Here is a 57671-nt window from a genome sequence, read left to right as displayed (position 1 = left end):
GGGGTGCCTTGCGCAGCAGTTCGCGGAAGGAGGCGGCGAGTTCGACCCGGGCGAGCGGGGCGCCCAGGCAGTAGTGGATACCGGCACCGAACGAGATGTGCGGGTTGTCCTGCCGGGAGAGGTCCAGCCTGTCCGGGTCGGTGAAGCGCTCCGGATCACGGTTGGCCGACGCGAGGAGGAGGGCGACCTGCGCACCGCGCGGGATGAGGGTGCCGCCGATCTCGACGTCGTCCAGGACCCACCGGGTGAACATGGGTGCCGGGGTGTCGTAGCGCAGCAGTTCCTCGACGGCCGTCGGCAGCAGGGCGTGGTCGGCCCGGAGCGCCTCCAGTTGTGCGGGGTGCTCGAAGAGCACCCGCCAGCTGTTGACGGTGGCGTTGACGGTCGCCTCGTGACCAGCGTTGAGGAGCAGCACGCAGGTGGAGACGATCTCCTGCTCGCTGAGCCGGTCCTCGTCGTCGTGGGCGGCGATGAGACCGGAGATCAGGTCCGCCCCCGGGTCGGATCGCCGGGCGGCGATGAGCTCCCGCAGATACGCGGAGAACTCGACCGAGGCCCGCACCGCCGCCCGTGCCGTCTCCTCGGGAGGGTTCAGCTCGAACATCGCGCAGATGGCGGCCGACCACGGCCGCAGCAGCCCCCGGTCGGCCTCCGGGACCCCGAGCATCTCCGCGATGACGGCCACCGGCAGCGGTTCGGCCACGGCGCCGAGGAGGTCGCCGCCGCCCGCCGCGACGAGGTCGTCGACGAGGCCCGCGGCCAGCCGTTCCACGGTCGGCGCGAGCTCCTCGACCCGGCGGGGCGTGAACGCCTTGGCGACCAGCCGCCGGATCCGTGTGTGGTCGGGTGCCTCCAGGTCGAGGATCCCGTGCCCGTTGAGGGTGTGGAACGGCTCGTGCTCGGCGGGCGGAGCGGTCACACCGAACTCCTCGTGGCCGAAGCGGTGCAGATAGGTCCGCCCCAGCCGGCGGTCGCGCAGCAGCGCGGACACGTCGGCGTGGTGCGGGACGAGCCACTGCCGTGTCGGCTCGAAGTAGTGCGCCCTGCCGGTGGCGCGCAGCGCGGCGTACGCGGGGTACGGATCGGCGACGAACGCCGGGGACCAGGGGTCGAAGGACACATGCATGGGCCGACGTTACGGGCTCTCCCCCGGCACCGGGCGGATCGAACCGGATACGCGGCGCCCGCCGGGGTCACGCGGAGCAGTCCTCAGCCGGGCGTCACCAGCCGCGCCTCGTAGGCGAACACCGCGGCCTGGGTGCGGTCCCGGAGCCCCAGTTTCACCAGGATCCGGCTGACGTGGGTCTTGATCGTCGACTCGGCGACCACCAGGTGCGATGCGATCTCCAGGTTCGACAGCCCCTGGGCGATCAGCACGAGCACCTCGGTCTCCCTTTCGGTGAGGTCACCGATCCGTGCCATGGCGGGCGGCCTCGGTGTCCCGGCGAGCTTGGAGAACTCGGTGATCAGCCGCCGGGTGACCGTCGGTGCGAGCAGCGCCTCGCCGGACGCGACGACGCGTACGCCCTCGGCGAGCTGCCGTGCCGAGGCGTCCTTCAGCAGGAAGCCCGAGGCTCCGGCGCGCAGGGCCTGGTAGACGTACTCGTCGAGGTCGAAGGTGGTCAGGACGAGTACCTTGGCGTCCGCGTCGGCGGCGACGATCTCCCGGGTCGCCTCGATGCCGTTGAGTTCCGGCATCCGGATGTCCATCAGCACCACGTCGGGCCGGAGTGCCGCGGCCTGCGAGACGGCCTGGCGCCCGTCGACCGCCTCGCCGACGACCTCGATCCCGGGCATCGCGTTGAGCAGCACGGTGAAGCCCTCGCGGACCATGATCTGGTCGTCGACGATCAGCACGCGGACAGGCGGTGTGCTCACGCCTCCCCACCTCCGTCGCGCTGCCCGGGTACGGGGAGGAACACGGCGACCTCGTAGCCGCCGTCCTCCGTCTCCCCCGCGGTCATCTCCCCGTTCAGCATCGCGACCCGCTCCCGCATGCCGGTGATCCCGTGTCCGGCTCCCGGCGACGGTTTGACCAGGCCCTGCGCGGGTCCGTTGACCACCCGGAGCCCCAGCCCGCCCAGCACGTAGCCGATCTCGACCTGGGCGCGGGCGCCCGGCGCGTGCCGGAGCGTGTTGCTGAGCGCCTCCTGCACGATCCGGTACGCCGACAGCTCGACGCCCTGCGGCAGCTCCCGTACGGCACCGGTGACGGCCTTCTCCGTCTCCAGACCGGTCTCGCGGACGTTGGCCAGCAGCCGGTCGAGTTCGGCGAGGGTGGGCTGCGGCGCGTCCGGCGCCTCGTGGTCGTCGGCGCGTACGACCCCGAGGACGCGGCGCAGCTCGGTGAGGGCGGCCACCGCGTTCTCCCGGATGGTCGCGAAGGCCTGCTCCAGCTCGGGCGGCGGATTCTCCACACGGTACGGGGCGGCCTCGGCCTGGATGGCGACGACGGACATGTGGTGGGCGACGACGTCGTGCAGTTCGCGGGCGATGGTGGTGCGCTCCTCCAGGAGTGTGCGTCGGTCGCGTTCGACGGCGGTGACGGTGCGCTGCACGGTCACCTCACGCTCGGCGTCGCGCCGCACCCGCACCGTGGCGACGAGGAGCAGGGCGAACGCGGAGGTGACGGCCATGACCGAGATGTCCGAGTAGCCGGGGCCGATCTCGCTGAGGAAGCTGCCCGCGACCAGGGTGATCAGCCACATCCAGGCCGCGGCGCGGGGCCTGGTCCTCGCCGCGGCGACGACCAGCACACCCAGGTGGCAGACGAAGGCACTCGGCCCCCACGGCCAGTCCCCCTGGCCCAGCACCGCCACGACCGGGGTGCTCGCGATCGAGATCCAGAACGCGAGGACGGGGCGGACCAGCGTCATCAGGAGCGCGGCCACCGGCAGAAGGGCGACGACGAAGGCGAAGAACTGGCCGTTCCCCTGGGCGAGACCCTCGATCAGCGCGATCCCCGCGACCCCGGCCACCACCGCGTGCGGGAACCAGACGGCCCGTCGGCGGATCCCCGCCGGCAGACGGCGGATCACCGGCCCGTCGGTGGAGAGCGGGCCGAGCGGCCGGTAGGCGAACACATCGTGGAAGAGGTCCTGCCTCAGGCCGCCTATCGCGTCGGCGGCCAGCCGGATCTCCGGGCTTCTGGTCCTGGTGTCGGTCACACCCACACGGTAGGTGCGGGCCGGTGCCCCGGGCGTCCGCAGTGATGAGGATCCTGGGGCGTCCGTCCCAGGTACTACCAGGCCAGCTGGGCGATCTCCTCGGCCACCACGGCGCAGGCGTCCGCGGACGGGTCGATCAGCGGAAAGTGCCCGACGCCGTCGAGCAGGGTCAGCCCCACCAGCTCACCGGCCTTGGCGGCCGCGTCCACGAAGGCGTCCGGGACGGCCGGGGGCACGGTGGTGTCCTCCGTCCCCTGGACCACGGTCGTCGCGATGCCGGTCGGCAGCAGCAGGGCGGGGTCGGTGTGCGCGCTCCGCGACTCCAGGTCGACGCCGGTCCCGAGGAGCTGGTGCAGGGCGCCTCCGCAGACGTCCAGCTTCACCGCGCTCGCGAAGTCCGCGATCGGCGCGAGGGCGACCACCCCGCGCAGCGGGGGCGACGCGGGCAGCCGCCACGGCGACCCCGGGGGGAGGACGTGCCGGGCGGCGGCCCACAGTGCCAGGTGTCCGCCCGCCGAGTGCCCGGTGAGGACGGTCCGCCGTACATCCGCCTGGGGCAGTTCCCGCTCGGCGAGGGCCGGCAGGGCATCCATCGCGGCGGCGACGTCGTCGAAGGTCTCGGGCCACCGGCCCGCCACGGGGGCCGCGCCCTCCTGCTGCGGGGAGCCGTCTCCGCGCCGGTACTCGACGCTCGCCACCGCGAAGCCCCGCCGTGCGAGGAAACCGGCGAACGGGGAGACGTGGAGCCGGTCGTAGGGCGCGCGCCAGGCCCCGCCGTGGAGGACGACGACGAGCGGCGCACCGTCACGGCCGTCCCCCGGCGCGTAGAAGTCGATCACCTGGTCGGGATGGCTGCCGTAGGCCGCGGTCCGGTCGGGGGCGACGGCGGGATGGGCGAAGGCCGACCCTTCCTCGACGGCGTCCTGTGCACGCCCGGCAGATTCCGACATGGATGCTCCAACCGCCCTACGCCTGTGCCCGACTGGACTGACCTGCGGGGACGGTACCAGTAGGGCGGAGCGCCGCCGCACGGGCCCGGAGCACCGGGTCCGCACGGCGGCGGGGAGCGTCAGACCCCCAGCACCTCGGCGAGGATCCGCGCCGCCCGCTCGGCGTCGGCGAAACCGACGTAGAGCGGGGTGAAACCGAAGCGCAGGACGTCGGGGCGGCGCAGATCGCCGACGACGCCGCGCTCGATGAGCTCGCCCATCACGGCCTCCGCGTCGGCGCACCGCAGCGAGACCTGGCTGCCGCGTTCCGCGTGCGCAGCGGGGGTGGCCGGGGTGACCCGCCCCTCCGGGACGTAGGCGGCGACGCACTCCAGGAAGAAGTCCGTCAGGGCGAGGGACTTGGCGCGTACGGCCTCCACCTGGACGCCGTCCCACACCTCCAGCGCCGCTTCCAGCGCCAGCATCGAGAGGATGTCCGGGGTGCCGACCCTGCCGCGGAGAGCGCCCTCGGCGGGTACGTGCTCCGGGCTCATCGCGAACGGGTCCGCGTGCGAGGTCCATCCGGGCAGCGGCGAGTCGAAGGCCGCCTGGTGGCGCTCCGCGACGTACAGGTAGGCCGGCGAACCGGGGCCGCCGTTCAGGTACTTGTACGTGCAGCCGACCGCGAGGTCGACCCCGTGCGCGTCCAGGCCCACCGGGAGGGCGCCCGCGCTGTGGCACAGGTCCCAGACGGCGAGCGCGCCCGCGTCGTGGACCGCGGCGGTGAGACCCGGCAGGTCGTGGAGCCTGCCCGTGCGGTAGTCCACGTGGTTCAGGAGGACCGCCGCCGTACGCGGCCCGAGCGCGCCCGGCACGTCGGCCGGGGCGACCGGGACGACCCGATGACCCGTCATGCGGGCGGCCGAGGAGGCGATGTACCCGTCCGTGGGGAACGTCGTCGCGTCGACCAGGATCTCGTCCCGGCCCTCGCCCGCGAGCCGGGTCGCGGCCACCACGGCCTTGAAGACGTTCACGCTGGTGGAGTCGCCCACCACGATCTGACCGGCGGCGGCCCCGACGAGCGGGGCGATCCGGTCGCCGATCCGTTCGGGCGCGGTCCACCAGCCGCTCTCCCCCCAGGAGCGGATCCGCAGCGCGCCCCACTCCCGGGTGATCACGTCCTGCATACGGGCGGGGACGTGCCGGGGCAGCGCGCCCAGCGAGTTGCCGTCCAGGTAGACGGTGTCGTCGAGGAGGAACCGCTCGCGCAGCGAGGCCAGTTCGTCGGCGGAGTCGAGCGCCTCTGCGCGCTCCTTGAAATCAGACATGGCTTCGCGCCGTCCACAGCTCGGGGAACACGTTCTTGGTGGCCCGCTTCTCCAGCCAGGCGACTCCGGCCGATCCGCCGGTACCGGTCTTCGATCCCATCGCCCGCCGGGTGGCGGTCAGGTGGTCGTTGCGCCAGCGCCACACCAGCTCACCGACGTCGGTGAGCACCTCGCCGAGGCGTACCAGCTCGTCGTTCTGGTCGGGCGTCGCGTAGATCTCCGCCCAGACGGCCTCGACCGCCGCGGACGGCTCGTACCGCTGGGACAGGTCGCGGCCCAGCACCGACTGCGGTACGGGGTACCCGCGCCGGGCGAGCAGGGCGAGCGTCTCGTCGTAGAGCCCCGGCTCGTGGAGCGCCTTCTCCAGCTCGGCGTGGACACGGGGCGCGCCCCGGTGCGGCACGAGCATGGACGCCGACTTGTCGCCCAGCAGGAACTCCATCCGCCGGTACATCGCGGACTGGAAGCCGGACCCCTCGCCGAGGGCACCCCGGTAGGAGTTGAACTGGGCGGGGGTGAGGGCCGCCAGCGGCTTCCAGGAGGCGTTCAGCGCCTCCAGCTCGCGCAGCGAGCGCTTCAGGGCATCCTGGGCGGCCGGTATCCGGTCCTCGCGCAGGGCGTGGGCCGCGGTCTCCCACTCATGGACGATGACGGTGAACCACAGCTCCATGACCTGGGTGGTGACCAGGAAGACCATCTCGCCGGGGTCGTCCGAGCGAAGGTGCTGGAGGTGGGTCAGGACATCCGCCTGGACATAGTCCTCGTACGGAGTCGTTCCCGCGAAGTCCAGGTGCGGGGTCTCCGCACCGGTGGCTTCGGGGTCGGGGTGGAACGTCGACATTTCTGTCTCCTCGACACGAGCTTCCGGGTAGCGGTCCGCCCCTTCCTCATAGGTGGGTGGAGCTCCGGTCCCCTGCTCGGCATCCTAACGGCCCTCCCGGAGACACGCCGGGCCCCGCCGGGCTGATGCCCGGCGGGGCCCGGAAAACGGGATCGGCTCAGCCCAGGGTGTCCGCTGCGGTCTGCGAGGACTCGCGCAGGAAGGTCGAGCAGCGCTCGTACTCCTCCTGCTCGCCGATCGCCTGCGCGGCCCGCGCGAGGGCGTGCAGCGCCCGGAGGAAGCCGCGGTTCGGCTCGTGCTCGAACGGGACGGGGCCGTGGCCCTTCCATCCCGCGCGGCGCAGGGCGTCGAGGCCCCGGTGGTAGCCGGTGCGCGCGTAGGCGTACGACTCGATGACCCGGCCGCCCTCGAACGCCTCGTCGGCGAGCTGCGCCCAGGCCAGCGAGGACGTGGGGTACTTCGCCGCGACGTCGGCGGGAGCCGTTCCGCCCGCGAGCAGCTCGCGCGGCTCCGGGTCGTCGGGCAGATGGGTCGGGGCGGGGCCCCCGAGCAGGTTCTCGTGGATGGACATGGTTCAAGTGTGCCTGGGCCGGGCGTCCGGCTCCAAGGGCGGGGCCGAGACCCCGCAGTGCGTCGCACACGCCGGACGGGCCGCCGGAACCTTCCGTACGGCCCCCCAGGCGATGGCCGAGCCCGCCACGAGGAGCCCGGCGCACATCGGCATGGCCCTCCTGAACGTCGACGCGAACTCGTCGGCGTCCCGGTATGCCTCCGGCCCCATTCCGGCCAGCAGTGGGAGGGCGGCCACCGCGAGCAGCCCCGCGGCCCGCGCCGCCGCGTTGTTGATGCCGCTGGCGAGCCCCGCCCGCCCGGTGTCCACCGCCGCCAGGACGGTCGCGGTGAGCGGGGCCACCAGGGTGACCATGCCGAGGCCGAGCACCACGACGGCGGGCAGCACTTCCCACACGTACAAGGCCCCCGGTCCGACCCTCAGCATCAGCAGCATCCCGGCCGCCGCCAGCAGGGGCCCCACGGTGAGCGGGATCCTGGGCCCGATGCGCCGGCCGAGATCACCCGCGGACGCGGAGAAGAGCAGCATGAGCACCGTCGTCGGCAGCAGCGCGGTGCCCGCGCCGAGCGCCGAGTAGCCGGCGACCACCTGCAGCTGGATCGCGGACAGGAAGAAGAAACCGCCCAGAGCCGCGTACACGCAGAACGTGACGACGTTGACGGCGGTGAACTGCCGGGACGCGAAGATCGACGGCGGCACCATGGGGCCGGCCCGGTGCCGCTCCACCCTCACGAACGCCGCCCCGAGGACGACACCGCCCAGCGCCGCGCCGATCACCAGGGCTGACGCCCCCTGCTCGGGCACCTCGATCAGCGCGTACGTGACCAGGGCGAGGGCGAGCGCGGCGAGGGTCGCGCCCAGCACGTCGAAACGGCCGTGGGCGTCCGGGTCCCGGGACTCCGGCACATGGCGCAGGGCCACCGGTACGCAGACGGCCGCGATCGGCAGGTTCAGCAGGAAGACCCAACGCCAGCCGGGCCCGTCCACCAGCCACCCTCCGAGGAACGGCCCCACCGCGGCCCCGACCCCGCCGAGCCCGGACCACAGGCCGACGGCCCGCGCCCGGTCGTCGGGGTGGAAGCTCGCCTGGATGATCGCCAGCGACCCGGGGGTGAGGAGCGCGCCTCCGGCCCCCTGCAGGGCGCGCGCGGCGATGAGCACCTCCGCGTTCGGCGCGATCCCGCAGAGCAGCGACGCGGCGGCGAACCAGACGACACCGAGGACGAACACCCGCCGGCGGCCGAACCTGTCCCCCAGCGCGCCCCCGAGCAGGATCAGCCCGGCCAGCGTGAGCATGTAGGCGTTGACCGTCCACTGCAGGGCGGCCAGGTCGGTGCCGAGGTCCTCGCCGATCCGTGGGAGCGCCACATTGATCACCGTGGAGTCGAGCAGGGCCATGCTCGACCCGAGCACGGTGGTCAGGACGACCCACCGCCCCACCGGCGACGCGACCCGGATCCCGCCCTCGTCCCCGGCGGTCGTACCGCCGCCACCGCTCACACCGCCGCCCCCGGTCTCGCGGGGCGCCCCGTCTTCAGCTCCGTCGCCTTCCGCACCGGCTGCGCCGCCTTCGCCGGGCATGCCGTCCGCACCGCTCTCGCCGTCGGCCCCGTCCGCGTCAGTCATACGAGCAGCATCACCGCAGGCCGGTCCGGTGGCCATTCAGATCCCACCCGTCGGCCCCGTCCGCGTATGCGGTTCGGCGCCGCGCTACCGCGCCACCTCGCTCAGCGCGCGTACCAGCGCGGACACCCCCGCGTCGGCCTTGCTGCGAGCGCATCCCACGTTCAGCCTCAGGAAGCCGGGGGCTCCGTAGACCGCGCCGGGCATGATCGCCACCTTCTCCCGCTCGATCAGCACCCGCTGCAGCTCGTCGTCTTCCACGCCCAGGGGACGCAGATCGATCCACGCCAGGTAGCCCGCCTGCGGCGGCTCCCAGGCCAGCTCCGGGAACGCCGCGTCCAGACGCTCGGCGACCAGTGCCAGGTTCTCCGCCGCGTAGGCGCGGACCGCGTCCAGCCACGCCGCGCCCTCGCGGTACGCCGCGATGTGCGCGGTCAGCGACAGCACCGCCGGAGAGGCGAGCCCTTCGGCCGTCTCCATACGGCGCAGGTACTCCGTGCGGTCGGCAGGGTCCCCGATGAGGCCGTACGAACCGGTGAGCGCGGGGAAGTTGAAGGACTTGGACGCGGAGGTGATGACGGCCCAGCGACCCTCCCCCGGCCCGTCCCCGGCGATACGCGCGTACGGGACGTGGGTCTGCCCCTCGTGCACGAAGTCGGCGTGAATCTCGTCGCTGATCACCGCGACCCCGTGGAGCCGCGCCAGCTCGCGCATCCCGCGCAGCTCGGTCTCGGTCCAGACCCGGCCCGTGGGGTTGTGCGGCGAGCAGAGCACCAGGACCTTCGCGTCGGTCCTGGCCAGCTCGCGTTCGAGTGCGGTTCCGTCCCCCAGCGGGACCCCTCGCAGCTCACGGCCGAGCCCCAGGACAGCCTTCCGGAAGCCGTCGTACGTGGGGGTGTGGACCACCACTCCCTCGCCCTCGGCGGTCCACATCTGGAGCAGTTGCGAGAGCTGGCTGAGGACGGAAGGGCCGTAGACGAGCCGGCCGGTGTCGACGCGGGTGCCGTAACGGGTCTCGTACCAGTGCGCGACCGCCGACCGGAAGTCGTCCTGCTGCCAGGTGGTGTAGCCGAGGACCCCGTGGTCCAGCCGGGCGCGCAGCGCCGCCAGGACCTCGGGGGCGGTCGCGAAGTCCATGTCGGAGATGGTGAACGGCAGCAGCCCGTCCACCCCGAAGCGGTCGGCGACACCGTCCCACTGGACACACCAGGTGCCCCGGCGGTCGATGACGGTGTCGAAGTCGTAGCGCGCGGGCGTGCTCACAGCGGTCCTCTCCTCGGGCACGGAACGGGCCCGGCCCCCCCGAGGGGAGACCGGGCCCGTCGTACGTCAGTGACGTGACTACTTCAGCTTGGTACCGGCCGAGCGCAGGTTGGCGCACGCCTCGGCGACACGCACGGCCATGCCCGCCTCGGCGGACTTGCCCCAGCTGCGCGGGTCGTAGACCTTCTTGTTGCCGACCTCGCCGTCGACCTTCAGCACACCGTCGTAGTTGCGGAACATGTGGTCCACGATCGGGCGGGTGAAGGCGTACTGGGTGTCGGTGTCGAGGTTCATCTTCACGACGCCGTTCTCCAGCGCGGTCGCGATCTCCTCGGCGGTCGAGCCCGAACCGCCGTGGAAGACGAAGTCGAAGGGCTGGCTGCCGGCCGGCTTGCCGTACTTCGAGGAGACACCCTCCTGGAGGTCCTTGAGGAGCTCGGGGCGGAGGACGACGTTGCCCGGCTTGTAGACGCCGTGGACGTTGCCGAAGGACGCGGCCAGCAGGTAGCGGCCCTTCTCGCCCAGGCCGAGCGCCTCGGCCGTACGCAGCGCGTCGTCGACGGTGGTGTACAGCTCGTCGTTGATCTCGTGCGTGACACCGTCCTCCTCGCCACCGGTCGGGGTGATCTCGACCTCGAGGATGATCTTGGCGGCGGCGGCCTTGGCCAGCAGCTCCTGGCCGATGGCCAGGTTGTCGGCGAGGGTCTCGGCCGAGCCGTCCCACATGTGCGACTGGAACAGCGGGTTCAGGCCCTTGGCGACGCGCTCGGCGGAGACGTCGATCAGCGGACGCACATAGGTGTCCAGCTTGTCCTTGGGGCAGTGGTCGGTGTGCAGCGCGACCGTGATGTCGTACTTGGCGGCGACGATGTGCGCGAACTCGGCGAGGGCCACAGCGCCCGTGACCATGTCCTTGTTGTGCTGGCCGCCCAGGAATTCCGCCCCACCGGTGGAGATCTGGACGATGCCGTCGCTCTCCGCCTCCGCGAAGCCGCGCAGTGCAGCGTGCAGGGTCTGGGTCGACGTCACATTGATGGCCGGGTAGGCGAACTTGCCTGCCTTCGCCCGGTCGAGCATCTCGGCGTAGACCTCGGGGGTTGCGATGGGCATCTGTCCGCTCCTTGGGATGTGCGGGTGTGCGTTGCTTGGTCCCTGACCTGGGGGCGACGTCATCGTCGCCCTTATCTTCCCAGACTCTCGCTCCGGCTCCACGCTGCCCGTCTCCCTGGTACTCGCCGTTTCACGTGAAACGGCGAGTACCAGGGAGAATGCGCAGGTCAGGCCAGGTCGAGGTCGGCCACCGAGTACACGTGCACATAGGGCAGACCTGCCTCGGCGACGGCCGGAGCCGCTCCGCGCTCCACGATCACCGCGACCGCGACGACCTCGCCGCCGGCCTCACGGACCGCCTCGACCGCGGTGAGCGGCGAGCCACCGGTCGTCGAGGTGTCCTCGACGACGAGGCAGCGACGCCCCTTGACGTCCGTGCCCTCGATGCGGCGCTGCATCCCGTGGGCCTTCTGCGCCTTGCGGACGACGAACGCGTCCAGGCTCGACCCGCGCGCCGCCGAGGCGTGCAGCATCGAGGTGGCGACCGGGTCGGCGCCGAGCGTCAGACCGCCGACGCAGTCGTAGTCCAGGTCCGCGGTGGCGTCCAGCATCACCTGGCCGACCAGCGGTGCGGCCTTGCCGTCCAGCGTGATCCGGCGCAGGTCGATGTACCAGTCGGCTTCAAGACCCGAGGAGAGGGTCACCTTGCCGTGTACCACGGCCTTGTCCTTGATCTGCTGGAGCAGCTCAGCACGTACGTCAGTCATGCCAACGAGGGTAAGCGCTGGCGACCGGGGGTCAGAGCCGTACCCAGCTCCAGGTCGTCGCGATCTCCAGCGGCTCGATCGGGGTGACCAGTCGTGGAGCGGTGTTGAGCCCGTTGGGCGGGCCGGACTGTGGCTCCACGCAGACCGCCTCCGCCTGCTCGTCGTAGATCACCACCCACTCGTCCCGGCTTCTCACCGTGAGCTCCAGCTGCTCGGGCCAGGTCAGCTTCACGTCGACCCCCTCGGGCATCCCGAAGCAGTCGTCCCAGGTGCCGGGGATCGGGTCACCCGCACTCGAACGCAGCTGAGCGCTCGGGGAGGGGTCGATACGGCGCCCGGTCGGCAGGTGGTTGTCGCCGCGCTCCTCCTGCCAGGCAGGGGCGAAGTCGATCAGCACGTCCTTCTCACCGAGGTTCCTCAGGAACCAGGGGTGCCACCCGGCCTGGGCGGGGAAGGAGTCCGCGTACGTCTCGACGCCGAGGCCCAGCGTGAGCGATTCCCCGGTCAGCTCGAAGGACTGCGTCACCCGGCCCTCGTACGGCCACGGGTCGGCCAGGTCGTAGAAGAAGGCCACTTCCGTGTCGCTCTGACGGGCGAGCTGCCAGGCGGTGTCCCTGCCGGTGCCGTGGATGGCGTGCGGCGGTGCGTTCAGCGGCAGTTGGTGCGGCTCACCACCGTTGCGGAACAGGCCGTTCTCGGTGCGGCCGCACCACGGCACCATGGGGAAGCAGCCGTACCGCTCGCCCTGGCGCAGCAGTTCGGTGCCCCCGATCCGCAGGCTGGTGATCCTGCAGCCGTTCTCGGGGTCAACGGTCAATTCGACGTCGCCGGCGGTCAGCCGGGCGTTCTTCGCAGCTCTGCTCACACTCCGACACTACTGGCGCGGCGCGCCCCTCAGGGCCTGCGCCGCCGCAGAGCCCGGCTCACCACGACGGCCGAGGCGATCGCCAGTGCGGCCGCGGGGGCGGCCCAGCGCAGCGTGATGCCGGCGGCGCCCGCCTCGGGTGCCGGCACCGGGGCGTACCGGCCGCGCGGCGGCGCGTGGTCGACCTCCTCCGTGCTGCGGCCGATCATCGTGCGGCGGGCGTGCGCGGCCTCGGCGGGCAGATCGTCCGGCACGGTGAACTCCAGTTCCGCTGAGGGGTCGAGCGACGGCGGTGGCACGGGTGAGTCGAAGACGGATTCGTCGTCCGGTCCGGAACCGGAGTCACCGGATGACTCCTGTCCGGCGGACGAGTCCCGCCCTGACGGGTTCTCGGACTCGGCGACGGGATCAGACCCTTCGGCGGGAACTGACTCGCCGGATTCGGACTCGCCGGACGCGGAGTCAGGGGATGCGGAGTCAGGGGATACGGGGGCGGCGGGCGTGGACCCGCCCGGTGCGTCGGCCTGCCCGCCGCCGGCGGCTGTACCGGGGGCGGATCCCTCAGGTGCGCCGGTGTCCGGCTCCCCGTCCCCCGTGGCCAAGGACTCCGTCACCAGTTGCTGTGTGAAGCGGTCCAGCAGCCGGGTGGCCGCCGTGAGCGCCGCCGTGTCCCCCAGCTCCACGATGCGGCCGTCACCGCTCGCCGTGCCGCTGTAGGCGAGCGTCGTCCCACCGTCCGTCTCCGTGAGACCGATGGTCAGCGCCAGTTTCGCCGAGCCGGTGCCCCGCGCCTCCGTACCCTCCCCGGTAACCGAGAAGGAGTCGCCGTCCTCCGTGGACCGTACGGTCAGCACGCCGCGGTACGTGATGGTGTGGCCGTCCGCCCGGAACTTCAGACGGCCCGCGAGCGGGTCCGCCGGCGTATCGGCATCCTGCTGGAGTCCCGGCACGCAGCGCGCGAGACGGACGGGGTCACCCAGGGTCCGCCGAAGGGACTGGGCCGGCACCGGAACGAACACCTCATGCTCCATACCGTCCGAGCGTACTCAGACCCGGCGGTCTCCGCCTCCATACCCCGTACGCGGCGGGCAGGCATCGCGGCGCTCATGGTTCCTCCTGGTACCGCGGGTGGACCAGCGTCGAGGGCAGGACCGCGTGGTGCCGGGCCCGCTCCCTCGCCCCACCGCCTTCCGGCAGCTCCCGTACGCCGAGCGTCCGCAGAGCCGGTGCGCCGGGGGCGGTGCCGAGTCCGGGTACGGTCTGCCCGCCTGCGAGCACATAGCCCCAGTCATGGGCCTCCGCGCCGCCCGCGGGCCGGTCCGGGCCCGCGGCGAACCCGGCCGGCCGCCCTTCGACGCGGTACGGCAGGGTCCGCAGGCCGCCCGCCCGCACGGACGCCTCCACCGTCCAGAACGTCGCGGGTCTGCTGCTGGGCGACCCCGCGTGCACCACGAGGCGCCCGCCGGGCTCCAGCGTCCTGGCCACCAGTCCGTAGAACTCGGCCGCGTACAGCTTGGTGCTGGACGTGATCCCGGGGTCGGGCAGGTCCGCGACGACCACGTCGAAGCGGTCACGGGTGTCCCGGAGCCAGTTGAAGGCGTCCGCCGTGACCGGCGTCAGCCGGGGGTCTCCGAAGGCGTGCGCGTTCAGCTCGGCGAGCGCCGGATCCGTGCGGGCCAACCGGGTGACGGCAGGGTCCATCTCGACCACCACCACTGATTCGACGTCCGGGTAGCGCAGCACCTCCCGGGCGGCCAGCCCGTCGCCCCCGCCCAGGATCAGCACCCGCCGGTGGGCTCCCTTCATCGCCGGGTGCACGAGCGCCTCGTGGTAGCGGTGGCCGTCGCGCGAACTGACCCGGAGCCGGCCGTCGAGATAGAGGTCGAGCGAGCCGTGCCGCGCCCCCGTGAGGACCACTTCCTGAACCTCGGTCCGGAGCGCGACCCGGACGTCTTCGCCGTACACCGCACGGCGGGCGGCCCGCTCGAAGTCGTCCACCAGGACCGACGCCGTGGCCAGCACGGCGATCACCGCCCCGTTCACGACGATCAGCAGCAATCGGGAGCGGCTGGTCAGATCGCGCCGGAACACCCACAGCACCAGCGCGCCGCCCGCCGCCGCGTTGACCGTGCCGGTGAACAGCGCACCGGTCAGCTGCCCCATCATCGGCAGGAGCAGGAAGGGGAAGGCGAGCCCGCCGACCAGCGCGCCCACGTAGTCGGCGGCGAAGAGGTCCGCGACCGCCCCGCCCGCGTCCTGCCGGTCGACCCGCTGGATCAGCGTCATCAGCAGCGGGATCTCGGCGCCGATGAGGATGCCGATGGCGAGCGAGAAGCCGACCAGCACATGGCGCGATTCCCCGAACCACGCGAAGCAGGCGTACAGGACGATCGCCGACGTGCCGCCGACCAGTGCGAGCGCCGCCTCGATCAGTCCGAACCCCACGGCGGGACGGTCGCGCAGGCGCTTCGCGAGGAGTGACCCCACCCCCATGGCGAACACCATCACGGACAGCACAACCGATGCCTGGGTGACCGAATCACCGATCAGGTACGAGGCCAGCGCGACCAGCTCCAGCTCGTACACCAGACCGCATGCCGCACAGACGAACACGGCGGCCAGCACGAGGAACCGGCCCGTCCTCGGCCGCACCGGGAGGCGCGCGGCACTCCCCCTCAGCGGTATCTGCTGGTCGATCATGAAATGAACGCTACGTGACCGATCGACCTCGTCTTGTCACCCACAAGGGTGCAAGTGACGCGCTCCGTGCGCGCCCACCGCGCACCACCCGGCCAACCCGCGCGCCCCGCCGCGCACCGGGGGGGGCGGACGGCCCTCAGCCGACCGCGGCGGGCACCCGTGCGCGCACGGACGTCCGGGTGACGACCAGCTGCCCTTCCTGCGGATACGCGTGCCAGGTCCTCCAGCGCACCTGGCCCTCCGTCCGCTGTGCGAGCATCGCCGTGAAGGCATGAGGACTGCCGGGGAACGTCCCGGCGAGCCCTTGCGGGTGGTCGGCGACGAGCGCGAGCAGCTCCTGCGCGCGCCCGGCGAACGAGCCCTCGGAGAGCGTCTCCACCCGCGCGGCGAACTCGTAGTCCCAGTCCCCCACGCTCTCGGCGACGCCCAGCGGCAGCGGGGCGCTCCTGCCCGGCAGGCAGGCGACGGTCTCGGAGCACGTACGCGGACCCTCCTCGAGCAGAACCTGATGGGAGGCACCGAGAAGCCGCAACTGAACCTTCGCACCGTCCAGTTCGAGGTCGAGGACGGCCAGGGCGGGCAGCGGTTCGCGGCCGAGCGTCCATGCGAGATCAGCGGCTCGGGTGTCGGAATAGGAGGTCTGGAGGGTCGTGAGCATGGATCGGCTCCGCAGGACGCACAGGGACACAAGGACAGGAAGTGCCCCCGTGCGGCGCGCACCGTGGGGGACGGGAGCCCGATCCGGTCCAACTTGCGCCCGGGGGCTGAATGTTCTCTACATCGATGCAATCACGAAGTACGTGGCGCTCACAGCGCTTTTACCCAACTTGCCTTGGTTTCCATCCCTCAGGGGGCAGCACGGATCACCTGTTCCCGGTGGTTCAACGAAAAGGTGTCCGGGGGGAGTTCATCCCGCCGGACACCTCAGGTCCGCCCGCCCCCACCCCCGTGAGGGGCGGGCGGACCCGTCTCGGACGCGACGGGCTCAGTCGCCTCCGCCACCGCCGCCGCAGCCGCCACCCCCGCAGGAGTGCCCGCCGCCGCAGGAGTGGTGGTTCCCTCCGCCGCTGTCGCCGGCCCACCAGCTGCCCCCGTCGGAGCCGCCCCCGCCGCTGCCGCTCCCGCGCCGCCCGGCGCGCCGTGACGGCTTCTTCCCGCCGACTGATCCGGCGAGGGAGATGATCCCCACCACAACGATCCCCAGGAACACGATGAAGACGAACAACTCCATCGACCTCACATCCTTCTCTTCCCCCGAAGCGAGGCCCCGCTTCTCGACTGACGGGTGGATTCCCACGCCCCGACGGGGCCAAAGCAGACTTGAGCAACTCCAGAGCTTCGGCACAGGATGGCGCCCATGACACAGGGACGACCGTTGCTCAACCGCAGCCTCGCCGAGTTCGGCACGACGATCTTCGCCGAGATGTCGGCGCTGGCCGCGCGGACCGGAGCGATCAACCTCGGCCAGGGGTTCCCCGACACCGACGGCCCCGAGGAGATCCGCGAAGTCGCGGCCCGGGCCGTGCTCTCGGGACTCGGCAACCAGTACCCGCCGGGCCCCGGCATCCCCGAACTCCGCTCCGCCGTCGCCGCGCACCAGTCGCGGTTCTACGGCCTCGAGTACGACCCCGACGCCGAGGTCCTCGTCACCACGGGAGCCACGGAGGCCGTCGCCGCCACCCTGCTGGCCCTTCTGGAGCCCGGCGACGAGGTCGTGGCCCTGGAGCCGTACTACGACTCCTACGCGGCCTGCATCGCCATGGCGGGCGGCGTCCGCGTCCCCGTCACGCTCCGGCCCCAGGAGGGCGCCTACCGGCTCGACCTCGACGAGCTGCGCGCGGCGGTGACACCCCGCACCCGGCTGATCCTGCTGAACACCCCGCACAACCCCACCGGCACGGTCCTCACCCGCGACGAGCTGGCCGCGATCGCCGGGCTCGCGTGCGAGCGTGACCTGCTGGTCGTCACCGACGAGGTCTACGAACACCTCGTCTTCGAGGGCGAGCACATCCCGATCGCGTCCTTCCCCGGCATGCGCGAGCGCACGGTCACCATCAGCAGCGCCGGCAAGACGTTCTCGCTCACCGGGTGGAAGATCGGCTGGATCACCGCGAGTCCGGACCTGGTCACCGCGGTCCGCTCCGCCAAGCAGTTCCTGACGTACGTCTCCGGCGGCCCCCTCCAGTACGCCGTCGCGGAGGCCCTGCGGCTGCCCGACGGCTACTTCGCCGGGCTGCGCGAGGACCTGCGGGCCAAGCGGGACCTGCTGAGCACCGGCCTCGCCGAGGCGGGCTTCACGGTGTACGAGCCCGCCGGGACGTACTTCGTCACCACCGACATCCGTCCGCTGGACAAGGGTGGCGACGGCTTCGCCTTCTGCCGGTCGCTCCCGGAGCGCTGCGGGGTGGTGGCCGTCCCCAACGCCGTCTTCTACGACCACCGCGAGCAGGGCGCCCCCTTCGTGCGCTTCGCCTTCTGCAAGCGGCAGGAGGTGCTGGAAGAAGCGGTGAGCCGCCTCAAGCGGCTCGCGGCCTGACGGCGGACCAGGGAGCGCCGCCAGGTCGCGCCGGCGTCGCGACCCGTTCGAGCCCCGACGCCCGAAGCGCCCACCGGCTCACGCGGTGCCCTTCGTGCACCGCGCGGACACCCGCGCCCGCCCGGCTGACGGCCGTGTCCGGGCGGGCTCCCGTGCGCCGGGACGGTGCGGCGGTGCACGGAGCGGGGCGGCTCAGGCCCGGACCAGGCCGGCCAGCCACAACACGGCGAAGATGCAGCCGGGCGCACCCAGCACGGTGGCCAGCCAGACCAGGACCGTGTGCAGGCCGGTCCCGCCCGCGGGCATGTGCAGACGGGCACGTGCCGCGCGGCTGACACGTGGCTGTACGTCGCGCGGAGAGACCCGCTCCAGGGCTCGGCGTACGCGGCGCAGGTCGGCGGGTTCCCGCAGCCCCAGGCACACACCGCTCCCGTCGCGGACGAGGACCACCCGGTCCGACACCCCTCCGTAGGAGAAACTCGTCAGGAGCCGCACGCTCCGGATGTCGCCGAGGTCGACGGTGCGGACCCCGGTGGGTGTCCGCGCGGTGAGGCGGTTCCCGTTGACCTGTCCGGGCTCACGGCCCGTGTGCACCTCGCTGATCATGAGTACTGCGGCGAGGGCGGCGACGCCGGTGACGACGAGCGGTACGGCCGGGCCCGCTCCGGTCGCCGCCACCACCGCGAGCGCCGCGAACGGCAGAGCCGGCAGCACGCCGACCACGGCTGTGCCCCGACGCGTCCTCCGGCGCCCGACGGCCGCGTCGACGGGGGGATGCTTCTGCTGCTTCGCCACGAGGTGTCACCGTCTCCGTGCGCGGGTCGGAACGCAGCAGGATTCGGCCTCCCGTGCGTGAACGGCGACGACCTAACCACCCTCGGCAGCCTGCCGGCAGGCTGCTGACAGGCAGGCAGGGACGATCGAAACTGCCAGGTCCCGGCAACACCGGCTCGCCGACCGCGCGCCGGCGGCGGCGTCACCGCGTCATCGCGTCACCGCGTCATCGCGTCACCGCGCGACAGCCCACGAGCCTTACGGCACTTCATGCGAAAGGTCCGGTGCGGGCGTTCGCACGCGCCGCACCGGACCTCTGGTCCCGGACTCCGGGGGAAGGGGCGCGAGAGCCCCGGCTCCCGCGGGCCGGGTCAGCCCTCGGACTGCTCCGTGGCGGCGTCGCCCTCGGAGGACTTCTCCTCGGGCGCCAGGCCCAGGCGCTCGACGAGCCACTTGTCGAACTCGATGGAGGCGCGCACCCAACTGACCGTCGAGGAGACGAAGTGCTCCAGGCTCACGCCGGTGCCGATGAGCATCTGCGCCTCACCGACGAGCCGCACGGAACCCGCGGCGCCCTCCTCGCCCTCGTGGGCGTGGGTGTAGACCTTGGGCCACAGGGTGCGGCGGTTCCAGTCGTCGATCGCGTCGAGCAGGACGGGGCGCTGGTCCAGCGCGTGGGGACGGTCGTAGAAGGTCCGCACCGAGAAGACCTGCTGCTCGTCCTCACCGCGGAACATGAAGTACGTCCGGAAGTCTTCCCACGGGGCGGCGAGGTCGCCCTCGTCGTCGACGACGAACTTCAGCTCCATCTGCTCGAGAAGCTGCTTGACGAGGTCCTGGTCGGGGACCACGGGGCCCTCGGGTCCGGTCGCCTGCGGTTCGGGCTGTCCTCCGAAGTTGGGGATCGAGGACGGGTCGATAGACATCGCTGGGTACTCCTGTGGATCGCACGTGGTTTCCTGGCTCCGACCCTAGCCGCGATCGCGGCCGGCGGTCCTACGCGCTCAGGGGAATCGTCCCCGCGCTCGTTCCCCTGGCCCGCGACCACGAAACCGCGACGAGCACGGCGCAGAGCGTGCCGACGAGTCCGGCGCCGCCGATGGCCCGGGCGGAGGAACCCGCCAGCTCCGCCGCCAGTCCGCCCGCCGCGACACCGATGCCCTGCATGGCGGTCAGCCCCGACCTGGCCAGCCCCAGGGCCTGGCCCCGCTGGTCCGCGGGAGTGGCCAGTACGAAGGTCGCGCCCGCGGTGATCTGGTAAGCCGAACAGATGCCCGACACCATCAGGACAAGGACGGCCACTGCCACTCCGGGACCCGCCCAGTAGACGACGAGTGGAAGGTTCGCGCCCACCGCCAGCGGGCCGAGGAGCCGACGGCGCCGCTCCACGTCGAAGTGCGGACGCCCCAGGATCGCCGCCCCCAGCACCATCCCGGCGGGGTGCGCGGCGAGCAGCAGCCCCACCGCCACGGCGCCGGCCCCGGCCTCCTCCGCGAACGGCGCCGCCAGGCCCTCCGGCAGCACGATGAAGCCGGCGAGCCAGCCCAGGGCGACCAGCGACCGCAGCCGGGAGTCCGACCAGATCAACGCGGCGGCCTTGCCCACCTGGGTGTGCATCCGTTTCGGCGCCGCACCGGCCTGGGCGTCCACCGGCCGTGCCTTCACACCGGTCCTGATCAGGACCGCCGAGACCAGGAACGTCAGCGCGTTCAGCCCCAGCGCGAGGTGGCTGCCCAGCCAGACGACTACGACACCGCCGAGGGCGAATCCGACCAGCTGCCCCGTCTGATGGGTGATCATGATGACGCGCTGGCCACGCTCGTAGAGGCGGTCCCCCAGCACGGCGGGCATGAGCGCACCCTGCGACGCGCCGAACGGTGCCTCGGCGAGCTGTGCGAGCACCAGGAGCCCCGCGAGCAGGGGAAGGGGCACACCGGGGAGCGCCATGAGCCCGACGAGGACCGCGCGCACCAGGTCGCACCCGATCATGACCGTGCGCCGGGGGAAGCGGTCGGCGAGGCCGGTGAGGAGGACCCCCGACAGCAGGGCGGGCAGGGTGGTCAGGGCGTAGGTCGCCGCGGTCCATCCCGCGGACTCGGTGCGTTCGAACACCAGGAGCGACAGCGCCACGCGGGCAAGCTGATCACCCAGCACCGACTGAGCGAATGCAGTCCACAGGGTGCGAAATTCGCTCAGGCGAACAAGACTGTCACTTCTACGATCTTTCGGGTCCGCGCTCGCCTCGCCAGGTATCCGCTCCGTCATACCCGCACCTTACCGGTATCCGAATTCCGGACGAACGGACTTGCGGTGAAAATAAAATGACCGGAGTGTCCGGGAAAGGGTAGGGAACACAAACCCCTGACATCCTGCACGCCGGGCTCCGACCACGGGCGGGGATATGTATCGGGCCGGTACAAAAATGACGGTCCGACCGATTCACCTCAACCATTCGGCCAAGGTCGGGTAATTTTCGGCTCAATTTGGCGGACGCCTCCGCCGCACGAGATGCATGCTATATGCACATATAAAAGGGGATGCAGCGACGCACCGGGCCGGCCCCGGGAGGCTGTGCCTCCGGGGCCGGCCCGGTCCCCGGCCTACAGGGTCTTGGCCCGGACGGCCGGCCCCACGGTCAGACCGTCACCCGCGCGGTCGACCCGCACGGTTTCGCCGTCCTTGACCTCGCCCGCGAGGATCTCCCTGGCGAGCCGGTCGCCGATCGCCGTCTGGATGAGCCTGCGCAGCGGCCGGGCGCCGTACGCCGGGTCGTTGCCCTCCTGGGCCAGCCAGGCCAGCGCGTCCGGGGTGACGTCGAGGTGGATACGGCGGTCCGCCAGCCGGGCGGCGAGACGGGCGACCTGGAGCCCCGCGATGTGAGCGAGCTCGTCTCCGGACAGGGCGGAGAACACGACGAGGTCGTCGAGCCGGTTCAGGAACTCCGGCTTGAAGGAGGCGCGTACGACCTCCAGGACCCGCTCCTTCTTGGCCTCCGCATCCGTCGAGGGGTCGACGAGGAACTGGCTGCCGAGGTTGGACGTCAGGATCAGGATGGTGTTGCGGAAGTCCACCGTCCGCCCCTGCCCGTCGGTGAGCCGCCCGTCGTCGAGCACCTGGAGCAGGATGTCGAAGACCTCGGGGTGCGCCTTCTCCACCTCGTCCAGCAGCACCACGCTGTACGGGCGGCGGCGCACCGCCTCGGTGAGCTGGCCGCCCTCCTCGTAGCCGACGTAACCGGGCGGGGCGCCGACGAGCCTGGCGACACTGTGCTTCTCGCTGTACTCGCTCATGTCGATGCGGATCATGGCCCGCTCGTCGTCGAACAGGAAGTCCGCGAGCGCCTTGGCCAGCTCCGTCTTGCCGACCCCGGTCGGGCCGAGGAACAGGAACGACCCGGTGGGCCGGTCGGGGTCGGCGATGCCCGCCCGGGTACGGCGTACGGCGTCGGAGACGGACCGGACGGCCTCGGTCTGGCCGATCAGCCGCCTGCCCAGCTCGGACTCCATGCGCAGCAGCTTCTGGGTCTCGCCCTCCAGGAGCCGCCCGGCCGGGATCCCGGTCCAGGCGCCGACGACGTCCGCGATGTCGTCCGGGCCGACCTCCTCCTTGACCATGGTGTCCTGGGATGCCTCCTGCTCCGCCTCGTCCGCCTCGGCCAGTTCCCTCTCCAGGCCGGGGATCTCCCCGTACAGCAGCTTGGAGGCGGTGTCGAAGTCGCCGTCGCGCTGGGCACGCTCGGCCTGGCCGCGCAGCTCGTCCAGGCGCTCCTTGAGCTCACCGACGCGGTTCAGCCCCTGCTTCTCCTTCTCCCAGCGGGCGGTGAGACCGCGCAGCTCCTCCTCCTTGTCGGCGAGGTCGCGGCGGATCTTCTCCAGGCGCTGCCTGGAGCCCTCGTCGCTCTCGTTCCTGAGGGCGAGCTCCTCCATGTGGAGCCGGTCGACCGACCGCTGGAGCTCGTCGATCTCCAGGGGCGAGGAGTCGATCTCCATGCGGAGCCGGGAGGCGGCCTCGTCGACGAGGTCGATGGCCTTGTCGGGGAGGAACCGGGAGGTGATGTAGCGGTCGGAGAGCGTCGCCGCGGCGACCAGGGAGGAGTCGGCGATCTGCACCTTGTGGTGCGCCTCGTAGCGGCCCTTCAGCCCTCGCAGGATGGCGATGGTGTCCTCGACGGAGGGCTCGGCGACCAGGACCTGCTGGAAGCGGCGCTCCAGGGCGGGGTCCTTCTCGATGCGCTCGCGGTACTCGTCGAGGGTGGTGGCGCCGACCATGCGGAGTTCACCACGGGCGAGCATCGGCTTGAGCATGTTGCCCGCGTCCATCGCGGAGTCGCCGCCGGCGCCCGCGCCGACGACAGTGTGCAGCTCGTCGATGAAGGTGATGATCTGCCCGTCGCTCTCCTTGATCTCGGAGAGGACGGTCTTCAGACGCTCCTCGAACTCACCGCGGTACTTGGCGCCCGCGACCATCGCACCGAGGTCGAGCGAGACGAGCCGCTTGTTCCGCAGGGACTCGGGGACGTCGCCCTTGACGATGCGCTGGGCCAGCCCCTCGACGACGGCGGTCTTGCCGACGCCGGGCTCGCCGATGAGGACGGGGTTGTTCTTGGTGCGGCGCGACAGCACCTGCACCACGCGGCGGATCTCCTGGTCCCGGCCGATGACCGGGTCGAGCTTGCCCTCCCGGGCCGCCGCGGTGAAGTCCGTACCGAACTTCTCCAGCGCCTTGTACTGGCCCTCGGGGTCCGGAGTGGTCACCCGGCGCCCTCCCCTGCTCTTCTCGAATGCGTCCAGCAGCTTCTTCGCGCCGGCTCCCTGCCCGTCGAGGATCTCACCGACGCGGCCGCCCTTCGCCGCGATGGCGATCAGCAGGTGCTCGGTCGAGAGGTAGTCGTCACCGAGCTCCTTGGCCCGCTGGTCGGCGTCGGCCAGCACGGCGAGCAGTTCCCGGCTCGGTTGGGGCGGAGCGACGGTCGACCCGGTGACGCTGGGGAGCGCCCCGAGCACCCGCTCGGTCTCCTGCCGTACGGCGACCTGGTCGGCCTCGACGGAGGCCAGCAGATCGGTGATGTTCGCGTTGTCCTCACCCGCGAGCAGTGCGAGCAGCAGATGCCCCGGGGTCAGATCGGCGTGTCCGTCCTTGACGGCCCTGGCGGTGGCCGCGTTGAGGGCGTCCCGGCTCTTGTTGGTCAGCTCGGCGTCCACGGGCGCTGTCTCCTCCTCGTACTGGCGGTTCGACGTAACTATGACTCGATCAACGGGTACAAAGTTGAGTCTATTCCACTCAAGGCTGCTTCGGGGACCCGACCGGCCCACAGGTGCCGCTGTATCTAGGCTGAGCCCATGCCTGACGTACGCAACCCCGGCACCGGATATCTCGCCTTCTGGCGTGAGCGCCACGTGTGCACCCTGACCACGCTCCGCCCCGACGGAACGCCGCACGTGGTGCCCGTGGGGGTGACGTACGACCCGGAGACCCGGATCGCGCGTGTCATCACCGGCAGGAACACGAGGAAGACCGCGAACGTCCTGACGGCAGGCCCTGAGGGCGCCCGGGTCGCGGTCTGCCAGATGGAAGGGCGCCGCTGGGCGACCCTGGAGGGCGTGGCGGTCGTCCGCACGGAGGCCGCACAGGTCGAGGACGCCGTACGCCGCTACGCCGAGCGCTACGAACGGACGCCGCGCCACAACCCCGAGCGCATCGTCATCGAGATCGCCGTCGACCGGGCCCTCGGGAACGCCTGACCGGCGCACGGGCACATCGGGGCTCCGGGAATTCAGGAATTCAGGAATATGGCCCGTCCCGGAAAACGAATAATTCCGGGCAGCACAACGGCGCCATCGTGTTCAGGTCACGATGGCGCCGTTGTGTGGGGGAAGTGCCGGAACGATCGGTAACGACGGGGGAATCGTTCAGGCACTGCGGGGGGTGGCGGAAATGGCTTCTGGTTCGAACAGCTCGTGGTCGCGCTGATCGAGATTCACGAAAATCATGCCGTACCTCACGGCACAGCGGACGGGCTGCGGAGCTCCACGTGGCCGGCGAAGACACCGATAGGCGCGAATATCGTCCTCGGTCTCCATCACGACGACGATCGGCTCTCCGAACAGGGTGACCATCAACGAATCGCCCTGGCGGGTGAGCGCCGTGAGCAGATCGATGAAATGCCACCCTGAGCGGTAGGCCGTGGCCATCTCCCGCCGGAAGGTGCGGTCGTCCGGTGGGGTGGTCATGCGCTTACTGCACCCGTCGGGGCACTCCAGCTGATCTCGCCGGGAGCGGCGGCAGCAGGTGCCACCCAGCTGATCTCACCAGGGGCCGACGCCTGCACGGACCAGCTGATCTCACCAGGAGCGGCCGCGGCAGGTGCCACCCAGCTGATCTCACCGGGAGCAGAAGCCTGCACGGACCAGCTGATCTCACCGGGAGCGGCCGCCGGCATCCCCCAGCTGATCTCACCAGGCGCCGACGCCGCCTGCACGGACCAGCTGATCTCACCAGGCGCCGACGCCTGCTCGGACCAACTGATCTCGCCGGTTCCGGCCGCCCCGCCCGCCACGCCAAGACCCAGGGCCCCGACGAAAGCGGCGGCAAGCACCGAGCGAAGCATTCGCTTATACATAGTCGGCTTCGTCCTCACTTGTGGATTCTTCTCCCCCGCCTCCACGACGATGTCTCACCTGGCCCCCCCAACGCCACTGGGACGATGCATCATGTTCCTGCATGTTCAGGAACCTGGGGGGTGGAGATATGACCACAAGTGACACAACACAGACACATCCTCACGGGATCACCGAACTGTGCGATGAGGGAAAGCGCCTCTACGCCGGCGCACTCCGTTCCGGAAGGATCTCCCGCGCCGAGGCCGCGTCCGCACCCTGCCTGATGGACTTCGCGCTCCTGCACCCGGACCCGGACGATACGACATGGCTGCGGCCCGTCCCACCGTCCGCCGCGCTGGCGCAGCGTCTGCACCCCCTGGAGCGGGAGATCAAGGAGCGGCGCCGGCGCTCGGTCGCACTGGCCGAGTCGTTCGAACCGTTCATGGACATCAGCGCTCAGGACCCGCCGACCACCCACGCCATCACGGTGCTGGAGGGCGGCAACAGGATCAACGCCGCGCTGGATCTCGCCACCGCCGAGTGCCGCACCGAGGTCCTCACCGTGCAGCCGGGCGGGGACCGGGGCGAGGACCGTCTGAGCGAGGGCCTGGAACGAGCGCTCTCGGTCGTCAACCGGGGCGTCGCCATGCGCACGCTGTACCAGCACACCGTCAGGCACAGCCAGGGCACACTCGCCTACGCCGCGCGCCTGGCCCAGGACAATGTGGAGATACGCACCCTGGAGGAGCTCATAGAGCGCCTCCTCGTCTTCGACCGCACGGTGGCCTTCATCCCCGCGCAGAACGACGACCAGGTCGCCCTGGAACTCCGGCACCCGGGGCTCGTGAACTATCTCGTGAAGGTCTTCGAGCAGTTGTGGAGCCGCGCCTCGCCGCTGCTGGGGGAACCGCGGTACGACCCGCCCACCAAGGGTGTGAGCGGCGTTCAGCGCTCCATCGCCCAACTCCTCGTCGAGGGACATGTGGACGACTCCATAGCCCGCAGGCTCGGCATGAACGTCCGTACCTGCCGCGCCCACGTCGCAAAGCTGTCCGCCACGCTCGGCAGTACGAGCCGGGCTCAGCTCGGCTATCTGATCGCCCGTTCGGGGATCCTGGACCAGGACTCCTGACGGCGTGAGCCGCCCGACCGGGACGGTCCGGTGCCACTCTCTCCCAGGAGTGGCGTCCGCGCCACGGTCATGATCGTGCACTGCATGAAGTGAGGGGGTGTCACATCACCATCGAAGAGGCGAACGGGGAGCATCCGCACCACCCGGGGAAGCTGTGCGCCACCGGCCTGGAGCTGTACGAGCGGTCGCTGGCCGCGGGAGGCATCCGCCGCTCCGACCTGACGGCCGCCCCCTGCCTGGAGGACATGGGTCTCCTGCGGCCTGATCCCGGTGACACCGACCGGATGCGCCCCATACCGCCGTCCGCCGCTCTGGCGGACCTGCTGCAGCCGCTCACCCGGGAACTGGACGAGCGCGTCCGGCTGGCCTCGGCCCTGAGCCGCTCGCTCGTCCCCCTGACCTCCGCGGCCAGCACCGACCCGGACCTGGCGATCACGGTCCTCGACGGCAGGCCCGCGATCGAGGCGGCTCTGCGGGAGGCGAGCGCCTTCGTCGACGAACAGGTCCTCACCGCCCAGCCGGGCAGCGACCGGCCCATGAGCCTCATGGAACGGGGCCTCGACAACGCCCGTACGGCCATGGGCCGCGGTGCCCGCCTGCGGCACATCTACCAGCACCCGGCCCGCTACAGCACGAACGTCCGGGAGTATGTCGGACAGCTGGCTCCCGAGGGCCTCCAGGTCCGCACCACCGAGCAGACCGTGGACCGCCTGATCATCTTCGACCGCAGCGTGGCGTTCATTCCCGCGGCCCCCGACCGCCGTACGGCCCTGCGCATACGGCACCCCGCGCTCGTGGACTACCTGATCCAGGTCTACGAGGTGCTCTGGGCCCAGGCGACGCCCATCGGGCAGCAGCTCACCGCGGCGGTCCCGGGCACCCGGACGACGGCCGTCCAGCAGAGCGTCGCCCGGCTCCTCGCCGAAGGCCACAGCGACGTCATGGTCGCCGGCAAGCTGGGCATCAGCGTCCGCACCTGCCGCTCCCACATCGCCAAGCTGATGCGGGCCTTGGGCGCCACCAGCCGCACGCAACTGGGTGTGCTCATCGCGCGGTCCAGCCTCGCCGACACACCGACAGGGCCTGCCCCGGAGCCGTGAGACTCCGGGGCAGGCCCTGTCGTGGGAGCGTTCAGTCCTTCGGCCGCTTCGGCCGCCAGACGACCAGCGCGCTGGTCTGCTGAACGTCCTGGTAGGGCACGAGGTCGCGTCGGTAGGAGGCGTGCACCTGGGCCTCACGCTGCTGCATGGCCACGGCCGCGCCGTCCACCGCCGCCGAGAGCTCGGCCACGCGCTGCTGGAGCGCGGCGACCTGGTTCTCCAGCTCGATGATGCGCTTGATGCCGGCGAGGTTGATGCCCTCGTCCTGCGACAACTGCTGCACGGTGCGCAGCAGTTCGATGTCGCGGGCCGAGTAACGCCGACCCCGCCCGGCCGTGCGGTCGGGCGAGACCAGGCCGAGCCGGTCGTACTGGCGGAGGGTCTGCGGATGCAGCCCCGAGAGCTGGGCCGCGATCGAGATCACGTAGACCGGTGATTCGTCCGTCAGCTGGTACGGATTGCGTCGACGGCCGTCCATCTCAAGCTCCCTTCGCAGCCTGGAACAGCTCCGCCCGCGGGTCCTCCCCCGCGGTCGCCTTCCGGTAGGCCTCCAGCGCGTCCTGGGCGTCCGCGCCGAGCTCCGTGGGTACGGCCACCTCGACGGTGACCAGGAGGTCGCCACGGGTGCCGTCCTTGCGTACGGCGCCCTTGCCCCGGGCCCGCATGGTACGTCCGTTGGGGGTACCCGCCGGAAGCTTCAGGGTGACCGGAGGGCCTCCGAGCGTCGGGACCTTCACCTCGCCGCCGAGCGCCGCCTCCGGGAAGGTGACGGGCACGGTGACGGTGAGGTTGTCGCCCCGGCGGCCGAAGACCGGGTGGGCGTCGACGTGGACGACGACGTAGAGGTCGCCGGCCGGTCCGCCGCGCTCGCCCGGACTGCCCTTGCCGCGCAGCCTGATCCGCTGACCGTCGGAGACTCCGGCGGGGATCCGGACCTGCATCGTGCGGGCCGACTTCGCCCGGCCGCTGCCCTTGCAGACGTCGCAGGGGTCCTGTGCGATCAGGCCCCGGCCCTTGCAGTCCACACAGGGGTCGGTCAGCGAGAATCCGCCGCCGGTGCCGCGCGACACCTGACCGGTGCCGACGCAGGTGGGGCAGACCCTCGGGGTGCCGTTCTTGTCGCCGGTGCCCGAACACGCCTTGCAGGGTGCCTGGCTGGACATCCGCAGCGGGACCGTGGCCCCGTCGACCGCCTCGGTGAAGCTGAGCGTCACCTCGGACTCGATGTCCTGGCCGCGCCGCGGCTGGACACGGGTGCCCGCACCGCCCCGGTTGAACAGTCCGCCGAACACGTCGCCCAGACCACCGCCGCCGAACCCGCCGGCTCCCGCGGTCTGGCCACCGCCCTGAGCGCCCCCGAAGAGGTCTCCCAGGTCGAAGTTGAAGTTGCCGCCCGCACCACCGGGACCCGCCCGGAAGCCTCCGCTGCCGAAGAGGGCGCGCGCCTCGTCGTACTCCTTGCGCTTCTTGGGGTCGCCGAGGACGTCGTTCGCCTCGGAGATCTCCTTGAACCGCTCCTCCGCCTTGGCGTCGCTCTTGTTGGCGTCCGGGTGGTACTCGCGGGCGAGCTTCCGGTACGCCTTCTTGACCTCGGCGTCGGTGGCGTCCTTGGGGACGCCGAGAACCTTGTAGTAGTCCTTCTCGACGAAGTCCTTCGTACTCATCGACGTCCCTCCTTCCGGACGATCGGCCGGGCGGCCGGCCCGAAGGCCGGCCGCACGGCCCGTCGGTGTTCACACCCGTGGTCGGACGCCAGGTCAGACCTCTTCGGTGCCACCGCTCTCCTCGTCGTCTGCCTTCTTCTCTTCCTTCGCCGCCGCGGGCGTGGCGCCCGGCTGCGGTTCGGCCACGGCCACCCGCGCGGGGCGGATGGTGCGCTCCCCGATGCGGTACCCAGGCTGCAGGATCGCCACGCAGGTCGTCTCGGTGACGTCCGGCGCGTACGAGTGCATCAGGGCCTCGTGGATCGTCGGGTCGAAGGGCTCGCCCTCCTTGCCGAACTGCTGCAGGCCGAGCTTCGCGACGACCGTCTCCAGGGATTCGGCCACCGACTTGAAGCCACCGACCAGCTCGCCGTGCTCCCGGGCCCGGCCGACATCGTCGAGCACGGGCAGCAGCTCGGTCAGCAGGCCCGCCGCGGCGACCTCCTTGACCGTCACCCGGTCACGCTCGACGCGACGGCGGTAGTTCTGGTACTCGGCCTGGAGCCGCTGGAGGTCGGCCGTGCGCTCGTTGAGCGCCGTGCGGACCTGGTCCAGCTGGGCCGTCAGAGCCGCGGTCTGCTGCACGTCCCCGGCCGGGGCCGCCGCCTCCTCCTCGGAGGGGGTGGCGGCCTTCGGCTCGGCGTCGTCGGAGCTGGCGCCGGAGGGGACGTCGGGCTTCTCTTCGAAGTCCGGAGTCTCCTCGGTCACGCCGCACCGCCCTTCTGGTCCTTCTCGTCGTCCACGATCTCGGCGTCGACGACGTCGTCGTCGGCCGCGCGGGCCTGGTCGTCACCCGGCGCCTCGGCGCCCGGGGCCGCACCCTCGGCCTGGGTGTTGGCGTACATCGCCTGACCCAGCTTCTGGGAGACGGCCGCGACCTTCTCGGTGGCGGTACGGATCTCGGCGGTGTCCTCGCCCTTGAGCTTCTCCTTCAGCTCGGTGAGCGCGGTCTCCACCTCCGTCTTCACGTCACCGGGGACCTTGTCCTCGTTGTCCTTGAGGAACTTCTCCGTCTGGTAGACGAGCTGCTCGCCCTGGTTGCGGGACTCGGCGGCCTCGCGGCGGGCGTGGTCTTCCTCCGCGTACTTCTCGGCCTCCTCGCGCATCCGGTTGACCTCGTCCTTCGGCAGCGAGGAGCCGCCGGTGACGGTCATCTTCTGCTCCTTGCCGGTACCGAGGTCCTTGGCGGAGACGTGCATGATGCCGTTGGCGTCGATGTCGAAGGCGACCTCGATCTGCGGCACCCCGCGCGGGGCCGGCGGCAGACCGGTGAGCTCGAACATCCCGAGCTTCTTGTTGTACGCCGCGATCTCGCGCTCGCCCTGGTACACCTGGATCTGCACGGACGGCTGGTTGTCCTCGGCCGTCGTGAAGATCTCGGAGCGCTTGGTCGGGATCGTGGTGTTGCGCTCGATGAGCTTGGTCATGATCCCTCCCTTGGTCTCGATACCGAGGGACAGCGGGGTCACGTCGAGGAGCAGGACGTCCTTGACCTCGCCCTTGAGGACACCGGCCTGGAGCGAGGCACCGATGGCGACGACCTCGTCCGGGTTCACGCCCTTGTTGGCGTCCTTGCCACCGGTCAGCTCCTTGACGAGCTCGGCGACGGCCGGCATACGGGTGGAGCCACCGACGAGAACGACGTGGTCGATCTCGGAGAGCTGGATGCCCGCGTCCTTGATGACGTTGTGGAACGGGTGCTTGCAGCGCTCCAGAAGGTCGGCGGTCAGCTGCTGGAACTGCGAGCGGGTGAGCTTCTCGTCCAGGTGCAGCGGGCCCTCGGCGGAGGCCGTGATGTAGGGCAGGTTGATCGTGGTCTCGGTCGAGGACGAGAGCTCGATCTTCGCCTTCTCCGCGGCCTCGCGGAGACGCTGGAGAGCCATCTTGTCCTTGGACAGGTCCACGCCGTGGCCGTTGGCGAACTGCTTCACCAGGAAGTCGACGACGCGCTGGTCCCAGTCGTCACCACCGAGGTGGTTGTCACCGTTGGTGGCCTTCACCTCGACGACGCCGTCGCCGATCTCCAGGAGGGACACGTCGAAGGTGCCGCCACCGAGGTCGAAGACGAGGATCGTCTGGTCGTCCTTGTCGAGGCCGTACGCCAGCGCGGCGGCGGTCGGCTCGTTGACGATGCGCAGGACGTTCAGGCCCGCGATCTCGCCGGCCTCCTTCGTCGCCTGACGCTCGGAGTCGTTGAAGTACGCGGGGACGGTGATCACCGCGTCGGTGACCTTCTCGCCCAGGTAGGACTCGGCGTCACGCTTCAGCTTCTGCAGGATGAAGGCGCTCATCTGCTGCGGGTTGAAGCTCTTGCCGTCGAGGTCGATCTTCCAGTCCGTGCCCATGTGGCGCTTGACCGAACGGATCGTCCTGTCGACGTTGGTGACCGCCTGGCGCTTGGCGACCTCGCCGACCAGCACCTCGCCGTTCTTCGCGAAGGCGACGACGGACGGCGTGGTCCTGGCGCCTTCGGCGTTGGTGATGACGGTGGGCTCGCCGCCTTCGAGAACGCTGACGACGGAGTTAGTCGTGCCCAGGTCGATGCCGACCGCACGTGCCATTTCAATTCCTCCAACTGACTACTTGAGTGGATCTGACTCAAGGATGCATGACACCCACCCCGGAGTCAAAGGACCTGAGCCACTTACACTCAACTTATATGCTCACAACTGGGCTGACCAGGTGTTTCACACCTTCCGGCACGGCCGGAAAACCACCGGACGACCTCCGACGCGCCGCACGAACGGCTCCGGACCGGCCCCGGCCGCGACACCCCGCGCGCCCACCTCGCCACACACCCCTGCCCAGCCTCGCACCATGGGATCGTTCTGTCACAAAATGCAGCGAGACGGTCATAGCGTCACATCGTCGATCCCGGGCAGGTGCAATGCGGAACGCGAAGCAGACTGCGGCACGAAGGACACGAAGAACACGGCACACGCGGCTCGCACGGCTCTCCGTCGCACGGGCGGCCACCGGCTTCGGCCGGCTCGCCGGAAACCTGGCGGCGCCGGGCGTCAAGCGGAGCCTGGACGTGACCCTCGGCGCGACGCTCCTGCTGCTGGTCACACCCGCCCTCGCGGTCGCCGCACTGGCGCTCACCCTCAGGCCGCCTCTCACCCGGGGGAACGCCGTCGCGCGCGAGACCCGGATCGGGCTCGGCGGCCGCCCGTTCGAGCTGCGCTCGCTGCGCACCCGGCGGCTCCGGCTCGACCTGCTCTCCCGACTGCCGCACGTCGTACGGGGAGACCTCTCCCTGGTGGGACCGCCGCCGCTCACTCCCGGCGAGGCGGCCCTGCTCAGCCCTTCGCAGGAGCGCCGGCGGCAGGCCCTCCGCCCCGGCCTGACCGGACTCGCCCAGGTCCGCGCCCGCTCGGGAATGCCCTGGGACGAACCCGCTCTCCTGGACGCGCACTACGCGGAGCATCATGGGACATGGCTCGACCTGGCGATCCTGGCTCAATCCGTACGCATCCCGCTCCATGCGGCCCTGCGCGGACTACGCCACCCGGGGAAGGCTCACCTGAGCGACACAGATCACCGCCTGCCCGGCTACAGCGCGGCGGAATAAGTGGATAGTGTCAGCACAGACTGATTAAGTTACTGCTTAGTAATCGCTTGTACGCGCTGGATCCCACCCTCGCAGGCCCGAGGAGCCCCCAAATGCAACTCGCCGCGATCATCGTGTCGCTGGTGCTGACTGTCGTCGGCGTTGCGCTCATCGCCCGAGCCGTCGCGCAGATCTACCGGTTCGTCCGTCTCGGACAGCCGGTGCCGGCAGGCAGCCGCACCGACAACCCCAAGCAGCGCACGATCACCCTGGTCAAGGAATTCCTCGGCCACACCCGGATGAACCGGTGGGGGATCGTGGGCTTCGCCCACTGGTTCGTCGCCATCGGCTTCCTGACGCTGCCGCCGACGCTGCTCCAGGCGTACGGACAGCTCTTCAAGGCCGACTGGGTCCTGCCGATCATCGGGGACTGGCTGCCGTTCGAGCTCTACATCGAGTTCATCGGCATCATGACCACGATCGGCATCGTCACGCTGATGGCGATCCGGCTGCTGAACCTGCCCTCCCGCGCCGGCCGCAAGTCCCGCTTCGCCGGCTCCAAGGCCTGGCAGGCGTACTTCGTCGAGTACGTCATCCTCGTCATCGGCCTGGCGATCCTGACCCTGCGCGGTCTCGAAGGCGCCATCCACCACGTCGACGGCTACGAGGCCTCGTACTTCGTGTCGTACCCCCTGGTGCTCGCGTTCAAGGGGCTCTCCCTGGGCGCGCTCCAGAACCTCATCTACTTCACCGCGATGGTGAAGATCGGCGTCTCGCTGATCTGGATGATCACGGTCTCGCTCAACACCAACATGGGTGTCGCCTGGCACCGCTTCCTCGGCTTCCCGAACATCTGGTTCAAGCGGAACGCCGACGGCGAGGTCGCCCTCGGCGCGCTGCAGCCGATGACCAGCGGCGGCAAGGAGATCGACTGGGAGGACCCGGGCGAGGACGACGTCTTCGGCGTCTCCCAGGTCGAGCAGTTCTCCTGGAAGGGCATCCTCGACTTCTCCACCTGCACCGAGTGCGGCCGCTGCCAGTCGCAGTGCCCCGCCTGGAACACCGGCAAGCCGCTCTCCCCGAAGCTGCTGATCATGTCCCTGCGCGACCACGCGCACGCCAAGGCGCCGTACCTGCTGGCCGGCGGCGGCAAGGACATGGAGGGCACGGAGAAGGCCACCGAGGAGCAGCTCAAGGACGTCCCCGCCTCCGCCCTCGCGGAGGCCGAGCGCCCGCTGATCGGGACGCTCGAGGAGAACGGCGTCATCGACCCGGACGTCCTCTGGTCCTGCACCACCTGCGGTGCCTGCGTCGAGCAGTGCCCGGTCGACATCGAGCACATCGACCACATCGTCGACATGCGCCGCTACCAGGTGATGATCGAGTCCGCGTTCCCGTCCGAGGCGGGCACGATGCTCAAGAACCTGGAGAAGAAGGGCAACCCCTGGGGGCTCGCCAAGAAGCAGCGCGTCGAGTGGACCAAGGAGGTCGACTTCGAGGTCCCGATCGTCGGCAAGGACGTCGAGGACCTCAGCGAGGTCGACTACCTCTACTGGGTCGGCTGCGCCGGCGCCCTTGAGGACCGCGCCAAGAAGACGACGAAGGCCTTCGCGGAGCTGCTCCACATCGCGGGCGTCAAGTTCGCGATCATGGGCGGCGACGAGAAGTGCACCGGTGACTCCGCCCGCCGCCTCGGCAACGAGCCGCTGTTCCAGCAGCTCGGCCAGGAGAACGTCGCGATGCTGAACATGGCGTTCGGCGAGGACGACGAGGACGACTCGACCAAGAAGGCCAAGGCCCTCAAGAAGATCGTCGCCACCTGCCCGCACTGCTTCAACACCATCGCCAACGAGTACCCGCAGCTCGGCGGCGAGTACGAGGTCATCCACCACACGCAGCTGCTCCAGCACCTGGTGGACGAGGGCAAGCTGATCCCGGTGACGCCGGTCGAGGGTCTGATCACGTACCACGACCCCTGCTACCTGGGCCGTCACAACAAGGTCTACACACCGCCGCGCGAGATCATCAAGAGCGTTCCGGGGCTTCGGAACGAGGAGATGCACCGCCACAAGGAGCGCGGCTTCTGCTGCGGCGCCGGCGGTGCCCGGATGTGGATGGAGGAGCGGATCGGCAAGCGCATCAACAACGAGCGCGTCGACGAGGCCCTCTCCCTCAACCCGGACATCGTCTCCACCGCCTGCCCCTTCTGCCTGGTCATGCTGACCGACTCGGTCAACGGCAAGAAGAACGACGGCAAGGCGAAGGAGTCCGTCCAGGTGGTCGACGTCTCCCAGCTCCTCCTGGAGTCGGTGAAGACCCCCGTCGACCCGTCTGACGACACCGAGACGGCCGACCAGCCGGAACCGGAACCCGTGCAGTAGACGTCCTCCGGGACGTCTCCACCACGGAAGCGGCCGGACCTGCCTCGGGGGCAGGACCGGCCGCTTCCGCGTGCCACGCCCGCGCCCGTACGCCCAGGTGCCACCCGGTTGCCGGAGGTACGGCGAACCCCCCAGGGTTCCCCTACGGGATGTCACAGCTAGGCCGCAATGGCACCCTTGTTCCCCCGCCCCACCCACTGCACCCTCACGGACCAGGTACGTTCGAAGGGTGGCTGGATTCAGGATCGGACGCGGCCGGGACAACCGCACACCGCAGCAACACCCGCAGCAGCAGCCGTACGGCGCACAGGCCTCACCGCCGCCGTACGGCGGGCAGTCGTGGCCTCCGGCAGGAGGCAACGGCGCACCGTACGGCGGCTCCCAGGGCGCCCCGTACGGCGGCGGGCACGGCGGCAACGGACACGGGGGTGGCAACGCGCACAGGGGCGGCCACGGCGAGCCGGAGTACTTCGGCGAACCGCACCACCAGCCGTCGCAGCACGACCCGTACGCGAACGCCCCGGGCCACACCCAGGCGTTCAGCATCGACGAGGACCCGTACGGCGAGGGCAGCACCTACCAGGCCGGAAACGCGCCCGCACAGCCCTCGGGCCCGCGGCTGCACTGGAAGCAGCTGCTGAGCGGCATCGTGATGCGGCCGGGACCGACCTTCTGGCAGATGCGCGACTACCCCGTCTGGGGCACGGCGATCGTCGTCACGTTCGTGTACGGCCTGCTCGCCCTCTTCGGGTTCGACCAGGCCCGCGACGAGGCGATCCACGCGGAGGTCTCCACGGCGGCGCCGTATGTGATCTTCACGGGGGTCGGGTTCGTCCTCGGCGGTCTCGTCCTCGGCGCGGTCACCCACACCCTGGCCCGCCAGCTCGGCGGCACGGGCTCCTGGCAGCCGACCGTCGGCCTGTCGATGCTGATCATGTCGATCACGGACGCGCCCAGGCTCGTCTTCGCCCTGTTCCTGGGCGGCGAGAACTCACTGGTGCAGATCCTGGGCTGGGCCACCTGGCTGGCCGCCGGCGCACTGTTCACCTCGATGGTGAGCAAGTCCCACGACCTGCCGTGGCCGAAGGCACTGGGCGCCTCGGCGATCCAGCTGATCGCCCTGCTCTCGATCATCAAGCTCGGCACGATCTGACGGCGGTACCCGCAAAGCCGGAGGGCCCCGGCGCACTGGAATCCAGTGCGCCGGGGCCCTCCGTGCGAGCGTCTTCTACGAGTCGAGGATCTGGCCCTCACGGCGCACGACGGGCTTCTCGACGCTCCAGGGGAAATTGATCCACTGGTCGGTCTTCTTCCAGACGTACTCGCACTTCACGAGCGAATGCGACTTCTCGTAGATGACAGCGCTGCGCACCTCTGCCACGTGGTCGACACAGAAGTCGTGGACCAGCTTCAGCGTCTTTCCGGTGTCGGCGACGTCATCGGCGATGAGGACCTTCTTCTGCGAGAAGTCGATCGCGTTCGGCACCGGCGCCAGCATGACCGGCATCTCCAGCGTGGTCCCGACACCGGTGTAGAACTCGACGTTCACCAGGTGGATGTTCTTGCAGTCCAGGGCGTACGCCAGACCGCCGGCGACGAAGACCCCGCCGCGGGCGATGCTCAGCACCACATCGGGCTCGTAGCCGTCGTCGGCGACCGCCTGCGCCAGCTCCCGTACGGCGGTCCCGAAGGCCTCGTACGTCAGATTCTCCCGAGCTTCACCAGCCATGCCGCATCACACCTGAGTCCGATGGAAATTCATGAACGAACGCGAGGCGGTAGGCCCTCGCTGCCCCTGATAACGCGACCCGTAACGCTCGGACCCGTAGGGGAATTCGGAAGAGGACGACAACCGGAACATGCAGAGCTGCCCGATCTTCATCCCCGGCCACAGCTTTATCGGGAGCGTCGCCAGATTCGACAGCTCCAGGGTGACATGCCCGGAGAAACCGGGGTCGATGAACCCGGCCGTGGAGTGCGTGACCAGCCCGAGGCGCCCCAGCGAGCTCTTCCCCTCCAGCCGCGACGCGATGTCGTCGGGGAGCGAGATGACCTCGTAGGTCGAGGCCAGGACGAACTCCCCCGGGTGGAGGATGAACGCCTCGTCGCCCTCCGGCTCGACCTGACGCGTCAGGTCGACCTGCTCTACGGCGGGATCGATATGCGGATAGCGGTGGTTCTCGAACACCCGGAAGTAGCGGTCGAGCCGCACATCGATGCTCGAGGGCTGAACCATCGAGGCGTCGAACGGGTCGATACGGACCCGCCCGGCGTCGATCTCGGCCCGGAGGTCCTTGTCTGAGAGAAGCACGCACCGAGGATACGCAGAACGCGCGAGCCGACCCCAACCGGACCACCTCGCGCGTCTGCCCCACTACCTTGCAAGCGCCCCGCTAGCGCTCCTCGAACACCACGGGAACGGCCTGCCGCAACCGCGCACACCGCGGACAGCGGATGAGCCGCCCGGGACCGATCCGCTCGGACCCGAGCTGCTGCATCGGGAACGACGAGGTAGCGAAAACGTGCCCTTCGGCACAGCGGACGACGGTGCGCTCCATCGACTCCATCAAGTCCCTTCCCCAACCAGCCTTGGACGAGACCGCCACATTAGGGGATGAACAGGACGCCACTCCAGGCGGCACTCCGACCCCCCACGCTACGCCCTCAACTCGCCCTGCCTGCACCGGCATCCACCCCTCGAAACGCCACGCGGGCCCCACGGCTGACACGCCGGGGGCCTGCGATGGGGTAGAGTGTGCGACGATGCATCGCCGATCATCGGCGCGCTTCGCGGGTGTAGTTTAATGGTAGAACATGAGCTTCCCAAGCTCAGAGCGCGAGTTCGATTCTCGTCACCCGCTCCACGAAAAAGCCCCAGGCCAGCGGCCGGGGCTTCTTTCGTTGTCCGGACCAGTCTGAGTGGTCGCACACGGACCGCGCACCACCTTGACCTCTACAGGCCGCCAGAGACCTTGATGGCCTTCCCTCCAACGGCATGAGGCAGCAGAACCGGGCAGCAACGTCCCCTCACGCCCACCGGACCTAACCCGTCCAGGCGAAGAGAAACGATTCCGGCCGCGGGGAAGGACTATGCCGTGCAGTGGGGTGGCACGGTCCGGTCATGAAGACGATCAGGATGCTATCCACAGCCGTCGCGAGCGCTTGCCTCGCAGCCGCCCTCGTGGGCGAGGCGTCAGCGGCCCCGCACTGGAACAAGAACGTGAAATGTGAGGAGACCGACCCGGAGGGACGGGTGATCCCAACGCGTTACGGCAACGCCGAACTCGGCTGGAGTCACTTCTCCCGCAAACACAACATCAAGAAGTGCCGGGTGGTCGACGCTGCCCTGGCCGGGAAGGTCGACAAGAAGAACGGGGGCAGACTCGAGTACTACGCAATCGCCCGCAACCAGACCAGGCTGGTCGAGATCGTGGTCATCGTGCAGTACGCGCGCCGCACGGCCGATGGAGAGTACGACGCGGGCAGGGGCAAGAAGATCGGTGTCATCACCGCCTATTGCAAGGGCATGAACAGGTGCCCGGACTGGATCAACGAGTGAACGACCCCGGCGGGGAGACATTCGAGCAGCAGGCGTACATCACGCGCTTCCTCCTCGACTACACAGCGGTGCCCCTTGCCGGGGGGACCTTCCTGCGCGGTGTGCTGCCGGCGCGGGATGCAGTCCGGGTCGTGACCGGAGCCGTCGACGCGGTGGCGCCACACGAACTGGTGGCCTATGAAGTCCCGTTGTCGGACGAGGACGAGGAACCGGTGACCGCCCCGCTTGTCCTCGGCTGGACGCGCACGCTCGCATCCGGCCCCCTCCCCGAAACGGACGCGACCGTGATGAGCATGCCGCTCGTCCCCGTGGACACCACCGTCCTCGAACCTGCCGACTCGACCCGTACGGACCAAGCGCTGCGCCTGCTGCGCACTCTGGCCTGGCCGTTCATCGAGAGTCCGCCCAGCCCGGCACTCTGCGGGTTCCTCTTCACCGGGCAGGACCGCATGCGTCTCTACCTCGCAGGTGAGATGGCCGACGGACTGATTGCGGCCGACGTACAGCTCACCGGTGCGTTGACAGCCCTGCTAGCAGCCCTGCCCTCACTCGTCGACGAAGAGGAACGCTGGGTGACGGACACATTCGACCCCCACTGCGCCTACTCGGTCGACCTGACCACCTGGTAACGATCAGCCTTCTTGCGGGCGGACCGCACGAGGCCGTCCAGTCCGCTCGCGACTTCCTGCTGTCGCCTGCCCTCTGCATGACCACGCTCTGCGGCAGCCAGGTTCGCATCATCCCTCTCTGACCAGTCGGCCCGACCATCCCGTATCACCTCCGCACCTTGCCCCTCTTACCGCTGTCCAGCGCCCTTCCACCCGGCCATCACGCCCCGAGCCTGGCTTCAAACAACATCTACAAGGCGAGGCCTGTCTGGCGCGTCGGCATGCGTCGACTGCCGGAGGTGCGCGGACGCAGCCCCATCAGTCACACCTCCCGGCGCCCGGCGCCCGCTACTGACGTCGATCGCCCCCGGGCGCCGTCGAGTTGGCGTGTCATAACACGGGCCCGCTGCGTGCAAGGCGGCCTTGATCTTCCCCCAGTCCCACGGGACGTCGGCAACAACTACGAGAAAGCCTTGCATTTGCGCAACTTTCATTGAGGAAAGTAACCTGCCCTGCGGAGGATGAACGATCGGCGAGGTGGAACCTGTGAACGGATTCGTTGGGCGTCGTACGGAGCTCGGCCTTCTTGATGACCTACTGACCCCTGTACGGACCGGCGGACGCAGCGGGCGGCCCGGGCGCGCCGTACTGATCCGAGGGCGCCGACGCGTCGGCAAGTCCCGGCTCGTGGAGGAGTTCCTGGAACGCTCCGGGCTTACTCATGTCTTCTTCACCGCAGTAGGCGGCTCGAAGGCCGAGGACCTGGCAGGCTTCGCCGCCGAGCTCGCCGTCTCTCCACTCCCCGACGCCGGCCGTGTCGCGGACTTCGCCACTCCGCAGACCTGGGACGCGGCTTTGAGCCTGCTCGCCAGTGCCCTGCCTCAGGACACGCCCAGCGTGGTCGTGCTCGACGAGATGCCCTACCTCGTGCGCGAGGACCCCACTTTCGAGGGCGCGCTGCAGAAGGCGTTCGACCGGACGTTGTCCAAGCTCCCCGTACTGCTCGTCCTCATCGGCTCGGACATCGCGATGATGGAGCAGCTGAACACCTACGGTCGCCCCTTCTACCAGCGTGCCACCGAGATGGTCGTACCTCCGCTCAATCCGACCGAGGTCGCCGCCATGCTCGACCTCCCGCCGGCTGAGGCGTTCGACGCCTTCCTGGTCTCCGGCGGCCTCCCGCTCGTCCTCGAGGAATGGCCTCCGGGTGCCACCCTCTGGGGCTACCTGGAGCAGGCGCTGGCCCGTCCGACGTCCGCCCTCCTCGTCAGCGGCGAGCGCACTCTGGCCGCCGAGTTCCCCACAGAGGCACAGGCCCGCACCGTGCTGAGCGCCATCGGACACGGGGAACGCACCTTCACCCTGATCGGCCGGGCAGCCGGCGGCCTCAATCCAGGTTCTCTGAAACGTTCCCTGGAACTCCTCACCAGCCGACGCATGGTGGCGGCCGACCTTCCGCTGTCCACCAGGCCGAGCCGCGAGAGCCGATACCACGTCGCCGATCCATACCTGCGCTTCTGGCTCTCTTTCCTCGGGCCCGGCATCCCCATGATCGAGCGCGGGCGTGGAGACCGTGTACTCGAATCGATCCGCACCAGTTGGACGTCCTGGCGGGGCCGCGCCGTCGAACCTGTGATCCGCGAGGCCCTGTGGCGCCTGACCGACGACCGGCTGCCCGAGGCCACCAACGTGATCGGCGGCTACTGGACCCGCACCAACGACCCTGAAATCGACCTCGTCGGCGCCGACCGATCTCCTGTCGCCAAGAAGATCACCTTCGTCGGATCCATCAAGTGGCTGGAGAACAAACCCTTCGACAACCGCGATCTCGCCCGACTCGTCACCCACCGCTCACAACTGCCCGGCACCGACGACTCCACCCCCCTGCTCGCCGTCACCCGTAGCGGAAGCAGCGCCAACGGCATCCTCAGCCTCACCCCCGACGACCTCATCACCGCTTGGGCGTGACACACCGAGGGCCGTTTCCCCGCAGTGACCGCGTTCGTGCCCCATCCGCGCCCTTCGGAGCGGACAACAGCGGTCAAGTACGGCGCCCAGAGACCACGCCACCCTAGGCCGTTCCGGCCAAACATGCAGGCCAGAGCCAATGCGACGGTTCAAGAACCGTTGATTCCCAAGCTCAGAGCCGAGTTCGATTCTCGTCACCCGCTCTTGCACGAAGGCCCCGGTCAACGACCGGGGCCTTCGTCGTCGTGCGGATCTTCCAGGCACTAGGGAGCGGTGAGCAGATAGCCAAGGTGGGTGACCCGGGGCGAGGAGACCACCCGTGCGGGTTCGAGGCCGAGGGTCGGCGAGACGCCGTCGAAGGGGCCGGCGATGAAGCCGTCCAGGGACATGCCCAGGCTCGCGAAGACCGTACTCATGCCTGCTACTCGGCGGCGAGGAAGGCGGTCAGGGCGGGGGCGAGGAGGGCGGGGGCGATGGCGTGCTCCTGGCCGGGGAACACCTGGAGAATGAAGTTGTCGGCCAGGCCGGCGAGTTCGCGGGCACCGGTGAGCATGTGGGGTGCGCCCGCGTCACCGCTGCCGACGAGGACGGGCACGGTCAAGGACTGCCAGCGGTCGGTGGGCAGGGGGCGGCCTGACATGGTGTCGCCCATGATCCGGCCGTCGTAGGGGAGTGTGCGGGCGACGGCCTCCATGTCCGCCCAGAAGGGGGCCTGGCGCATGCCGTCGACGGCCTCTTCGGGCAGGCCGACGGCGGCGGTCATGAAATAGGCGGCGGCGTCGCCGCACGCGCCCCGCTCCACCAGATCCTCCAGGTGGGCGACGTAGTCGCCGGGCAGCGGTGGACGACTGTCGTCGGTGACGAAGGGCGGCTCGTACCGGGCCAGCCGGGTCACGGCGCTGCCACAAGCCGTCGCATCGAGCGCCAGCACGGCGCCGGAGGACATGCCGAACAGCATGGCCTCGCCACCGGCGCGCTCGATCAGGGCGTCCAGGTCCTCGACCTCGCGCTTCACGTCGTACACCGCCCCGTCACCGCTGTCGCCACGGCCCCGGCGGTCGTAGGTGAACACCGTGAAGTGCTCGGACAGCAGGCCGGCGAGCTCCGCCGACGCGTGCCTCGTCATGAAGGCGCCGCCGACGAGAACCAGCGCGGGGCCGGAGCCCTGCTGTTCGAAGGCGATGGCGGTGCCGTCGGCCGAGAGGACCTTGTCCATGTGTAACCCCCATAGGTGTGTCGGTCCGGCCGGAATACCTCGCCGCTCCGGAACTGGACGGTACAGTACTCAAAAGAGTACTGGTCAGTCCAGTACCCTTCGGGGCGGGATGACGACGGACAAGAGGAGTCGACGATGGACAGCCGTTCGGCACGCAAGCACCAGGCGATCCTGGACGCCGCGACCTCCGTGTTCCTGGACAAGGGGTACGCGGGGACGAGCATGGACGACATCGCGAAGCTGGCCGCGGTCTCCAAGCAGACCGTCTACAAGCACTTCGCGGACAAGGAGAAGCTCTTCTCCGAGATCATCCTGGCGACCACCGACCGCATCGACGGCACGATCGACCTGGTGGCCGACGTCCCCGCCACGGCCGATGACCTGGACGAGAACCTGACCCGTGTCGCCCGCCGGCTCCTGGCGACCCTCACCCGGCCCGAGGTCATCCGGCTGCGCCGGCTGATCATCGCCAACGCCGACGCCTTCCCCGCACTCGGCGCAGCCTGGTACGAACAAGGCTTCGAGCGGGTCCTGGTCACCCTGGCAGCCACCTTCCGAAGCCTCACCGACCGGGGTGTGCTCCGCACCGACGATCCCGTACTGGCCGCACACCACTTCGCGGGACTCCTGCTGTGGATCCCCGTGAACCAGGCCATGTTCCACGGCGACGCCCGGCACACAGAAGCAGACCTCGACCTCTACGCGACGGCCGGCACCCGCGCCTTCCTCGCCGCGTACCGAGCTCCGGCCACCCCGTGAGATGCGCCGGCCGCGAAGAACGGCGCGGGAACGGGCCCCGCCCGAGGTGCTGCTGCTGGGTGATCCGGAGCCGGAGGTCCGGCAGGCAGCGGCCGACTCGCTCGGCTCCTTCGCCTTCCTGGCGCTCGACGTCCCGATGTGCGCCCCGCTCCACACCCCTGGCGGGAGTCACTCGCGAGGACCTCTTCCATCGCATGATCCCGACTGCGGCCGTGAGCTGAACGTCGCCAAGGGCTTGAGGCGCGGCCGGGGGAGTCAGGCGGCGATGAGGTCCCGCTCACGGTCCGGTGCTTCGACCTTGGGCCGCTTGTTCGGCAGTGCGAGCCGGAAGACCTTGTGCCACGCGGAGAACACCTGCTTGGGCAGCGGGCCGGTGACGTACTCCAGCTCGTACTTCTCGAACAGAGCGCGCACCTTCACCGCCACCTCGGCGTACCGGTTGCTCGGCAGGTCCGGGAAGAGGTGGTGTTCGATCTGGTGCGACAGGTTGCCGGTCATGAAGTGCATGGCCTTGCTGCCGCTGATGTTCGCCGAGCCCATCATCTGACGCAGGTACCACTGGCCGCGTGTCTCGCCCTTGATCGACCGGCGCTCGAAGACCTGTACGCCCTCGGGGAAGTGCCCGCACATGATCACCGAGTGGGTCCAGAGGTTGCGGACCAGGTTCGCGGTGAACGTGGCGGCGAGCGTGGTGAGGAACGAGGGGCCCGACAGCAGCGGGTGGATCACGTAGTCCTTGAGCACCTGCTTACGGATCTTGCGGCCCACGGCCCTGGCCCGCGCGCGGAACTCCGGGTTCTTGCGGCGGCGCTTGGTGAGGTTCTTCCCGAGCTCCAGGTCGTACGCCGCGATGCCGTACTCGAAGAAGCAGGCGTTGAGGAAGTTCCACAGCGGCTGGCCGAGGTGGAAGGGGTGCCACCGCTGGTCCTCGTCGACGCGCATGATGCCGTAGCCGAGGTCGTTGTCCTTGCCGATCACGTTGGTGTACGTGTGGTGCAGCTCGTTGTGCGAGTGCTTCCACTGATCGGCCGGCGAGACGTGATCCCACTCCCAGGTGGTGGAGTGGATCTTCGGGTCGCGCATCCAGTCCCACTGGCCGTGCAGGATGTTGTGGCCGATCTCCATGTTGTCCATGATCTTCGCCACGGACAGCCCGGCGGTGCCGATCAGCCACGCGGGCGGGAAGATCGAGAACAGCAGCACACCCCTGCTGACCAGCTCCAGCTTGCGCTGCGCCGAGATGACCCGCCGGATGTAGGCGGCGTCCTTCTCGCCGCGGTCGGCGATCACCTCGTCGCGGATGGCGTCCAGCTCGCGACCCAGTTCCTCGATCTGCTCCGCGGTCAGGTGGGCGGTGGGGTCGATGGCGGTCACGGTGCTCCTACCGTTCGATGTCGCAGGGGCCCGCAGCGGCGGACACACAGGTCTGGATGAGGACGCCCGGCTCGGCCTCGGTGATCTCGCCGGTACGCAGGTCTCGGACAGCGCCGGCCTTGAGCGGGGTGACGCAGCCGAAGCAGATGCCCATACGGCACCCGGAGGGCATGAGCACGCCGGCCTCCTCGCCGATGTCGAGCAACGGGGTGGCGCCGTCCGCGTCGATGGTCTTGCCGGTGGCGCTGAACGTGACCTCGCCGCCCTCGCCGGCGACGATGACGCCGGCGCGGAACCGTTCGGTGTGCAGGCGTTCTCGGACGCCCTGTTCGGTCCAGTGCTCTTCGGCGGCGTCGAGCAGACCTGCGGGCCCGCAGGCCCAGGTCTCGCGCTCGGCCCAGTCGGGCACGAGTTCCTGGAGACGGGCGATGTCGAGCTTGCCGTCGGTGTCGGTGTGCACCTCGGTGAGCCGAAGCTTCCTGTCCACGACCAGGCTGTGCAGTTCCTTGCGGAAGATCACGTCCTGCGGCTTCGGCGCGCAGTGGACCATGACGACGTCGTCGAGTTCGGTGTCGCGCAGCATGCCCATCACGGGCGTGATGCCGCTGCCGGCCGTCAGGTAGAGCACCTTGGCGGGCTTGGCCTGCGGCAGGACGAAGTCTCCGGTCGCCTGGTCGAGCTGGACGAGCGTGCCCGGTTTCGCCCTGCGGACCAGGTGGTTGCTGACCTTGCCGTCCGGGATCGCCTTCGCCGTGATCGTGATGCGGCCGTCCCGGCGGTTCGTCGGCGAGGTGATGGAGTAGGCACGCCACAGGCGCACTCCGTCGACGTCGACCCCGATCCTCACGTACTGGCCGGCTGTGTGGCCGCGCCAGCCCCGCCCCGGCCTGATCACGACAGTCGCCGCGTCCTCGGTCTCGGAGTGCACGGCCTCGATGCGCCCACACAGGTCGGCGCCCGCACGCAGCGGGCTGACCAGGTCGAGGTAGTCGGACGGCAGCAGCGGCGTCGTGACCATCTCCAGCAGTTTCCACGCCCTGCTGCGGAGGGCTCCACTCGTCATGACCCCAGCTTGCTGCGCCTCTGGGCGTAAAGTCCTGACCACAGGACATAAATCTGGTCGGCCGAATTGTTCGCAGGGAACAAAAATGAGCTATGCAATCCGGAGGGCCAGCGAACTGACCCTGGACGAGACGACGGTCACCGCCCTTCGGGCCGCGCTCAAGACCACCGCCGACGAAGTGGTCCAGGCGATCATCGACGAGGTTCCTCCCTACGCCCACGCCTTGTCGGGCCGCATGGGCGCCACCATCCGCAGAGCCGTCCACACCGCCCTCGGTCACTACCTGGACCTTGCGAGCGGGAACGCCACAGGCGGCGACGGCGGGGACGCCGCCTACGAGCTGGGCCGCGGCGAGGTGCGCGACGGCCGTTCCATGGACGCCCTGCTCAGCGCCTACCGCGTCGGCGCCCGGGTCGCCTGGCGCTGTCTGGCGGCGGGTGCCGTGCCCGCGGGTCTGCCCGCCGCCGAGGTCGCGAAGTTCGCCGAGCTGACCTTCGCCTACATCGACGAGCTCTCCGCCGCGAGCGCCGCGGGCCACGCCGACGAACTCGCCGCCCGGGGCAGAGCCCATGAGCGTCACCTGGAACACCTGGCCCGTGACCTCCTCGCCGGCGCGAGCCCGGACGTGCTGCTGGCCTCAGGCCAACGGGCCAGGTGGCAGCCTCCGGTTTCGCTGACCGCCGTCCTGCTGCCAGCCGCCCAGGCCCGGCCTGCCTACCGGACACTCGACCCGAGCACCCTCGTCCTCGACGATCTGCCGGATGCCACCGGTGTGCTCCTCGTCCCCGATGCCGACCGATCACGTCTCCTACGGCAGCTGACCGAACGCACCGCCGTGGTCGGCCCGGCCCGGCCGTGGACCCGCGCGTCCGCCTCGTACGCGCGAGCCCTACGCGCGCGCTCCCTCTCCTCCGACATTCGCGACACCGAGGACCACCTGCCCGACCTGGTGCTCAGCGCCGACGTGGACGCGTTCGCAGACTTGCGCGCCCGAGCCCTCGCACCGTTGCAGACCTTGCCGGCCGCAACCGCACGACGGCTGGAGGAGACGTTGCGGGCGTGGCTGCTGCACCAGGGCAGGCGGGACGAGACAGCGGCGGCGTTGTTCGTGCATCCCCAGACGGTCCGATACCGGATGTCGCAGCTGCGGGAGCTGTTTCCCGATCTCGCGTCACCACAGCGGGTCCTCGAACTGACACTGGCGGTCGGTCTCCGGGTCAGCTGACGCGTTACCCGTCCACCGCCGCGTCCACGAGCGTCCGGAGATCGTGCTCGTTCCCGGTGCAGAGCCGCTGTGACCCGGGAAACGGCTTCCGGCCGTCGGGGCAAGGGGCCGGGCCGCTCGTCCCAGGGACCACCTCCGTCCTGCGGCGGCCCGTACCTGCCTCCCCGCAGCCGGCCGGACGCCCCGGGCAGGGCCGACCTGCGCATCGCACGAGGGATGATGGGACGGAGTACGAAACGTGAGGTCAGGAGCTCCCATGACAAGACTGGTTCACCGGCCTCGTGAGGACGCGGAGTTCGATTTCATCCTCGGGAGAAGCACGGTTCCGGTTCTCGCGTACTTCATCGGGGCATGGCCCAAGGCGATCGAGCCCTGCCGGGTGATGGATGCCGTCATGAGCGACATCGCCGCCGACTGCACGGCCCGCCTGACGGTCGTCCGCACGGACATCACGCGTTGCCCGGCGTCAACCGAGCGATACGGGATCACCGGAGCCCCGTCCTGCCTCCTGCTGAAGGAGGGAGCGGCGGTGGCGCACGGCACGGGGCCCATGACCGTCGATGAGGTACGGCAGTTCCTGGACGGTCACCTCTGAGCGGCCGCCGCGGCGCCTTGAACGCCGCTTCTCCTCACGTTCGAAGCGGACGCGGGCGGTTGGCAGCCCATGTCCCGCCTCATCACCGCAGGGCGGTTCGAGGTCGTGCGCGGAAGCGCTGACTCCCAAGCGACCGGCACCTCTCACAAGACACACACACCCTATGGGCACAACATCCCTCTATAGGCGATTCATGGCCTATATACCCTTCTTGGTTGTACATCACCAAGGAGGCGAAATGCCGTACGGTTCGATCGTGGGTCCGGGAAGCACTCTGGCGGCAACCGGGCTGGCTACGGGTCAGCTGTGGCTGGTGGCGGTCAGTGTGGCCGCGGTGCTGGTGGGTGCGGTTCTCGTGCGCGTTTCCTTTCGGCGAGGCAAGGGTCCGGTCGAACTGTGACGGGCCACGTGCCGGGGCAGTGGCCCGGGGTGGCTCCGTCGCCGAGTGCCAGGCACACGTCGTCCGCCGGACTGCTGTTGCTGGGGGCGGTGCCGCTGACCGCGTTTCTGGCCTGGGGGGTGGCCCATGTCTTCAGCGTGGTCGCCTCGCTCACGGGCGGGGAGCGCGGTCTGGCGCTGCCCTGGCTGATCTCGTTCCTGCTGCTGTGGTGGGTTCCGCTGTCCTGGCTGGAGCGGCCCCGCAAGGCCTCGGCCAAGGCGGACGCAGCACTCGACCGGTTGAGCGTCACCGTGCAGATCCCGGTGTACAACGAGGACCCGGACGCCCTGCGCGGCTGCCTGCACTCGCTGCTGACGCAGAGCCGTCCGGTGCAGCGCATCCGAGTCGTGGACGACGGGTCGGTCCAGGACGGCGTGCCGATGACCTACGACGACGTGCGTCGTGAGTTCTTCGAGCGTGCCGTGGCGCACGGGGTCGAGGCCACCTGGGACCGCACGCCCAACCGGGGCAAGCGTCATGCCCAGATGCACGTCCTGGCCACCGATGACGCGGACGTGTTCGTCACCCTGGACAGCGACTCCCTGCTGGACTCCGAGGCGATCGCCGAAGGGCTGAAGCCGTTCGCGGATCCCGGGGTGACGTCCGTCGCCGGGCAGGTGGTCGTCCTGAACCACGACGCGAACGCCCTGACCCGGATGATCAACCTGCTGTATCTCCCGTTCACGCGTGGCCTGCGGTCCGCCCAGTCCGTGCTGGGGCGGGTGACGATCAACTCCGGGACTCTCGCCTTCTACCGGGCGCAGATCGTGCGGGATGCCGCGGGCGTCTACGAGAACGAGACGTTCCGGGGCCGTGCGATGCAGATGAACGACGACTCCATGCTCACGTTCTACGGGCTCCTCGCCGGTGACACGGTCCACCAGCCCTCCTCGCTGGTCTTCACCCTCGCGCCCGAACGCTGGTCGCACTACATGCGCCAGCAGTTGCGCTGGATGCGGGGCACCACCGTCCGCCACCTGTGGTGGCTGCGCTACATGCCGTTGACCGGCATCGTCTTCTGGTCGACGATCGCCGAGTACGTCCACATCGCCCTGGGCATCGTCATCCCCGCCGTGATCGTCGCCGATCCCGGGCTGCGGGCTCACACCGGCGACCTCATCGGTGCCGCCCTGGTCATCGGCACCGCGATGAGCTATCTGATGGCGCTGCGTCTGTTCACCGTCCGCCGCAGCGACATGCGCCGACGGCAGGCTCTGCTCCTGTTCGCCCTCGCGCCGCTGGCCTCCGCGTGGCGGGCGGTGATCCTGCGGCCGCTGTACTTCTACTCGATGGCCACCTGCCACCGGGTCAACCGCTGGGGCACCCGGGACGGTGTGGAAGTGGTCCGCACCCCGCGGGAGCACGCGCCCGGAGCGGCCGGAGCGGCTGCCGGCCGCTCGGTGTCCGTCCCGTAGTCGGGTCACCGGGCCGGGCGGGCAACGGCAGGCCCGGTGCCGGTTTCCCGGACAGGCACCGCAAAGCCCGGAGACCGGGGCGCGCCCTGCCTCTCACCGCACGGGAAGCCGGGGGTCACGGCCAGGGAGCCTGCCTCTCACCGCACGGGGAAGCCGAAGGAGTAGCCCTGCTGCTTCAGCCAGGGCAGCACCTCGCGCAGGGCCTCCACCGTCTGGGAACGGTCCCCGCCCGCGTCGTGGAAGAGGACGGTCGGGCCGTTGGAGATCTCGTTCTTGACGGTGGCCACCATGGCGTCGGCGCCGGGACGCTCGAAGTCCTTGGTGTCGACGTTCCAGCCGAGCGGCCGCATGCCCCGGGACGCGGCGAGCTGCCGGCTGTACGGGGTGAAGGCTCCGCCCGGGGCACGGTAGTACTGCGGCCGGACGCCGCCCGACGCTTCGGTGATCATGCGTTCGGCGTCCAGGATCTGCTGCGACTGGTAGGGCTCGGACCGGGTGTCCATGGTGGTGTCGTGGGCGACCGTGTGGTCGCACAGCCGGTGACCGTCCGCCACCACCTGCTTGACCAGGTCCGGGTAGGCCCGGGCCTGGGTGCCCACCATGCAGAAGGTGGCCTTGACGCCGTTCTCCTTGAGCAGTCGCAGCACCTGGGGCGTCCAGACCGGGTCGGGCCCGTCGTCGATGGTGATGTTGACCCCTTCGGGGCCACGGTCGGAGGCGTGTGCGATCTCGGTCGACACCTCGGACACCGGCGCCGAGGCCGGAACACGCGTCTGCGGCTCGCGACCACCGGTCGGCTCGGCCTGGGCGGTCCACACGGAGGTGGCGGCGGCCAGCGCCGTCACACCCAGCCCGGCCGCGAGGAGCCGTCCGTGCCAGCCCTTGCCCTTGTGCTTTGCCATGGTCGCCGCCCCTTTGCCGCCTCCGCCGATGCCGTGAGTCCATGAGTTCACACGAACACCCGTGCAGGGCAGTGCTGTTACCGACCGCGGACGAAGCCGCAGGGGGCTGACGACAAACGCGGAAGACCTGCGACGGAGACCCGCGAACACGCGGGAGCCCGTCAGAGGACTGACGGGCTCCCGTGGGTGTGTCCCGGGCCTACCTGATGTCGAATCAGATGGTCGGCGTGTCGTCGACGATCGCCTTGTGCGGTTCGACGACGAACTTCCAGCCGTCGCTGGGCTCCAGGAACCTGACCCTGGTCGGGTAGATGTCCAGGGCGCGCCGGTCACGGTTCTGCGGGTTCGACTTCCGGCCCCGGGCCGGCTCCTCGTACAGGTCGACCTTGACGTCGGGCACCGCGACGGTCTCCTCGCTCCAGCGCTGAACGATGCCCGCGCCAAAGGCGTCGCGCGCGGCCGCGTAGAGCGCCTCCAGGGACTCCTTGTTCCCGTCGGGCACGAAAAGAGCGAGGTTCAGAAGGACACCGGCACTCTTGAGTACCTCGATCTCCTCGCCACCCTTGTCGGCAATCCAGATACCGGGCTCATCGGAATTTTCCGGGAGTACGTGAATTTCCTTCCCGAAGATCGTCCTGGCCGCGAAGGAACCCCCCTCGAAATTCTTTCCCGGCGCCGTGAGGGAGGCCGGTGCATAGCAGTCGAGAGGAAGCCCATCCATCTCCGCCGAGACGAAAACGGTCTCCTGGACCCCCAGTTCGGAAACCTCTTCGGCCGTGAGCCGACGCGCCGTAACCTTCTCAGTATTCACGGCATTCCCCTTTTTGTGTGGCGTCCTGCAAATCCATGAGGACTATATCACGAAATCAGTCAGGGCAATCGTCACACGTCCGCCCGCAGGACTCCGGGAAAAGTTGGGGACTACGGGATAATCAACCTCCGCTGGGCCGGAAAACCAATCATGACCTATTCGCGGACAGCGAATAGTTTATGAAGAAAAGCGCCGGACATTCGAAGCCGATCCGCGGCGACGCGCTCGCGGTCCGCACATCGCCACCACCCTCTCCTCCCTCACGGCCGGCCCGCGAGACCCGACCCGGCGCCACACCCGGGCGCCGGATGCGACGCCGCGCCGGGTGACGGGCGGTTACGCCGAGGCTTCACGCCGCAGCGTGAACCAGAAGGTCGGTACCGGGTTCGTGCCGGGGGTCACGTCGGTCACGCTCCACCCGGTGAACCTGGAACGCAGTTCGTCGGCAGTGACGCCGGAGATCGGGTCGTCGAACGCCTCGGGCCCGTAGCCGAACATCAGAAGGCGGGCCCCGGGGGCGGCCCGGCTCGTCAGGCCGGCCACGTAGTCGTCGCGGCGATGCGGGGGGATCCCGCAGTAGCAGCTCAGATCGAAGAAGAGGTCGTAGGGACCGGGCAGGCCGATCTCGTCGAGCCTGGTGGCGTCACCACACAGCACGTTGACGTCCACCTTCGCAGTGACGGCCTTCTCGCGGGCCTGGAGTACCGCGCGCTCCACCAGGTCGACGGCGTCGACCCGCCAGCCGTGCCTGGCCAGGTACACGGCATTGGTCCCGGTGCCGCAGCCGAGCTCGAGGGCACTTCCTGGCCGCACCGCGTCCGCGCCCTCCACCACGGCGATCAGCTCGGGAGGCGTGACGCCCCAGTCCCAGGGGGGCTTGCCGTCCCGGTAGAAGTCCTCCAGCTCGCGCCGCACAGCGGCTTCCTGGTCGAGTTGCTCAGCGGTTCGGATCTCACTCACGATTACCTCCGAGAGGAAGCTAGAGTTGAACTCTAGTGACTAACTCTAGAGATAGACTCCCGGCATGGACGATGTCAAAGAATCCGGCGGCCAGAAGGCCCGGCGCCCCGACAAGCGGGCCGAGCGCTCGCGGCGCACACGCGAGAAGATCGCCGAGGCGGCACGGGATCTGTTCGTCGCTCAGGGGTACGGCGCGACGAGCCTCCAGGAGGTCGCGGACCGGGCCGGCGTGGCAGTCCAGACCGTGTACTTCGTGTTCCGCAACAAGCGCGCGCTCTTCAAGGACGTCGTCGACATGACCATCGCGGGTGACGCCGAGCCGGTCGCGACGATGGACCGGGACTGGTTCCGCGGCGCGTGCGCCGAACCCACCGCGGCCGGGCAGTTGCGGGCCCACGTCCGGGGTGTGCGGGAGATCCTGGGCCGGGTCGCGCCGATGATTCCCCTGATCGCCGCGGCCTCCGCCACCGATCCGGAGATCGCCGCCCAGTGGCCGGCCGGCCCCGACCCGCGCTGGACCGTCCAACGCGCCGCCGCGGAGGCACTGACCGACAAGCCCGACGCCCGTCCCGACGTCGACGTGGACCGGGCCGCCGATCTCCTGTACGGGCTGCTCAGTCCGGAGCTCTACCTGGTCTTCGTCCGCGACCGCGGCTGGTCGCCCGAGGCCTGGGAGCAGTGGGTCCGCGATGCGCTGACCGCCCAACTCTGCACCGGTGGCGGCACATCCGGTCCGGACCACGCGTAGGCCGGGCCCCCGGCAGCCCAGGCCGAACACGGGCCCGGCGCCGGAATCGCCCCGCTGCCCGCACACCAGGTTTGAAAGCTCCGGGACGGCACAGACGATGAATTGACGCAGACCTCATACCGGCACCAGGAGGGCATCATGGGCATTCTCGCGTGGATTCTCATCGGGCTGATCGCAGGGCTCATCGCCAAGGCACTGGTGCCCGGCAAGGACCCGGGCGGCATCATCATCACGATGCTCATCGGCATCGCCGGCGGACTCCTCGGCGGATGGCTCGGCAAGGTGATATTCGGGGTCGACTCCATCGACGGCTTCTTCGATCTCTCGACCTGGATCGCCGCCATCATCGGTTCGATGATCCTGCTCCTGCTCTACCGCGTGTTCACCGGCAACCGGCACGCACGCTGACGCGCCCACGCGGGCAGTGCCCGCCCGTACCGCACACACGCAGACGACGGCTCCCCCTCACGAGGGCGGAGCCGTCCGGCGTATGCCGTGTGCTCGCCCGTAGAGTGCCGTCACCGGGCCGCGCCGCCGACGGGCTCAGCCCGCCCGGACGGATGGCCAGAATGCGTCGCGTCGCCATCTCGCCAGCTCCACAGCGTGGTTGAGGGCTCCTCTCCTGCCAGCATCGGGTGATTCACCCACTGCGAGCTTCGGGAGTCCCTTCCGTGCGTCTGAGATCTGTCGCAGCGGCCGTCACCTTCCTGGCGGCCCTCATACCCGCGGGCGCCGCCCAGGCGGCGGCGCCCTCCGCATCCGGTACCACACCGGACGCCCCCGCCGTCAGCACCGTCACCGTGCCGCTGCCCACGGGCGACGCCGTGACGGTGGAGCGGTCCGGTGACACCGTCCGCTCGGCCACGGTCACCCCCGCTCCCGGCCGCGAGAACCTCACCTTCAGCACCAGTTCCGTGGGAACCGACAGCGTCAGCGTCGTCCCCGAGGACGCCGAGCCGCTGCTCGCGTCCGACCGGGTCGATTCCCGCCTGTTCGACGTCAAGGCGCTCCTCGACGCCGGGTACGGCACGAAGGGGGGCGACGCCGACCGGGCCGTCGGCCTGATCGTCCAGCACGGCAGGGGTTCGACCGCCGCCAGGAAGGCCCGCGACGCGGCCGGCGCCGACGCGCGCCCCGGGCAGCCGATGTCCCGCCTCGGGATGACCTCCCTCGCCCCGCAGAACCGCGCTGATGCCGCCGCCACCTGGAAGCGGCTGACCGCCGGGCAGGGCGACGCCCTCGCGGGCGGTGCCGCGAAACTGTGGCTCGACGCGAAGATGCACATCTCGCTCGACAAGAGCGTGCCGCAGATCAACGCCCCGCAGGCCTGGCAGGACGGGTACACCGGCAAGGGCACCACGGTCGCCGTACTCGACTCCGGGTGGGACTCCGACCATCCCGACCTGGCCGGCCGGGTGACGGTGTCGCAGGACTTCCTCGGCGGCGGAAGCGCGGAGGACGACAACGGCCACGGCACGCACGTCGCGTCCACGATCGCGGGTGTCGACAGCACCTACCGGGGCGTGGCGCCCGACGCGTCGCTCGCCGTGGGCAAGGTCTGCGACAGCACGGGTTCCTGCCCCACCTCGGCCGTCCTCGCCGGGATCGACTGGGCGGTCAACACGGTCCACGCCAAGATCGTCAACATGAGCCTGGGCGGCCCCGCGGACGAGGAGGACCCCGCGATCGCCGCGATCAACGACCTGTCGGCGCGCACCGGGACGCTGTTCGTCGTAGCCGCGGGCAACGACGGCGAGTTCGGTACGGCCACTGTGGGCTCGCCCGCCATCGCGGACGCCGCGCTCGCCGTCGGGGCGGTGAACGTGGAGGACGAGCTGGCTCCGTTCTCCAGCAGGGGCCCCCGCCCCTCCGACAACGCGGTGAAGCCCGACATCACCGCGCCCGGCATGAGCATCGTCGCGGCGAAGATGGGCGGAGGCCACGTCGCCAAGAGCGGTACGTCGATGGCGACCCCGCACGTCGCAGGTTCTGCCGCGCTCGTGGCGCAGGCCCACCCCGACTGGAACGGTGAGCAGATCAAGGCCGCGCTCATGGGCGGCGCCGAACCCACCGAGGGCAGGGCTCCCTATCAGCAGGGCACCGGCCGGGTCGACGTCGGGCGTGCCGTCGAGTCGACCGTCCTCGCCTCGCCGGCGAACCTGACGACGACGGCTGACTGGTCGGCCGGCGAGGGCAAGGACAGCGAGCACACCGTCACCTTCACGAATGACGGCGACTCCGCCACGACGCTCGCCCTGTCCATCAGCCGCCCCCAGTCGCCCACTGCCCAGCCGGGCAACGCCGGACAGTTCTCGGTGGACCGCGACAGCGTCAGCGTGCCCGCGCACTCCACGGCCACGGCGACCGTCACCACCCGGGCCTCGATGCTCCCGCACGGCCCGTGGTCCGCGGTCCTCACCGCCTCCCGGGACGGGAAGCCCGTCACCCGCACCATCCTCGGCGTCAACAGCCCCGTACCCACCCACCAGATGACGGTCGACGCGGTCCGGCGGGACGGCACCCCCGCCGAGGGGACCGCGCTCCTCGTCAACCGCTGGACCGGCGACCGCTATCCGGTACGGCTGGTCGGCGGAACCGGGTCGGTGGACGTCCCCGAAGCGCAGTACTGGGTCGGCATGACCATCTTCACCGGTACCGGCACCGACCGCACCACCACCATGGCCACCGCGTCCGTCACCCCCACGGCCGACACCACGGTCGAGCTCGACGCCAGGAAGGCCGCCCCGGTACGGGTCGACGTGCACGACCCCGCGGCCCACGCGACCGCGGTGCAGGCGGCGTTCGCCGTACCGGCCGGAGCGGGCACGTACACCCTGAGCGTGGTGACCACCGGCGCCACCGCGGGCACTTCGCTGTACGCGCTGCGCCTCGAAGAGCCCGACGCGAAGTACCGCACGTTCGCGGTGTTCGCCGCCGAGGGCGCTTCGACGGCCTCCCCCAGCCCGTTCTTCTACCATGTGGCGCACACCTGGACCGGAGGCGTCCCCGCCGATCCCTCCTTCTCCGTGAAGCGCCGTGACCTGACCGACGTCCGGGTCCGCTTCCACGCCCAGGGTGCTCCCGCGGCCGGTACGACCGCGGCCGCCCCGGACGACGACGTGCTGCTCCCCCTCAACATCGACCAGTCGGTCGCCTTCCCGTCGACCGTGCACGACTACCGCACCCCCGGGGAGTGGCTCGACCGCACCACGATCGCGGGCCGGCAGTCGATCGCGACCTCGGCGCAGGCCTTCGGTCCGCGTGACCGCCGCACCCTGGACTTCGGGGCCGCCGTGATGGGTCCGGCCCTGCCCGCCGCGCCCTTCTACCGGGTCGAGGACTCCATGACGTTCACCGCCACCCCCTGGCTGGTGGACGGTGACGGCAGCCGAGGCGGCACCGACTGGAGCGCGTCCGGCACCATGACGCTCGCCAGGGACGGGCAGCCGGTCAGCTCCTGGAACGCCGTCGGATCCGGCAGGACCACCAAGGTCGCCGCCGGGACCGGGCACTACACGCTCAGCGCCGACGTCACCCGCGCCCCGTCCTACGCCACGCTGTCCACCCGTGTGCGGACCGAGTGGGGCTTCGACTCCGGTACGGACACCGGCGCGGGTACGGTGCTCCCGCTGATGGCCGTACGGTTCACCCCGCACGGACTCGACGACTCGGGCAACGCACCGCGCCGCGCCCTCACCCGGGTGGACCTCGCGGTGCAGCGCGCCCCCGGCGCGGCCGACACCGAGATCGGCCGTACCCGGTTGGAGGTCAGCTGGGACGACGGTGCCACCTGGCGTCCGGCGCTCGTCATCCCCGCGACCCGCTGGGCACCCGCGCACACCTACCTCCTGGCCCCGTCCGGCGCGTCTCACGCGACGCTCCGCGCGAAGGTCTCCGCGAGCGACGGCAGTTCGGTGACCCAGACCATCACCAGGGCGTACGGCGTCTCGGGAGGGGGCAGGTAGCGGGTCCACCACTCCGCTCCGCGCCCCGGGCGGGCCGGCTCCCTGGGAGCCGGCCCGCCCTTCGCTGTCCGTACGTCCCGGGCAGCGGCATCCGCACGTCAATTCACGACGTCAACTCACGTCGGATGTGAACTCTTTCGGGAAACGACCAATCCGCTCGGCCCTGTGCGCCGAATGGCCCATGTGACGAACGGGACGAAGACAGTGACGCGCACCGGACCGGATGCCTCCGGCCCCGTGCCGAGCCCGCTGTCGCCGGCCGCCGTCGAGACCGGCACGCACCCGGAGGACCGCCCCGTACGGGGGACGGCACCGGGGAGACGTCGGCGTACCCGGCACCGGGCGCTGCCCAGGCGGCTTCCACACCGGTGGCGCTCCTGACGCGATGACCGGGCCCCGCCCGGTACCCGATCCCGTCACACCTTCGGACGTAACCCTCAGTAGCCATCCATGTACACAGGAGAGTCATGAACGCCTTCAGCTTCCGCCGCACCGCTGTCGCCGTCACCGCCGCAACCGTCCTGCCGCTCGCCCTGAGCGCCTGCGGCGGGTCGGACGACGAGGCCACCTCCGCGACGGACAAGAGCAAGAGCTCGGCACCCGCGCAGGCGGAGTCCAGCCCGGCGATGGCCGACGGCCCCTTCGGCCCGGGCTGTGCCTCCGTGCCGAAGGAGGGCGCGGGCTCGTTCGACGGCATGGCCAAGGACCCGGTGGCGACCGCCGCGTCCAACAACCCCGCCCTGTCCACCCTGGTCACGGCCGTGAAGAAGGCCGGCCTGGTGGACACCCTCAACAGCGCCGAGAACCTCACCGTCTTCGCGCCGACCAACGACGCGTTCGCCAAGATCCCGAAGGCCGACCTCGACAAGGTGCTGGCCGACAAGGAGATGCTCACCAACATCCTCACGTACCACGTGGTGGGCGAGAAGCTGACGCCGAAGCAGCTCGAGAACGGCACCTACGACACCCTGCAGAAGACGACGCTGACCACCAAGGGCAGCGGCGAGGACTACACCGTCAACGACAGCTCGAAGGTCGTCTGCGGCAACGTCCCGACCGCCAACGCCACGGTCTACATCGTCGACACCGTCCTGATGCCGAAGGCCTGACACCCGGGCCCCACGGAACACCCGCCGGACACGCGGGTGCCGGCCGGCAGCGTGCGCCCGTGCTGAAACCCCCCTC

Annotated in this window: 53 protein-coding genes and 1 tRNA gene (1 of these 54 running past the window's edge); 19 read left to right on the top strand and 35 right to left on the bottom strand. The window is 70.1% G+C overall.

The genetic code is table 11. The features are described 5' to 3' along the window. The 16 genes from ACGFNN_RS19965 to ACGFNN_RS19890 all read right to left on the bottom strand — a co-directional run. Positions 1-1126: the 5' portion of a cytochrome P450 gene (locus ACGFNN_RS19965; RefSeq protein WP_393557493.1), read on the bottom strand. The gene continues 80 nt to the left of window position 1, outside the view; the window shows 1126 of its 1206 coding nt (coding positions 1-1126); it begins with the start codon at positions 1124-1126; its stop codon lies beyond the left edge, outside the window. Positions 1127-1209: 83 nt separating this feature from the next. Then, a complete protein-coding gene (locus ACGFNN_RS19960; RefSeq protein WP_362667617.1) occupies positions 1210-1878 on the bottom strand; it encodes a response regulator transcription factor in 669 nt (222 codons plus the stop codon). Further along, positions 1875-3167 (bottom strand): sensor histidine kinase, encoded by a 1293-nt coding sequence (locus tag ACGFNN_RS19955; RefSeq protein WP_393557491.1) that lies wholly within the window; start codon positions 3165-3167, stop codon positions 1875-1877. Before ACGFNN_RS19955 ends, ACGFNN_RS19960 begins: the two co-directional genes overlap by 4 nt. Before the next feature lie 74 nt (positions 3168-3241). Next, entirely contained in the window at positions 3242-4117 is an 876-nt protein-coding gene (locus ACGFNN_RS19950; RefSeq protein WP_393557489.1) for an alpha/beta hydrolase, read from the bottom strand. Positions 4118-4236: 119 nt separating this feature from the next. After that, on the bottom strand, positions 4237-5424 hold the full coding sequence (kynU, locus tag ACGFNN_RS19945; RefSeq protein ID WP_393557487.1) for a kynureninase: 1188 nt from the start codon (positions 5422-5424) through the stop codon (positions 4237-4239). Next, positions 5417-6265, bottom strand: coding sequence for a tryptophan 2,3-dioxygenase family protein (locus ACGFNN_RS19940; protein ID WP_362546101.1), 849 nt, complete (start codon positions 6263-6265; stop codon positions 5417-5419). The genes kynU and ACGFNN_RS19940 overlap by 8 nt, the downstream gene beginning before the upstream one ends. Positions 6266-6422: 157 nt before the next feature. Next, positions 6423-6836, bottom strand: a complete 414-nt coding sequence (locus ACGFNN_RS19935; RefSeq protein WP_362546098.1) for a DUF3151 domain-containing protein — start codon at positions 6834-6836, stop codon at positions 6423-6425. Positions 6837-6839: 3 nt separating this feature from the next. Next, positions 6840-8462 carry an MFS transporter gene (locus ACGFNN_RS19930; protein ID WP_393557485.1) on the bottom strand — a complete coding sequence of 541 codons (1623 nt, stop codon included), beginning with the start codon at positions 8460-8462 and terminating at the stop codon, positions 6840-6842. A gap of 84 nt (positions 8463-8546) precedes the next feature. Further along, positions 8547-9722: a MalY/PatB family protein gene (locus ACGFNN_RS19925; protein ID WP_393557483.1), complete on the bottom strand. Its 1176-nt coding sequence runs from the start codon at positions 9720-9722 to the stop codon at positions 8547-8549. A gap of 78 nt (positions 9723-9800) precedes the next feature. Next, positions 9801-10832, bottom strand: a complete 1032-nt coding sequence (fbaA, locus tag ACGFNN_RS19920) for a class II fructose-bisphosphate aldolase (RefSeq protein WP_362667638.1) — start codon at positions 10830-10832, stop codon at positions 9801-9803. Positions 10833-10999: 167 nt separating this feature from the next. After that, on the bottom strand, positions 11000-11539 hold the full coding sequence (pyrE, locus tag ACGFNN_RS19915) for an orotate phosphoribosyltransferase (RefSeq protein WP_393557481.1): 540 nt from the start codon (positions 11537-11539) through the stop codon (positions 11000-11002). Between the two features lie 31 nt (positions 11540-11570). Further along, positions 11571-12404: an aldose 1-epimerase gene (locus ACGFNN_RS19910; RefSeq protein WP_393557479.1), complete on the bottom strand. Its 834-nt coding sequence runs from the start codon at positions 12402-12404 to the stop codon at positions 11571-11573. Positions 12405-12433: 29 nt separating this feature from the next. After that, positions 12434-13435: an SRPBCC domain-containing protein gene (locus ACGFNN_RS19905; protein ID WP_393557477.1), complete on the bottom strand. Its 1002-nt coding sequence runs from the start codon at positions 13433-13435 to the stop codon at positions 12434-12436. A gap of 73 nt (positions 13436-13508) precedes the next feature. Beyond that, on the bottom strand, positions 13509-15104 hold the full coding sequence (locus ACGFNN_RS19900) for a polyamine aminopropyltransferase (RefSeq protein WP_393557475.1): 1596 nt from the start codon (positions 15102-15104) through the stop codon (positions 13509-13511). A 136-nt stretch (positions 15105-15240) separates the two neighbouring features. Further along, positions 15241-15762: a DUF2617 family protein gene (locus ACGFNN_RS19895; RefSeq protein ID WP_362546074.1), complete on the bottom strand. Its 522-nt coding sequence runs from the start codon at positions 15760-15762 to the stop codon at positions 15241-15243. A 327-nt stretch (positions 15763-16089) separates the two neighbouring features. Further along, positions 16090-16335, bottom strand: a complete 246-nt coding sequence (locus ACGFNN_RS19890) for a hypothetical protein (protein WP_393557472.1) — start codon at positions 16333-16335, stop codon at positions 16090-16092. A gap of 126 nt (positions 16336-16461) precedes the next feature. Between ACGFNN_RS19890 and ACGFNN_RS19885 the strand changes: the two genes are divergently transcribed. Next, positions 16462-17640 carry a pyridoxal phosphate-dependent aminotransferase gene (locus ACGFNN_RS19885; protein WP_393557470.1) on the top strand — a complete coding sequence of 393 codons (1179 nt, stop codon included), beginning with the start codon at positions 16462-16464 and terminating at the stop codon, positions 17638-17640. Between the two features lie 192 nt (positions 17641-17832). Here the strand turns inward: ACGFNN_RS19885 and ACGFNN_RS19880 are convergent, their stop codons facing one another. From ACGFNN_RS19880 to clpB, 4 genes are all read right to left on the bottom strand, one after another. After that, a complete protein-coding gene (locus ACGFNN_RS19880; RefSeq protein WP_393557468.1) occupies positions 17833-18435 on the bottom strand; it encodes a hypothetical protein in 603 nt (200 codons plus the stop codon). Positions 18436-18785: 350 nt separating this feature from the next. After that, complete coding sequence (locus ACGFNN_RS19875; RefSeq protein ID WP_362667654.1) at positions 18786-19340, bottom strand: YbjN domain-containing protein; 555 nt, start codon at positions 19338-19340, stop codon at positions 18786-18788. Between the two features lie 70 nt (positions 19341-19410). Next, positions 19411-20679: an MFS transporter gene (locus ACGFNN_RS19870; protein ID WP_393557466.1), complete on the bottom strand. Its 1269-nt coding sequence runs from the start codon at positions 20677-20679 to the stop codon at positions 19411-19413. Positions 20680-21014: 335 nt separating this feature from the next. Further along, positions 21015-23615 (bottom strand): ATP-dependent chaperone ClpB, encoded by a 2601-nt coding sequence (gene clpB / locus ACGFNN_RS19865; RefSeq protein ID WP_393557464.1) that lies wholly within the window; start codon positions 23613-23615, stop codon positions 21015-21017. A gap of 138 nt (positions 23616-23753) precedes the next feature. Here clpB and ACGFNN_RS19860 point away from each other — a divergent pair, with 138 nt between their 5' ends. Then, positions 23754-24155 carry a pyridoxamine 5'-phosphate oxidase family protein gene (locus ACGFNN_RS19860; protein WP_393557462.1) on the top strand — a complete coding sequence of 134 codons (402 nt, stop codon included), beginning with the start codon at positions 23754-23756 and terminating at the stop codon, positions 24153-24155. A 168-nt stretch (positions 24156-24323) separates the two neighbouring features. On the opposite strand, the gene ACGFNN_RS19855 is transcribed toward ACGFNN_RS19860, so the two are convergent. Then, positions 24324-24644, bottom strand: a complete 321-nt coding sequence (locus ACGFNN_RS19855) for a (2Fe-2S)-binding protein (RefSeq protein WP_362546054.1) — start codon at positions 24642-24644, stop codon at positions 24324-24326. Then, a complete protein-coding gene (locus ACGFNN_RS19850) occupies positions 24641-25009 on the bottom strand; it encodes a hypothetical protein (protein ID WP_385030274.1) in 369 nt (122 codons plus the stop codon). Before ACGFNN_RS19850 ends, ACGFNN_RS19855 begins: the two co-directional genes overlap by 4 nt. A 152-nt stretch (positions 25010-25161) precedes the next feature. On the opposite strand from ACGFNN_RS19850, the gene ACGFNN_RS19845 reads away from it, so the two are divergent. Together ACGFNN_RS19845 and ACGFNN_RS19840 are read left to right on the top strand one after the other, a co-directional pair. Continuing rightward, on the top strand, positions 25162-26145 hold the full coding sequence (locus tag ACGFNN_RS19845) for a helix-turn-helix transcriptional regulator (RefSeq protein ID WP_393557459.1): 984 nt from the start codon (positions 25162-25164) through the stop codon (positions 26143-26145). A gap of 89 nt (positions 26146-26234) precedes the next feature. Beyond that, the gene (locus ACGFNN_RS19840) at positions 26235-27245 is read left to right on the top strand and encodes a LuxR C-terminal-related transcriptional regulator (RefSeq protein WP_393557457.1); all 1011 of its coding nucleotides are present in this window, start codon (positions 26235-26237) and stop codon (positions 27243-27245) included. 31 nt (positions 27246-27276) lie between these two features. Here ACGFNN_RS19840 and ACGFNN_RS19835 read toward each other — a convergent pair whose 3' ends face one another. From ACGFNN_RS19835 to dnaK, 4 genes are all read right to left on the bottom strand, one after another. Further along, entirely contained in the window at positions 27277-27723 is a 447-nt protein-coding gene (locus tag ACGFNN_RS19835) for a heat shock protein transcriptional repressor HspR (RefSeq protein ID WP_014155378.1), read from the bottom strand. A gap of 1 nt (position 27724) precedes the next feature. Beyond that, a complete protein-coding gene (gene dnaJ, locus ACGFNN_RS19830) occupies positions 27725-28909 on the bottom strand; it encodes a molecular chaperone DnaJ (protein WP_362546046.1) in 1185 nt (394 codons plus the stop codon). A gap of 93 nt (positions 28910-29002) precedes the next feature. Further along, the gene (grpE, locus tag ACGFNN_RS19825) at positions 29003-29656 is read right to left on the bottom strand and encodes a nucleotide exchange factor GrpE (protein ID WP_362550031.1); all 654 of its coding nucleotides are present in this window, start codon (positions 29654-29656) and stop codon (positions 29003-29005) included. Further along, complete coding sequence (gene dnaK, locus ACGFNN_RS19820; RefSeq protein ID WP_393557454.1) at positions 29653-31509, bottom strand: molecular chaperone DnaK; 1857 nt, start codon at positions 31507-31509, stop codon at positions 29653-29655. Before dnaK ends, grpE begins: the two co-directional genes overlap by 4 nt. A 326-nt stretch (positions 31510-31835) precedes the next feature. On the opposite strand from dnaK, the gene ACGFNN_RS19815 reads away from it, so the two are divergent. The 3 genes from ACGFNN_RS19815 to ACGFNN_RS19805 all read left to right on the top strand — a co-directional run bounded on the left by ACGFNN_RS19815 (position 31836) and on the right by ACGFNN_RS19805 (position 36032). Then, on the top strand, positions 31836-32519 hold the full coding sequence (locus ACGFNN_RS19815; RefSeq protein WP_393557452.1) for a sugar transferase: 684 nt from the start codon (positions 31836-31838) through the stop codon (positions 32517-32519). Between the two features lie 92 nt (positions 32520-32611). After that, the gene (locus ACGFNN_RS19810; RefSeq protein WP_365092083.1) at positions 32612-34879 is read left to right on the top strand and encodes a (Fe-S)-binding protein; all 2268 of its coding nucleotides are present in this window, start codon (positions 32612-32614) and stop codon (positions 34877-34879) included. Positions 34880-35108: 229 nt separating this feature from the next. Beyond that, entirely contained in the window at positions 35109-36032 is a 924-nt protein-coding gene (locus tag ACGFNN_RS19805) for a Yip1 family protein (RefSeq protein ID WP_393557450.1), read from the top strand. A 75-nt stretch (positions 36033-36107) separates the two neighbouring features. Here ACGFNN_RS19805 and ACGFNN_RS19800 read toward each other — a convergent pair whose 3' ends face one another. Then, a complete protein-coding gene (locus tag ACGFNN_RS19800) occupies positions 36108-36608 on the bottom strand; it encodes a phosphoribosyltransferase (protein ID WP_362550016.1) in 501 nt (166 codons plus the stop codon). 6 nt (positions 36609-36614) lie between these two features. Continuing rightward, on the bottom strand, positions 36615-37190 hold the full coding sequence (dcd, locus tag ACGFNN_RS19795; RefSeq protein ID WP_362550013.1) for a dCTP deaminase: 576 nt from the start codon (positions 37188-37190) through the stop codon (positions 36615-36617). 479 nt (positions 37191-37669) lie between these two features. Here dcd and ACGFNN_RS19790 point away from each other — a divergent pair. The 4 genes from ACGFNN_RS19790 (at position 37670) to ACGFNN_RS19775 (ending at position 41014) form a co-directional block, all read left to right on the top strand. After that, positions 37670-37743, top strand: a tRNA-Gly gene (locus ACGFNN_RS19790). 257 nt (positions 37744-38000) lie between these two features. After that, positions 38001-38438 carry a hypothetical protein gene (locus ACGFNN_RS19785; protein ID WP_393557448.1) on the top strand — a complete coding sequence of 146 codons (438 nt, stop codon included), beginning with the start codon at positions 38001-38003 and terminating at the stop codon, positions 38436-38438. Further along, positions 38435-39067: a hypothetical protein gene (locus ACGFNN_RS19780; RefSeq protein WP_393557446.1), complete on the top strand. Its 633-nt coding sequence runs from the start codon at positions 38435-38437 to the stop codon at positions 39065-39067. Before ACGFNN_RS19785 ends, ACGFNN_RS19780 begins: the two co-directional genes overlap by 4 nt. Positions 39068-39592: 525 nt before the next feature. Then, complete coding sequence (locus ACGFNN_RS19775) at positions 39593-41014, top strand: ATP-binding protein (RefSeq protein WP_393557444.1); 1422 nt, start codon at positions 39593-39595, stop codon at positions 41012-41014. A gap of 263 nt (positions 41015-41277) precedes the next feature. Here ACGFNN_RS19775 and ACGFNN_RS19770 read toward each other — a convergent pair whose 3' ends face one another. Next, positions 41278-41430, bottom strand: coding sequence for a hypothetical protein (locus tag ACGFNN_RS19770; RefSeq protein ID WP_393557442.1), 153 nt, complete (start codon positions 41428-41430; stop codon positions 41278-41280). Between the two features lie 5 nt (positions 41431-41435). Beyond that, positions 41436-42230 (bottom strand): alpha/beta fold hydrolase, encoded by a 795-nt coding sequence (locus ACGFNN_RS19765; RefSeq protein ID WP_393557440.1) that lies wholly within the window; start codon positions 42228-42230, stop codon positions 41436-41438. A gap of 135 nt (positions 42231-42365) precedes the next feature. Between ACGFNN_RS19765 and ACGFNN_RS19760 the strand changes: the two genes are divergently transcribed. Continuing rightward, on the top strand, positions 42366-42989 hold the full coding sequence (locus ACGFNN_RS19760) for a TetR/AcrR family transcriptional regulator (RefSeq protein ID WP_393557439.1): 624 nt from the start codon (positions 42366-42368) through the stop codon (positions 42987-42989). 255 nt (positions 42990-43244) lie between these two features. On the opposite strand, the gene ACGFNN_RS19755 is transcribed toward ACGFNN_RS19760, so the two are convergent. Together ACGFNN_RS19755 and ACGFNN_RS19750 are read right to left on the bottom strand one after the other, a co-directional pair. Beyond that, complete coding sequence (locus ACGFNN_RS19755) at positions 43245-44363, bottom strand: fatty acid desaturase family protein (RefSeq protein ID WP_393557437.1); 1119 nt, start codon at positions 44361-44363, stop codon at positions 43245-43247. Between the two features lie 7 nt (positions 44364-44370). Further along, on the bottom strand, positions 44371-45381 hold the full coding sequence (locus ACGFNN_RS19750) for a ferredoxin reductase (RefSeq protein ID WP_393557750.1): 1011 nt from the start codon (positions 45379-45381) through the stop codon (positions 44371-44373). Between the two features lie 130 nt (positions 45382-45511). Between ACGFNN_RS19750 and ACGFNN_RS19745 the strand changes: the two genes are divergently transcribed. The 3 genes from ACGFNN_RS19745 to ACGFNN_RS19735 all read left to right on the top strand — a co-directional run bounded on the left by ACGFNN_RS19745 (position 45512) and on the right by ACGFNN_RS19735 (position 49100). Beyond that, complete coding sequence (locus tag ACGFNN_RS19745; RefSeq protein WP_393557435.1) at positions 45512-46651, top strand: PucR family transcriptional regulator; 1140 nt, start codon at positions 45512-45514, stop codon at positions 46649-46651. 256 nt (positions 46652-46907) lie between these two features. After that, the gene (locus tag ACGFNN_RS19740) at positions 46908-47246 is read left to right on the top strand and encodes a thioredoxin family protein (protein ID WP_393557433.1); all 339 of its coding nucleotides are present in this window, start codon (positions 46908-46910) and stop codon (positions 47244-47246) included. A 396-nt stretch (positions 47247-47642) separates the two neighbouring features. Further along, positions 47643-49100 (top strand): glycosyltransferase, encoded by a 1458-nt coding sequence (locus ACGFNN_RS19735; protein WP_393557431.1) that lies wholly within the window; start codon positions 47643-47645, stop codon positions 49098-49100. Between the two features lie 137 nt (positions 49101-49237). On the opposite strand, the gene ACGFNN_RS19730 is transcribed toward ACGFNN_RS19735, so the two are convergent. The 3 genes from ACGFNN_RS19730 to ACGFNN_RS19720 all read right to left on the bottom strand — a co-directional run bounded on the left by ACGFNN_RS19730 (position 49238) and on the right by ACGFNN_RS19720 (position 51773). Then, complete coding sequence (locus tag ACGFNN_RS19730) at positions 49238-50002, bottom strand: polysaccharide deacetylase family protein (RefSeq protein ID WP_393557429.1); 765 nt, start codon at positions 50000-50002, stop codon at positions 49238-49240. A gap of 214 nt (positions 50003-50216) precedes the next feature. Further along, positions 50217-50813 carry a hypothetical protein gene (locus tag ACGFNN_RS19725; RefSeq protein WP_362668938.1) on the bottom strand — a complete coding sequence of 199 codons (597 nt, stop codon included), beginning with the start codon at positions 50811-50813 and terminating at the stop codon, positions 50217-50219. 336 nt (positions 50814-51149) lie between these two features. Further along, positions 51150-51773 carry a class I SAM-dependent methyltransferase gene (locus ACGFNN_RS19720; RefSeq protein WP_393557427.1) on the bottom strand — a complete coding sequence of 208 codons (624 nt, stop codon included), beginning with the start codon at positions 51771-51773 and terminating at the stop codon, positions 51150-51152. 64 nt (positions 51774-51837) lie between these two features. On the opposite strand from ACGFNN_RS19720, the gene ACGFNN_RS19715 reads away from it, so the two are divergent. From ACGFNN_RS19715 to ACGFNN_RS19700, 4 genes are all read left to right on the top strand, one after another. Beyond that, positions 51838-52521 (top strand): TetR/AcrR family transcriptional regulator, encoded by a 684-nt coding sequence (locus ACGFNN_RS19715; RefSeq protein ID WP_393557425.1) that lies wholly within the window; start codon positions 51838-51840, stop codon positions 52519-52521. Between the two features lie 138 nt (positions 52522-52659). Further along, the gene (locus ACGFNN_RS19710) at positions 52660-52929 is read left to right on the top strand and encodes a GlsB/YeaQ/YmgE family stress response membrane protein (RefSeq protein ID WP_362549898.1); all 270 of its coding nucleotides are present in this window, start codon (positions 52660-52662) and stop codon (positions 52927-52929) included. Positions 52930-53192: 263 nt separating this feature from the next. Continuing rightward, positions 53193-56486, top strand: coding sequence for a S8 family serine peptidase (locus ACGFNN_RS19705; RefSeq protein ID WP_393557423.1), 3294 nt, complete (start codon positions 53193-53195; stop codon positions 56484-56486). 467 nt (positions 56487-56953) lie between these two features. Continuing rightward, complete coding sequence (locus tag ACGFNN_RS19700; protein WP_393557421.1) at positions 56954-57595, top strand: fasciclin domain-containing protein; 642 nt, start codon at positions 56954-56956, stop codon at positions 57593-57595. The last annotated feature ends 76 nt before the right edge of the window (positions 57596-57671 follow it).

The organism is Streptomyces sp. NPDC048590 (genome assembly GCF_043199535.1).
GTDB lineage: Bacteria > Actinomycetota > Actinomycetes > Streptomycetales > Streptomycetaceae > Streptomyces.
Note: the sequence above shows the minus strand (reverse complement) of the source record. Positions and strands in the feature narration are given on the sequence as shown.

Bases quoted from the DNA above. Each gene is read 5' to 3' on its own strand.
- ACGFNN_RS19700 (WP_393557421.1), top strand. From the start codon at position 56,954: ATGAACGCCTTCAGCTTCCGCCGCACCGCTGTCGCCGTCACCGCCGCA.
- ACGFNN_RS19845 (WP_393557459.1), top strand. From the start codon at position 25,162: ATGACCACAAGTGACACAACACAGACACATCCTCACGGGATCACCGAA.
- fbaA (WP_362667638.1), bottom strand. From the start codon at position 10,832: ATGCCCATCGCAACCCCCGAGGTCTACGCCGAGATGCTCGACCGGGCG.
- ACGFNN_RS19870 (WP_393557466.1), bottom strand. From the start codon at position 20,679: ATGACGGAGCGGATACCTGGCGAGGCGAGCGCGGACCCGAAAGATCGT.
- ACGFNN_RS19875 (WP_362667654.1), bottom strand. From the start codon at position 19,340: ATGTCTATCGACCCGTCCTCGATCCCCAACTTCGGAGGACAGCCCGAA.
- ACGFNN_RS19740 (WP_393557433.1), top strand. From the start codon at position 46,908: ATGACAAGACTGGTTCACCGGCCTCGTGAGGACGCGGAGTTCGATTTC.
- ACGFNN_RS19710 (WP_362549898.1), top strand. From the start codon at position 52,660: ATGGGCATTCTCGCGTGGATTCTCATCGGGCTGATCGCAGGGCTCATC.
- ACGFNN_RS19760 (WP_393557439.1), top strand. From the start codon at position 42,366: ATGGACAGCCGTTCGGCACGCAAGCACCAGGCGATCCTGGACGCCGCG.
- ACGFNN_RS19770 (WP_393557442.1), bottom strand. From the start codon at position 41,430: ATGAGTACGGTCTTCGCGAGCCTGGGCATGTCCCTGGACGGCTTCATC.
- ACGFNN_RS19750 (WP_393557750.1), bottom strand. From the start codon at position 45,381: ATGGTCACGACGCCGCTGCTGCCGTCCGACTACCTCGACCTGGTCAGC.
- dnaJ (WP_362546046.1), bottom strand. From the start codon at position 28,909: ATGAGTACGAAGGACTTCGTCGAGAAGGACTACTACAAGGTTCTCGGC.
- ACGFNN_RS19935 (WP_362546098.1), bottom strand. From the start codon at position 6,836: ATGTCCATCCACGAGAACCTGCTCGGGGGCCCCGCCCCGACCCATCTG.
- ACGFNN_RS19810 (WP_365092083.1), top strand. From the start codon at position 32,612: ATGCAACTCGCCGCGATCATCGTGTCGCTGGTGCTGACTGTCGTCGGC.
- ACGFNN_RS19860 (WP_393557462.1), top strand. From the start codon at position 23,754: ATGCCTGACGTACGCAACCCCGGCACCGGATATCTCGCCTTCTGGCGT.
- ACGFNN_RS19785 (WP_393557448.1), top strand. From the start codon at position 38,001: ATGAAGACGATCAGGATGCTATCCACAGCCGTCGCGAGCGCTTGCCTC.
- ACGFNN_RS19815 (WP_393557452.1), top strand. From the start codon at position 31,836: ATGCGGAACGCGAAGCAGACTGCGGCACGAAGGACACGAAGAACACGG.
- ACGFNN_RS19895 (WP_362546074.1), bottom strand. From the start codon at position 15,762: ATGCTCACGACCCTCCAGACCTCCTATTCCGACACCCGAGCCGCTGAT.
- ACGFNN_RS19855 (WP_362546054.1), bottom strand. From the start codon at position 24,644: ATGACCACCCCACCGGACGACCGCACCTTCCGGCGGGAGATGGCCACG.
- ACGFNN_RS19900 (WP_393557475.1), bottom strand. From the start codon at position 15,104: ATGATCGACCAGCAGATACCGCTGAGGGGGAGTGCCGCGCGCCTCCCG.
- ACGFNN_RS19950 (WP_393557489.1), bottom strand. From the start codon at position 4,117: ATGTCGGAATCTGCCGGGCGTGCACAGGACGCCGTCGAGGAAGGGTCG.
- ACGFNN_RS19745 (WP_393557435.1), top strand. From the start codon at position 45,512: ATGAGCTATGCAATCCGGAGGGCCAGCGAACTGACCCTGGACGAGACG.
- ACGFNN_RS19890 (WP_393557472.1), bottom strand. From the start codon at position 16,335: ATGGAGTTGTTCGTCTTCATCGTGTTCCTGGGGATCGTTGTGGTGGGG.
- ACGFNN_RS19885 (WP_393557470.1), top strand. From the start codon at position 16,462: ATGACACAGGGACGACCGTTGCTCAACCGCAGCCTCGCCGAGTTCGGC.
- kynU (WP_393557487.1), bottom strand. From the start codon at position 5,424: ATGTCTGATTTCAAGGAGCGCGCAGAGGCGCTCGACTCCGCCGACGAA.
- ACGFNN_RS19905 (WP_393557477.1), bottom strand. From the start codon at position 13,435: ATGGAGCATGAGGTGTTCGTTCCGGTGCCGGCCCAGTCCCTTCGGCGG.
- ACGFNN_RS19730 (WP_393557429.1), bottom strand. From the start codon at position 50,002: ATGGCAAAGCACAAGGGCAAGGGCTGGCACGGACGGCTCCTCGCGGCC.
- pyrE (WP_393557481.1), bottom strand. From the start codon at position 11,539: ATGACTGACGTACGTGCTGAGCTGCTCCAGCAGATCAAGGACAAGGCC.
- dnaK (WP_393557454.1), bottom strand. From the start codon at position 31,509: ATGGCACGTGCGGTCGGCATCGACCTGGGCACGACTAACTCCGTCGTC.
- ACGFNN_RS19715 (WP_393557425.1), top strand. From the start codon at position 51,838: ATGGACGATGTCAAAGAATCCGGCGGCCAGAAGGCCCGGCGCCCCGAC.
- ACGFNN_RS19765 (WP_393557440.1), bottom strand. From the start codon at position 42,230: ATGGACAAGGTCCTCTCGGCCGACGGCACCGCCATCGCCTTCGAACAG.
- ACGFNN_RS19940 (WP_362546101.1), bottom strand. From the start codon at position 6,265: ATGTCGACGTTCCACCCCGACCCCGAAGCCACCGGTGCGGAGACCCCG.
- ACGFNN_RS19930 (WP_393557485.1), bottom strand. From the start codon at position 8,462: ATGACTGACGCGGACGGGGCCGACGGCGAGAGCGGTGCGGACGGCATG.
- ACGFNN_RS19835 (WP_014155378.1), bottom strand. From the start codon at position 27,723: ATGGACGGCCGTCGACGCAATCCGTACCAGCTGACGGACGAATCACCG.
- ACGFNN_RS19800 (WP_362550016.1), bottom strand. From the start codon at position 36,608: ATGGCTGGTGAAGCTCGGGAGAATCTGACGTACGAGGCCTTCGGGACC.